Origin of the sequence: Rhizobium rosettiformans (genome assembly GCF_016806065.1) — a bacterium.
GTDB lineage: Bacteria > Pseudomonadota > Alphaproteobacteria > Rhizobiales > Rhizobiaceae > Allorhizobium.
Window position 1 is genome coordinate 4204180 of the sequence record NZ_CP032405.1, and the last position, 56130, is coordinate 4260309.

59 protein-coding genes (2 of these 59 cut by a window edge) are annotated in these 56130 nt (G+C 60.9%); 29 read left to right on the top strand and 30 right to left on the bottom strand.

The window, feature by feature from the left end; translation table 11 throughout:
* Nucleotides 1-474, bottom strand: the 5' portion of a protein-coding gene (locus D4A92_RS20690) for a protein adenylyltransferase SelO (protein ID WP_203017011.1). The gene continues 1023 nt to the left of window position 1, outside the view; 474 of the gene's 1497 nt are visible here — the first part of the coding sequence; it begins with the start codon at nucleotides 472-474; the stop codon falls past the left edge of the window.
* Between the two features lie 58 nt (nucleotides 475-532).
* Entirely contained in the window at nucleotides 533-1216 is a 684-nt protein-coding gene (locus D4A92_RS20695; RefSeq protein WP_203020075.1) for a glutathione S-transferase family protein, read from the bottom strand.
* Between the two features lie 198 nt (nucleotides 1217-1414).
* Between D4A92_RS20695 and D4A92_RS20700 the strand changes: the two genes are divergently transcribed.
* Nucleotides 1415-1912, top strand: a complete 498-nt coding sequence (locus tag D4A92_RS20700) for a hypothetical protein (RefSeq protein WP_203017012.1) — start codon at nucleotides 1415-1417, stop codon at nucleotides 1910-1912.
* Nucleotides 1913-2043: 131 nt separating this feature from the next.
* Here D4A92_RS20700 and D4A92_RS20705 read toward each other — a convergent pair whose 3' ends face one another.
* A complete protein-coding gene (locus tag D4A92_RS20705; protein ID WP_203017013.1) occupies nucleotides 2044-2922 on the bottom strand; it encodes a CsgG/HfaB family protein in 879 nt (292 codons plus the stop codon).
* Between the two features lie 10 nt (nucleotides 2923-2932).
* On the bottom strand, nucleotides 2933-3271 hold the full coding sequence (locus D4A92_RS20710) for a hypothetical protein (RefSeq protein ID WP_203017014.1): 339 nt from the start codon (nucleotides 3269-3271) through the stop codon (nucleotides 2933-2935).
* A gap of 249 nt (nucleotides 3272-3520) precedes the next feature.
* Between D4A92_RS20710 and D4A92_RS20715 the strand changes: the two genes are divergently transcribed.
* Nucleotides 3521-3937, top strand: a complete 417-nt coding sequence (locus D4A92_RS20715; RefSeq protein WP_203017015.1) for a hypothetical protein — start codon at nucleotides 3521-3523, stop codon at nucleotides 3935-3937.
* 48 nt (nucleotides 3938-3985) lie between these two features.
* Here the strand turns inward: D4A92_RS20715 and D4A92_RS20720 are convergent, their stop codons facing one another.
* The 7 genes from D4A92_RS20720 to D4A92_RS20750 form a co-directional block, all read right to left on the bottom strand.
* On the bottom strand, nucleotides 3986-5053 hold the full coding sequence (locus tag D4A92_RS20720; protein ID WP_203017016.1) for a hypothetical protein: 1068 nt from the start codon (nucleotides 5051-5053) through the stop codon (nucleotides 3986-3988).
* A 96-nt stretch (nucleotides 5054-5149) separates the two neighbouring features.
* Nucleotides 5150-5833: a hypothetical protein gene (locus D4A92_RS20725; RefSeq protein ID WP_203017017.1), complete on the bottom strand. Its 684-nt coding sequence runs from the start codon at nucleotides 5831-5833 to the stop codon at nucleotides 5150-5152.
* Nucleotides 5834-6479: 646 nt separating this feature from the next.
* Entirely contained in the window at nucleotides 6480-6770 is a 291-nt protein-coding gene (locus D4A92_RS20730) for a hypothetical protein (RefSeq protein WP_203017019.1), read from the bottom strand.
* A 321-nt stretch (nucleotides 6771-7091) separates the two neighbouring features.
* The gene (locus tag D4A92_RS20735) at nucleotides 7092-7442 is read right to left on the bottom strand and encodes a hypothetical protein (protein WP_203017021.1); all 351 of its coding nucleotides are present in this window, start codon (nucleotides 7440-7442) and stop codon (nucleotides 7092-7094) included.
* A 76-nt stretch (nucleotides 7443-7518) separates the two neighbouring features.
* Nucleotides 7519-7983, bottom strand: coding sequence for a preQ(1) synthase (gene queF / locus D4A92_RS20740; RefSeq protein WP_069043636.1), 465 nt, complete (start codon nucleotides 7981-7983; stop codon nucleotides 7519-7521).
* Nucleotides 7984-8000: 17 nt separating this feature from the next.
* Entirely contained in the window at nucleotides 8001-8909 is a 909-nt protein-coding gene (locus tag D4A92_RS20745; protein ID WP_069043635.1) for a cation diffusion facilitator family transporter, read from the bottom strand.
* Between the two features lie 204 nt (nucleotides 8910-9113).
* Nucleotides 9114-11375, bottom strand: coding sequence for a TonB-dependent receptor (locus D4A92_RS20750; RefSeq protein ID WP_203017023.1), 2262 nt, complete (start codon nucleotides 11373-11375; stop codon nucleotides 9114-9116).
* Between the two features lie 139 nt (nucleotides 11376-11514).
* Between D4A92_RS20750 and D4A92_RS20755 the strand changes: the two genes are divergently transcribed.
* From D4A92_RS20755 to D4A92_RS20765, 3 genes are read left to right on the top strand one after another with little or no spacing between them, the layout of a single operon-like run.
* A complete protein-coding gene (locus tag D4A92_RS20755) occupies nucleotides 11515-11697 on the top strand; it encodes a hypothetical protein (protein ID WP_203017025.1) in 183 nt (60 codons plus the stop codon).
* A 14-nt stretch (nucleotides 11698-11711) separates the two neighbouring features.
* Nucleotides 11712-11972, top strand: coding sequence for a type II toxin-antitoxin system RelE/ParE family toxin (locus D4A92_RS20760; protein WP_246753987.1), 261 nt, complete (start codon nucleotides 11712-11714; stop codon nucleotides 11970-11972).
* Complete coding sequence (locus tag D4A92_RS20765) at nucleotides 11944-12258, top strand: HigA family addiction module antitoxin (protein WP_203020077.1); 315 nt, start codon at nucleotides 11944-11946, stop codon at nucleotides 12256-12258. The genes D4A92_RS20760 and D4A92_RS20765 overlap by 29 nt, the downstream gene beginning before the upstream one ends.
* A gap of 50 nt (nucleotides 12259-12308) precedes the next feature.
* Here D4A92_RS20765 and D4A92_RS20770 read toward each other — a convergent pair whose 3' ends face one another.
* Together D4A92_RS20770 and D4A92_RS20775 are read right to left on the bottom strand one after the other, a co-directional pair.
* Nucleotides 12309-12854, bottom strand: a complete 546-nt coding sequence (locus tag D4A92_RS20770; RefSeq protein ID WP_203017029.1) for a hypothetical protein — start codon at nucleotides 12852-12854, stop codon at nucleotides 12309-12311.
* A 204-nt stretch (nucleotides 12855-13058) separates the two neighbouring features.
* Entirely contained in the window at nucleotides 13059-15248 is a 2190-nt protein-coding gene (locus D4A92_RS20775; RefSeq protein WP_203017031.1) for an anthranilate synthase, read from the bottom strand.
* Between the two features lie 287 nt (nucleotides 15249-15535).
* Here D4A92_RS20775 and D4A92_RS20780 point away from each other — a divergent pair, with 287 nt between their 5' ends.
* Nucleotides 15536-16441: an extensin-like domain-containing protein gene (locus D4A92_RS20780; RefSeq protein ID WP_246753988.1), complete on the top strand. Its 906-nt coding sequence runs from the start codon at nucleotides 15536-15538 to the stop codon at nucleotides 16439-16441.
* 56 nt (nucleotides 16442-16497) lie between these two features.
* Here the strand turns inward: D4A92_RS20780 and D4A92_RS20785 are convergent, their stop codons facing one another.
* The 3 genes from D4A92_RS20785 to D4A92_RS20795 form a co-directional block, all read right to left on the bottom strand.
* Complete coding sequence (locus tag D4A92_RS20785; protein ID WP_203017032.1) at nucleotides 16498-18750, bottom strand: TonB-dependent hemoglobin/transferrin/lactoferrin family receptor; 2253 nt, start codon at nucleotides 18748-18750, stop codon at nucleotides 16498-16500.
* A gap of 237 nt (nucleotides 18751-18987) precedes the next feature.
* The gene (locus D4A92_RS20790; RefSeq protein WP_203017033.1) at nucleotides 18988-20661 is read right to left on the bottom strand and encodes a formate--tetrahydrofolate ligase; all 1674 of its coding nucleotides are present in this window, start codon (nucleotides 20659-20661) and stop codon (nucleotides 18988-18990) included.
* Nucleotides 20662-20899: 238 nt separating this feature from the next.
* The gene (locus D4A92_RS20795; RefSeq protein ID WP_203017034.1) at nucleotides 20900-21655 is read right to left on the bottom strand and encodes an SDR family NAD(P)-dependent oxidoreductase; all 756 of its coding nucleotides are present in this window, start codon (nucleotides 21653-21655) and stop codon (nucleotides 20900-20902) included.
* Nucleotides 21656-21787: 132 nt separating this feature from the next.
* Between D4A92_RS20795 and D4A92_RS20800 the strand changes: the two genes are divergently transcribed.
* Nucleotides 21788-22693 carry an AraC family transcriptional regulator gene (locus D4A92_RS20800; RefSeq protein ID WP_203017035.1) on the top strand — a complete coding sequence of 302 codons (906 nt, stop codon included), beginning with the start codon at nucleotides 21788-21790 and terminating at the stop codon, nucleotides 22691-22693.
* A gap of 116 nt (nucleotides 22694-22809) precedes the next feature.
* Here D4A92_RS20800 and putA read toward each other — a convergent pair whose 3' ends face one another.
* Nucleotides 22810-25929 (bottom strand): bifunctional proline dehydrogenase/L-glutamate gamma-semialdehyde dehydrogenase PutA, encoded by a 3120-nt coding sequence (gene putA / locus D4A92_RS20805; protein WP_203017036.1) that lies wholly within the window; start codon nucleotides 25927-25929, stop codon nucleotides 22810-22812.
* Between the two features lie 107 nt (nucleotides 25930-26036).
* Between putA and D4A92_RS20810 the strand changes: the two genes are divergently transcribed.
* Nucleotides 26037-26501, top strand: a complete 465-nt coding sequence (locus D4A92_RS20810; RefSeq protein WP_054148481.1) for an Lrp/AsnC ligand binding domain-containing protein — start codon at nucleotides 26037-26039, stop codon at nucleotides 26499-26501.
* 155 nt (nucleotides 26502-26656) lie between these two features.
* Complete coding sequence (locus D4A92_RS20815; RefSeq protein ID WP_246753989.1) at nucleotides 26657-27373, top strand: helix-turn-helix transcriptional regulator; 717 nt, start codon at nucleotides 26657-26659, stop codon at nucleotides 27371-27373.
* 84 nt (nucleotides 27374-27457) lie between these two features.
* On the opposite strand, the gene D4A92_RS20820 is transcribed toward D4A92_RS20815, so the two are convergent.
* The 8 genes from D4A92_RS20820 to D4A92_RS20855 form a co-directional block, all read right to left on the bottom strand.
* On the bottom strand, nucleotides 27458-28567 hold the full coding sequence (locus tag D4A92_RS20820) for a DUF2333 family protein (protein ID WP_203017038.1): 1110 nt from the start codon (nucleotides 28565-28567) through the stop codon (nucleotides 27458-27460).
* The gene (locus D4A92_RS20825; RefSeq protein WP_203017039.1) at nucleotides 28560-29855 is read right to left on the bottom strand and encodes a DUF6638 family protein; all 1296 of its coding nucleotides are present in this window, start codon (nucleotides 29853-29855) and stop codon (nucleotides 28560-28562) included. Before D4A92_RS20825 ends, D4A92_RS20820 begins: the two co-directional genes overlap by 8 nt.
* Complete coding sequence (locus D4A92_RS20830; protein ID WP_203017040.1) at nucleotides 29852-30262, bottom strand: helix-turn-helix domain-containing protein; 411 nt, start codon at nucleotides 30260-30262, stop codon at nucleotides 29852-29854. The genes D4A92_RS20825 and D4A92_RS20830 overlap by 4 nt, the downstream gene beginning before the upstream one ends.
* Nucleotides 30262-30522, bottom strand: coding sequence for a type II toxin-antitoxin system RelE family toxin (locus D4A92_RS20835; RefSeq protein ID WP_203017041.1), 261 nt, complete (start codon nucleotides 30520-30522; stop codon nucleotides 30262-30264). The genes D4A92_RS20830 and D4A92_RS20835 overlap by 1 nt, the downstream gene beginning before the upstream one ends.
* A 51-nt stretch (nucleotides 30523-30573) precedes the next feature.
* The gene (locus D4A92_RS20840; protein WP_203017042.1) at nucleotides 30574-32487 is read right to left on the bottom strand and encodes an AAA family ATPase; all 1914 of its coding nucleotides are present in this window, start codon (nucleotides 32485-32487) and stop codon (nucleotides 30574-30576) included.
* A gap of 2 nt (nucleotides 32488-32489) precedes the next feature.
* Nucleotides 32490-33641 (bottom strand): hypothetical protein, encoded by a 1152-nt coding sequence (locus tag D4A92_RS20845; protein ID WP_203017043.1) that lies wholly within the window; start codon nucleotides 33639-33641, stop codon nucleotides 32490-32492.
* 79 nt (nucleotides 33642-33720) lie between these two features.
* Complete coding sequence (locus D4A92_RS20850) at nucleotides 33721-34809, bottom strand: hypothetical protein (RefSeq protein ID WP_203017044.1); 1089 nt, start codon at nucleotides 34807-34809, stop codon at nucleotides 33721-33723.
* Between the two features lie 206 nt (nucleotides 34810-35015).
* Entirely contained in the window at nucleotides 35016-35402 is a 387-nt protein-coding gene (locus tag D4A92_RS20855; RefSeq protein WP_203017045.1) for a c-type cytochrome, read from the bottom strand.
* A 323-nt stretch (nucleotides 35403-35725) separates the two neighbouring features.
* Between D4A92_RS20855 and D4A92_RS20860 the strand changes: the two genes are divergently transcribed.
* The 8 genes from D4A92_RS20860 (at nucleotide 35726) to D4A92_RS20895 (ending at nucleotide 43342) form a co-directional block, all read left to right on the top strand.
* Complete coding sequence (locus D4A92_RS20860) at nucleotides 35726-36616, top strand: choline ABC transporter substrate-binding protein (RefSeq protein WP_425958893.1); 891 nt, start codon at nucleotides 35726-35728, stop codon at nucleotides 36614-36616.
* A 94-nt stretch (nucleotides 36617-36710) separates the two neighbouring features.
* Nucleotides 36711-37580 (top strand): choline ABC transporter permease subunit, encoded by an 870-nt coding sequence (gene choW / locus D4A92_RS20865; protein ID WP_203017047.1) that lies wholly within the window; start codon nucleotides 36711-36713, stop codon nucleotides 37578-37580.
* The gene (gene choV, locus D4A92_RS20870) at nucleotides 37577-38620 is read left to right on the top strand and encodes a choline ABC transporter ATP-binding protein (protein ID WP_203017049.1); all 1044 of its coding nucleotides are present in this window, start codon (nucleotides 37577-37579) and stop codon (nucleotides 38618-38620) included. Before choW ends, choV begins: the two co-directional genes overlap by 4 nt.
* A gap of 45 nt (nucleotides 38621-38665) precedes the next feature.
* Nucleotides 38666-39412, top strand: coding sequence for a HugZ family protein (locus D4A92_RS20875; RefSeq protein ID WP_203017051.1), 747 nt, complete (start codon nucleotides 38666-38668; stop codon nucleotides 39410-39412).
* Between the two features lie 116 nt (nucleotides 39413-39528).
* Nucleotides 39529-39846, top strand: coding sequence for an ArsR/SmtB family transcription factor (locus D4A92_RS20880; protein WP_006725707.1), 318 nt, complete (start codon nucleotides 39529-39531; stop codon nucleotides 39844-39846).
* A gap of 354 nt (nucleotides 39847-40200) precedes the next feature.
* Nucleotides 40201-41529, top strand: a complete 1329-nt coding sequence (locus D4A92_RS20885) for an aspartate aminotransferase family protein (RefSeq protein ID WP_203017053.1) — start codon at nucleotides 40201-40203, stop codon at nucleotides 41527-41529.
* Nucleotides 41530-41783: 254 nt separating this feature from the next.
* Entirely contained in the window at nucleotides 41784-42053 is a 270-nt protein-coding gene (locus D4A92_RS20890; RefSeq protein ID WP_054148469.1) for a hypothetical protein, read from the top strand.
* Between the two features lie 182 nt (nucleotides 42054-42235).
* A complete protein-coding gene (locus D4A92_RS20895; protein WP_203017055.1) occupies nucleotides 42236-43342 on the top strand; it encodes an ABC transporter substrate-binding protein in 1107 nt (368 codons plus the stop codon).
* A 91-nt stretch (nucleotides 43343-43433) separates the two neighbouring features.
* On the opposite strand, the gene D4A92_RS20900 is transcribed toward D4A92_RS20895, so the two are convergent.
* From D4A92_RS20900 to D4A92_RS20910, 3 genes are all read right to left on the bottom strand, one after another.
* Complete coding sequence (locus D4A92_RS20900) at nucleotides 43434-44531, bottom strand: AI-2E family transporter (RefSeq protein ID WP_203017057.1); 1098 nt, start codon at nucleotides 44529-44531, stop codon at nucleotides 43434-43436.
* Between the two features lie 87 nt (nucleotides 44532-44618).
* Nucleotides 44619-45296, bottom strand: coding sequence for an SDR family NAD(P)-dependent oxidoreductase (locus D4A92_RS20905; protein WP_203017059.1), 678 nt, complete (start codon nucleotides 45294-45296; stop codon nucleotides 44619-44621).
* Between the two features lie 51 nt (nucleotides 45297-45347).
* Nucleotides 45348-45758: a thiol-disulfide oxidoreductase DCC family protein gene (locus tag D4A92_RS20910; protein WP_203017061.1), complete on the bottom strand. Its 411-nt coding sequence runs from the start codon at nucleotides 45756-45758 to the stop codon at nucleotides 45348-45350.
* 138 nt (nucleotides 45759-45896) lie between these two features.
* Between D4A92_RS20910 and D4A92_RS20915 the strand changes: the two genes are divergently transcribed.
* The 11 genes from D4A92_RS20915 (at nucleotide 45897) to D4A92_RS20965 (ending at nucleotide 52765) form a co-directional block, all read left to right on the top strand.
* On the top strand, nucleotides 45897-46298 hold the full coding sequence (locus D4A92_RS20915; RefSeq protein ID WP_203017063.1) for a rhodanese-like domain-containing protein: 402 nt from the start codon (nucleotides 45897-45899) through the stop codon (nucleotides 46296-46298).
* Between the two features lie 180 nt (nucleotides 46299-46478).
* Nucleotides 46479-46778 (top strand): hypothetical protein, encoded by a 300-nt coding sequence (locus D4A92_RS20920; protein WP_203017064.1) that lies wholly within the window; start codon nucleotides 46479-46481, stop codon nucleotides 46776-46778.
* 131 nt (nucleotides 46779-46909) lie between these two features.
* Nucleotides 46910-47776, top strand: a complete 867-nt coding sequence (locus tag D4A92_RS20925) for an aldose 1-epimerase family protein (RefSeq protein WP_203017065.1) — start codon at nucleotides 46910-46912, stop codon at nucleotides 47774-47776.
* Nucleotides 47777-47791: 15 nt separating this feature from the next.
* Nucleotides 47792-48235 (top strand): SAM-dependent methyltransferase, encoded by a 444-nt coding sequence (locus D4A92_RS20930; protein ID WP_203017066.1) that lies wholly within the window; start codon nucleotides 47792-47794, stop codon nucleotides 48233-48235.
* Between the two features lie 76 nt (nucleotides 48236-48311).
* Nucleotides 48312-49124, top strand: coding sequence for a cyclase family protein (locus D4A92_RS20935; protein ID WP_203017067.1), 813 nt, complete (start codon nucleotides 48312-48314; stop codon nucleotides 49122-49124).
* 10 nt (nucleotides 49125-49134) lie between these two features.
* A complete protein-coding gene (locus D4A92_RS20940) occupies nucleotides 49135-49551 on the top strand; it encodes a carboxymuconolactone decarboxylase family protein (RefSeq protein WP_203017068.1) in 417 nt (138 codons plus the stop codon).
* 90 nt (nucleotides 49552-49641) lie between these two features.
* Nucleotides 49642-51336: an adenine deaminase gene (gene ade / locus D4A92_RS20945; protein WP_203017069.1), complete on the top strand. Its 1695-nt coding sequence runs from the start codon at nucleotides 49642-49644 to the stop codon at nucleotides 51334-51336.
* A 50-nt stretch (nucleotides 51337-51386) separates the two neighbouring features.
* The gene (locus D4A92_RS20950; protein WP_203017070.1) at nucleotides 51387-51587 is read left to right on the top strand and encodes a hypothetical protein; all 201 of its coding nucleotides are present in this window, start codon (nucleotides 51387-51389) and stop codon (nucleotides 51585-51587) included.
* The gene (locus D4A92_RS20955) at nucleotides 51584-51841 is read left to right on the top strand and encodes a hypothetical protein (RefSeq protein ID WP_203017072.1); all 258 of its coding nucleotides are present in this window, start codon (nucleotides 51584-51586) and stop codon (nucleotides 51839-51841) included. The genes D4A92_RS20950 and D4A92_RS20955 overlap by 4 nt, the downstream gene beginning before the upstream one ends.
* Before the next feature lie 18 nt (nucleotides 51842-51859).
* Entirely contained in the window at nucleotides 51860-51964 is a 105-nt protein-coding gene (locus tag D4A92_RS20960; protein WP_203017074.1) for a type II toxin-antitoxin system YoeB family toxin, read from the top strand.
* Between the two features lie 9 nt (nucleotides 51965-51973).
* The gene (locus D4A92_RS20965) at nucleotides 51974-52765 is read left to right on the top strand and encodes a potassium channel family protein (protein ID WP_203017076.1); all 792 of its coding nucleotides are present in this window, start codon (nucleotides 51974-51976) and stop codon (nucleotides 52763-52765) included.
* Between the two features lie 3 nt (nucleotides 52766-52768).
* Here D4A92_RS20965 and aac(6') read toward each other — a convergent pair whose 3' ends face one another.
* On the bottom strand, nucleotides 52769-53221 hold the full coding sequence (aac(6'), locus tag D4A92_RS20970; RefSeq protein WP_203017078.1) for an aminoglycoside 6'-N-acetyltransferase: 453 nt from the start codon (nucleotides 53219-53221) through the stop codon (nucleotides 52769-52771).
* Entirely contained in the window at nucleotides 53218-54879 is a 1662-nt protein-coding gene (locus D4A92_RS20975; protein WP_203017080.1) for an alpha-glucosidase family protein, read from the bottom strand. Before D4A92_RS20975 ends, aac(6') begins: the two co-directional genes overlap by 4 nt.
* A 181-nt stretch (nucleotides 54880-55060) precedes the next feature.
* Between D4A92_RS20975 and D4A92_RS20980 the strand changes: the two genes are divergently transcribed.
* Nucleotides 55061-56130, top strand: partial view of a glycosyltransferase family 4 protein gene (locus tag D4A92_RS20980; RefSeq protein WP_203017082.1) — the 5' portion only. It continues 25 nt past the right edge of the window; the window shows 1070 of its 1095 coding nt (coding positions 1-1070); the start codon lies at nucleotides 55061-55063; the stop codon falls past the right edge of the window.

Genomic DNA, 56130 nt, shown 5'->3' on the forward strand with positions numbered 1-56130 from the left:
CCGGGTGGCGGGGACGCCGAGGGCGGCAAAGGCTTCCGACACGATATATTCCCTAAGCACCGGGCCAAGGGCTGCCATGCCGTCGCCATTGCGCGAAAAGGCCGTCGGGCCCGAGCCCTTGAGCTGGATGTCGCGGCGCCTGCCGGCACGGTCGATGACTTCGCCGAGCAGCAACGCGCGCCCATCGCCGAGCTGCGGATTGAAATGGCCGAACTGATGGCCGGCATAGGCCTGAGCCAGAGGCTCGGCGCCAACCGGAATCACCTGTCCGCCGAACACCTGCGCCAGCCGCGCCTCGTTAACATCCTCAAGATCGAGCCCGAGTTCTTCGGCCAGCGCATGATTGAAGCGGATCAGGCCGGGCGCCCGGGCGGTGGCCGGTCTCGCCGGCCGATGAAAACTCTGCGGCAGGCGGGCATAGCTATTGTCGAAGGAAAACAAGAAGGCACTCCTCGGCCGGCTGTGGCCGGACATGTGTTGGGCTTCATCCAGATATGGGATCACCGTCGGGGTAAACAAGCCGAACCGCAGCTCAGCCCATGGGTTCCAGCCCCGGCGCAACCGGTCTTTCCGAGGCGAGCGGCGCGCGGGGAAGCAGGGGCGCGTTCAGGCCCATGAAGGGGTCGGCCCAGGCGGCCAGGGCCTCCAGCCGCCGGTACCAGGTAAGGACGGCCGGGTAGTCCGTGAGCGGCAGCCCCGCAACGTCGTTGAAGGGCAGGAAGCTCGCCATGCGAAAATCCGCATAGGAAAGGCCGCTCTCGAGCAGGAAGGGCCGCGCCTCAAGTTCGAGCTCCAGAATGCCGGCCGACTGTCGAAAGGTCTTGAGCCCCTCCTCTACCCTTGCTGCATCGACAGGGCCGATCCCGTAACGTTGTTTGGTCCCATATTCGAAATGCACCATGTCGCAGGCGCGGACGAAATTCGCCTTGCCCCAGCTCAGCCAGCGGATCATGTCCGGCTCGTCGTCATCCGTCCGCCAGAAGCCTGTTCCGGTAAGCCGTGACAGCCGGCAGGCGATCGCATCGGCCTCCCACAGGCTGCGCCTCCCCTCCTCTTCGAGGATCGGAATCGAGAGGCTGGGATTGAGCGACCGGTAGCGCTCCGCCTGACCGGGGGCGAAAGGCGCGGCAAAAACGAACTCGACCGGCGCGCTTAGATGGCGGGCAACAGCCACAGCAAGCCGGGGATTGGGATTGCGACTGTAATGCAGTGTCATCATCGAATTGCGCCTCTCACCCTATGCCTCCAAGGACAGGGAGCCATGGAACGCGCAATCGGTCCAGTCCCATCGGTCGACAAGACCAGGATTGGACCGGAGATTAGATCCGACAGACCACCTCACCATCTTGCGGGCTATGCACCCGACGCAGTACGAATGAAAAAGTGAGCAAACGCCCGTCTTGCGAGAACAGTCATGCGCCTTGCCCGAGACCTGATCGCCACTTTTCTTCTGCCGCTTTCGCTGCTTGCCGGCTGCACGACGACGGAGGATGCCAACCGCGCCCTGCAGTCGCGCTGGATAGGCCAGCCTGTCGAGCGTTTCTTTGCAGCCTATGGTCCACCGGAGAGTGAATATCCGCTGTCATCCGGCAAGATCTACACATGGCGCGGCGGCGACAAGACACGCTACATCCCGCCGACGTATTCGAGCCCGGAACCGGACCGCACCATCGTGCGCACGGAAACCCGCACCGACGGATCCGGCCAGACGGTCGTGACCCAGACACGCGTCATAACCCGTGATCCCTTCTGGGAACCCGAGATGATCACGCCGCCGCAATATCAGCAGCTCTTCTGTGAGTTGCAGATCAATAGCGATACTGCAGGCGCAATCACCAGCATCCGTGCCAGCAACGACACCGACGGCGATGGCTTCAGCCTGTCGCGCTGCGCAGAAGTACTGGGCGTGTAAAAGTGACCCAGCAGCAGCGCCTTCAACGGATTGAACGGAAAACGTGAGCGAAAACAAGCGACGCCCAGACCCGTTCAAGGATGAAGGAAGACGCTACGGACTGCGCCACACCAGCTGCCGTCAGCCCGAGCTCAATTGGTCGAGGCGACCACTGCGGTCTCGGCCCGATCGTCCTGGGACGCCTTGGGCAGATAGACGTCGCAGGCGCCCTTGTGCCCGGTCAATTCCTTGACGAGATCATAGGTTGCATCGGCGAGTGTCCAGCGAACCGCGGCCTGCAAGCCTTCCTGCGACTTCGTGCCAATCTTGATGTCGAACAGTTCGTCGGAGAAGAAGCGGAAGACGGAGGCGAAGACTTCGCGTCCGACGGCCTGCTTCGAATAGGATTTGGCCTTGACGATGCGTGTCGACTTGGTGTCCGTCACCCGGATGTCGACGGCCGCTGTCACGGCAAACCGACGGGCGCCACCGCCGCCGCCCCCCACGGTTGCCTCGAGGCCGCTGGAATAGGTGTTGAAGTCGAGCTGCGTGATCACACCATCGATGACATAGTCGGAGCCGCGTAGCGCACCCTTGACGAGGGGGCGGAACGGTAGGCTCTCGTCGCCGACAACCACATTGCCGCCGTCGCCCAGGATCTGCTCACGGGCGCGGGCGATCTCCCATTCGGAAACAGCCGTGTTTGACCGATTGACCTGTTTTACCCCAGCCTTCTGCAGCAGCGAGACCATCATTCCGGCGCTGTCGCGCGGCAGGTAGTTGCCTGCTTCTTCGGACGAATAGCGGCCAGTCTGGTCGGTGATGACGTGGACGGCAAACATGCGCGGGTAGCGCTGAACCTCGGGCGTCTTGCTCAGGCATTCAAGCGCTGCGTCGACCGGCGTACGCGTGGCAATCGGCACTGGCCCAAGGAAAGGTTCCTTTGGGGCCTTCTCGGCCGTCTGCGACTGGCATGCGGCGAGCAACAGGACGGGGGCGAGCAAGAGACTGCGGATTTTACCAGAAGTCATGCCCCAAGCCTCAATTGTTCAGGATGGAATTGTTGCTGTCGGTCTGGGTGATCGTTTGATCACCGGAATTGTCCTGATCGACAGTCACTGTATTTCCCGAGCCATTGATCGTGATGGTCGTGGCATTGCCGGTCTGCTGGGTCCCAAGACCGGCCGACGATCCGACGCCAGTCGCCGGGAACTTGCCCTGCAGTTCGAGGCGGGTACGCTCGAGGTTGAGAAGGACCTGGCGCTCGTTGGGTGTGCGAAACTGATAGGGACGATCCTCACCGAGGCCATTCGCGACAGCAGCCGCAGGGCTGACGAGACCCAACGCAACAAGCCAGGCGACATGCGGAGAATTGATCATAATACCCCCATAACTTTATAGTTTACGCATCTCTTTCCACCCAATTACTAGGGGTTGGATAGCACTAAAGCCATCGAGACACAGCGGAAATCTACACACAAAACAAGAGAGCAGAAAAGTCGCCGCGGATTCGTTGCTGAAAGACAACACCTTGAAACAACAACAGGTGCGCATATTACGACGCTGGACAATAGAAGATGAATGAAGCAAAAATTCTTTAAGCGAAGAGCGATTGTATAGGCGACTACGATGCGTATTTTTGCGTATTTTACACTTGCATTAGGCCTTGGCGCGACACCGGCCGCGTCCGAGACAACCGCTGTCGAGAACATGGTGCGTGCCATGGTGGAACTGAAGCGAACCGGCGCGACATGCGAATCCTATGTCCGGGGTTCGCCGATGAGCGTAACGAGCAGCATTGACGCCTACTTCGCAACCTTGAACCAGCCGGTGCCGAATACCGTGGATCAACGCTCGAAGGACAGCATCGGCAAGCTGATAAAACAGCACGCCGCCTATGTTTGTTCGACAAAACTGGTGAAAGCGCAAGACAACTACCTTCGCGCGGCCGCGTCTTACATGGAGACGAAGCCGGCACAATGGCCTGACGCACCATGGATCGACTTCCCGCAATGGTGCCAGGATCCGGCCTGCGCAGATTATTGACAGTACTGAAACAGAAGATCACCACCTGAACAGGCAGCAGTCGTGCGATCAGCGCTCGATCACGACCGCATTGCCGGTCTGGGACACGGCGCCGGCGTTTGCGCCCTGGACGGTCTGACCATACTCGGCAGACTGCAGCACATCGACCACTTGTGACGTGCCGTCCGGTAGCGTTTTCTTCAGGACGATCACGTTGACATAGTTGTTCGAATTCTGAGTGATGTTCGGCGAAGTGATCGTCTGCGTCAGACCGTCGAGCGTGACCTGCTCGACCCGGTTGTTGACCATCTGCTGTCCATTGCTGGATGTCTGGCGGAGATAGCCGATGCTCTCCGCTTCGATGTAGTTCGCAATATTGATGCCGTTCTGACTGATCGATCCCCAACGCGCCCCATTTTGTAGCGTCACCACATTGTTGATGACCTGATCGCCGGAGAAATCGCGCACGACCTCATCGACATTGCGCGCGATGATGATGTTGCCGAGATTGGTACCCTCCTGGACAATCGCCCCGCCGGCCCCGACCCCGGTGACGTTGAGTCTGTTGTCGACAAACTGTTCGGCCTGCTTGGTGAAATTCTGCGAGCTCAGCGCCACCGACTGCTCGGAATAGACCAAATTCATGGTGTTGAGGCCGACCTGTCGCACTGTGTTCGGCAAGTCAGGCAGGACAAGATGGTTTATCGCGTGCTGCACAGAACCATCAGCGAAGTATTGCTCGACATTGCCGATATCGCCGCCGATCACAGCATTGCCGACATTGGAGGAATCCTGCTCGATCGACTCCAGGGCAGCAATGGTGTTCAGCACGATTTCATTCAGCGAAAGCTGTTTTCCGTCGAAATCCTGACGCACGCTTTTCAGCGCCCTATCATTGATATCGACGAGATTGCCCGCATTGCTGGCTATCTGCCGAACTCCAACTGCCGACGATGGTGCGCTCCAGTTCAACACCTGCGTCGCATCCTGCTGACTAGCGAAACGCTGCATGATCTGGGTAGAGCGCACGGCCTCATCAGACGCGACCAGTTCGAGAGGTTCCGCGGCCGGAAAGCCGGGCACCACAATGGCGACCCCACAGGCAACTGCGAGGGAAACTCGCAAACTCCGGAACATGACAACACGCATCCCGGCTCGTCATGAACCGGAACCCCTCAGACATCTGTTGGAAGAAAATGGGGGCGAGTCGACACTCGCCCCCATCCAAACAAGTCACTCACCCGCGGTGATTGCACCGATAGAGTTGGCGACGTTCGTCGCGCTCTGCGTGACCTTCGATACGTTGTCGAGCGCACCGACGTAGTTCGCAGCAAGCTGGCCAGTTGTGAAGGTCTGAACGATGTTCAGATCTTCACTGACGCTGCCGAGCGAGACCAGGTTCGCCGCATTGAGAGCTGTCTGCGTGACGTCATTGATGTCATCGCTGCCATAGCCGCCATACTTCCCATGCTTCCAGCTGTAGGAGCCGACACCCTCAACCGCATTCAACGCGGACTGGCCGGCCGTCGTCGTCTGTGTGATCGAACCCGTCACGGAATCGACGGTGAGCGAGTTCAAGACGTTCGTCGCCGACTGCGTGACTTCGGACAGATCCTTGGAGAAGTTCACGTAGTTGGCAGCAAGCTGCGCGCCAGCCGCAACCTGGGTTACCACGTCGAGTTCTTCGTCCGGGAGGTTGATCAGGTTGGCAGCGTTCAAGGCTTCCTGCTCCACGCCGCTGACGTCTTTCCCGCCTTCGATCTTGTTCAACGCAGACTGGATGCCATTGAAGACCTGAAGCATGTTCACCTCAGGCGCCGGGACCGGCGGATTATGTGGCTTCGGCCACTTCGGGCCACCCGCCATCGCAGAAGTAGCCATCAACACAATGACCGAAGTTGCAAGAATAGTTTTCATAGTCTCTCTCCTCTGTTTTAACTTATCGCCCCGATTTCAATCTGTACTCATCCACCTCAGACAGAGATTAGGCAGCACAAGACGACAGAGCTTTCCACTCTCCAGACTATTCCGGAGAATCTACATGTATATTTTCATTTTTTAAGAGTCCCCGCGCGCCGGCAGAGACAATAAAACACCAACCCTGACGACACAGAACGAGCGCCGGTCGCGCCAAATTCGTTGCAAACGCCACAATATATATTGAGTTATTTTTATATGTGCAGCGCAATTCTTGCAATCATACGCAGAACGGCTGAAAGGAATAGAACCACACCTTAGTTGCCATGGTCAATACTTTACTAACACAAAATTAATGATGATTAATGACACTGGCGGAACTCAAAAATGAGTTCCGAATCAGATGTTTGATTATCATTGGTTGCGATAGCCACCATTACTTCGGCAAAACGGCTCATCCGTGGCGTGGCGCAAGTCGGGAATTTCGGACACAAGAGGCCTCCGGCGTGACCGCAGCCGATCTGATTTTAAGTAACTGTCACTGTTTACTTCGTGCCGTCGGCGACCTCAGTCACCTTCGGAGATGCCACCCTCGATGACAGGGAAAAGGCGGTTGCGATCATCGAGATTTGGTTTGCGACCTCCGCTATTCGACATAGATTTGCTCCGTGTTTCCGTGGACGACGGAGAACGGCTTGCGCTGACGTTTCTCATCATTGAAAAGTAACGATCGGGGGACGCGAATACCGGACGCTTTGGTCGAATCAGGAAAGAGACACGGACAGGTTGAAGCGCCTTGCACTTGCGGCGCCGCCTTGTCCAGGCTGACCGCAGCCCCAGCCTTTGCCCGCATCGATCCGTGCGAAAACGGGTCCTTGGTGGTCTGCATCTCCCTCCCACGCTTCGTGTCGATGCTGGCGATCCTCGCCTCGGTCAACGGTCTCGACCTCCTCCTCGCCGCAGCCACACGCTGCCTGTCGGTCGCAGCCCTAGCCGCCGTCGTCGGCATCTGCGCGTCGGCGACCTCCTCTCAGCATCGGGTTCCTGATTGCCGCCGCAGCACCGCATATTACAGGCATCGCGCTTGGCCTCTGCGTAAGCCGCCTCGGCCCCATGGTCATAAGATGGATTGGCCTGATGACAACCTCAGGCGACGCTCTGATCGCCTTCGGCTGATCAAGCCCTATCCGAAGATGCAACAGGCGGTTCCTGGCCGCCGGTTTTGTTTGTACTGAGAGATATGACGCAGACGCTGACCTCAGTCCGGCGGATCGGTAACGAAGGGCATGATATCGACGCCATCACCGGGAAAAACGGTGATATGCGGATGGTCTTCGAAAAGCAGGGCTGCCGCCTCTGCCGTTTCCGCTTCGACAATCAGATAGCCGCAGATCCCATTTTTCGCCGGGGCTATGCCATCCTTGGTGACGCGCGTGGTCTTGCCAACCATGCCGCCTCGATTGACGATGGCGGCAGCGTTGCGCTCCTCCCAGGCCATCCAGTTCGGAATGCCCTCGGCATCGATCGCATCCTGCTCCGCCTTGGGCAGGTTACGGAAGCGCGCGAAGTCCTCGTGCTTCATCGTATAGACGGCAAGAAACTGTGGCATGAAGGGCCTCCGATCCGGATGCAACGGGCCGGAGGCTAGCGCTTCGGGCGCGGGAAGTCACCCGAAGCGTTTGAGATCAACCGCGTCCGCGATAGGTGGCGACGCCCTGTTCGGGGAGCCAGACGCCTTTTGGCGGCTCGCCGGTCTGCCAGAAGACATCGATCGGGATGCCGCCGCGCGGATACCAGTATGCACCGATCCGCAGCCACTTGGGATCCAGAAGTTCGACGATGCGCTTGGCGATATAGACCGAGCAATCCTCGTGGAAGGCGCCGTGATTGCGGAAGGCGAAGAGGAAGAGCTTCAGCGACTTCGATTCCACCAGCCAGTCGCCGGGAATGTAGTCGATGACGATATGGGCGAAATCCGGCTGGCCGGTCATCGGGCAGAGCGAGGTGAATTCGGGTGCTGTGAAGCGCACGACATAGTCAGTGCCGGCATTGCCGTTCGGCACGCGCTCGAGAACGGCAGTCTCGGGGCTGGTCGGCGCATCGACGCTCTGGCCGAGCTGGGTCAGCCCTGAAGTATCGGTCTTGCTCATGATAGGATCCTTTGAATTTAGCGCCCGAGTTCGATGCCGGCGCCATGCGCCATCTCGTTTTCGGGTTCAACGTGAATGGTAACGCGCGTGCCGGGCACGGCCTTATGCACGGCCATTTCCAGCCGGTCACAGATCACATGGGCGTCTCGCACGCTCATCTTCGAGGGCACGACCAGATCGAAGGCGACGAAGGTTGCAGCCCCTGCCCGGCGCGAGCGCAGGTAATGGACGCCCAGCGACCCTTCCGAATTCTCCTTGATCGCCTGCCGGATCGCCTCGGCTTCCTCCGTAGAGACGGCGACATCCATCAGCCCGGCGACGGATTGCGCGATCACCTTCCAGCCCTGCCAGATGATGTTGAGCGCAACAAGGATCGCGAGCACCGGATCAAGGATCGCATAGCCGGTCGCCAGCACGAGCAGGAGACCGATGATCACCCCGACGGAGGTGACAACGTCCGACATGATGTGCTGGCCATCGGCCGACAGCGCCGGCGAACGATGGCTCCGGCCGACGCGGATCAGGAGCGTTGCCCAGGCCGCATTGATGACCGCTGCGAGGCCATTGATGGCAAGCCCAAGGAAGGGAGCATCGGGCAAGGTCGGGTTCTGAAGGGCCGGAATCGCCTCGCGGATGATGAGCAGTGCTGCGACCACGATCAGCACGCCCTCGAGAACGGCCGAGAGATATTCCGCCTTGTGGTGGCCATAGGGATGATCGTCATCCGCCGGCTTCTGCGCATAGCGGATGACGAAATAGGCAAGGAAGGCGGCAATCACGTTGACGGTCGATTCCAGCGCATCGGACAGCAGCGCGACCGAACCCGTCACCCACCAGGCGCAAAGCTTCAGCCCCATGACCCCGAAGGCGAGCGGAATGCCGAAGAGCGCGAGCCGCCGAACGAAGGTGTTGTTGTCAGCCACCATGGCCTTTTCCCTGCAGATGCGAGTGAATTGCAGACGCAATTCCAAAAACGACAAAACCGCCCGGCAAAGCGGGCGGTTCGTTGAAGTGTGAGCGTAATGCCGAAGGGTTGAGGAAAGGTCAAGGCAAGAGATGCTCTCTGCACAGGACCGAAAGGCCGCACCGTGAAGGGCGCGGCCAATCAAATCGTCAGTTGCTCTTGATATTCAGAAATCGAAGGAGGCGGAGAGCATGAATGTCCGGGGTGCGCCGGCCGCGAGGAAACCACGCGCGGACGATGCCCAGTAGTTCTCGTTGAAGACGTTCTCGACATTCGCCCGGATTTCAATCGGCTTGCCGTTCTCACGTTCGAACTTGTAGCGCGCACCGAGATCGACGCGGGTCCAGCCATCGACCTTCTGCGTGTTGGCCTGGTCGTAGAAGGTACTGCCACTGTAGACGAGGCGACCGGTGAGCGTCAGGTTCTCGATCGATGGCAGGTCATACTCGCCGTAAAGGCTGACCATCGTCTTCGGTACACCCGGCGCATCCTTGCCGTCGAAGGCGCCATTGCGGGTTCGTGCCAACTCCGCATCCAGGAAGGTGACACCGCCGAGGAGCCGCAAGCCGTCGATCGGCTCACCGAAAGCGGAGAGTTCGACACCACGGTTTACCTGCAGACCGTCAACCGAATAGATGTTTGTGGCGGCCGTAGTATAGCCGCTCGCCTGTCGGATTTCGAACAGGGCGGCGGTAAACGCAACACTGCCGAGATCGTATTTGAAGCCGATCTCCTTCTGCTCGTTAACGAAGGGCTGGAACACCTCGTTGGCATTGGCAGCGGTGGCCGGGGCAATCGCCCCTTCCGTCAGCGCCTCGACATAGTTGGCATAGAGCGAGAGGCCGTCCATCAGGCGCAGATTGGCGGCAACGGCCGGGCTGAAACGGGCCTCGTCATAATAGTAGTTCTGCACGCCGACCGTCCCGCGATCGGGCCGGGTGTTGAAGCCCCTCTGGCGCATTTCCTGATAGCGGCCACCGAGCGTGACCTCGAGACGTTCGTCGAAGAAACCAAGTGTGTCCGAAAACGCGACGCTGGTGGACAAGAGGTCCGCAAACAGCGGCAGGTTGTCCGATGTCGGCAGATTGAGACTGCTCACGGCGCTACCGGGCAGGTAGCTCGGATTGTAGATATTGGTCGAATAGGACCCGGGCAGCCCGAGTGCACCGGGCGCAAAGCCGCCACGGTAGTTCTCGTTGAGGCTCTTCTGCACCGAGAGATTGACCTTGTGGTTGACCGGGCCTGTCTCGAATTCGGAACGGATGCCGATTTCCCCGGAATAGCCATCGATCTGCTGCGGCTGGATCGCGAGTTCCGAGGTTGCGTTGCCGTTCACGTTGTTGATCGTGTAGGACGAAGTGAGGAAGTCCTCGCGATAGCGGCTGGCGCCCACGGCAGCATAAAGCGTCGTGTTGTCGAGCAGATCATATTCGACACGGGCAGCCGCCATGCTGTGGGTGCTGTCGTGATATTCAAACGGGCTCGCCGTGTTGATGCGGCCATCGGGAGCATCCGGGATCGCAATGCCGGAGGCTGCCGCATTGAAGAGCGATGTCGGTGCATCGATCTGCTGGTCGGAATGGCTGAGATCGAGCGAGGCGCGCACGTCTTCGCCCTCGTAGTCGAGACCGAGCGAAGCAACGCCGACCTTGATCTCGTTATCATCCATGGCGGTATCGCCAAAGCGGTAGGACCCGTTGGCGCGAATGCCCCATTCGCCGGCCGGTCCATAGCGGCGACCGACATCGAGATGGTTCCAGAACTGCCCGTCGCTGATATAGGTTGTCGTCAGGCGGGTCAGCGGCTCGTCGCTGGCGCGCTTGGGGATGAGATTGACGGTACCGCCGACACGGCCGATACCGCCATTGACGAAGGCGGTCGGTCCCTTGAGAACCTCGACCCGCTCGATGCCTTCAAGGTAGCTTCGACGCGGATTGGCGATATAGGGCAGCCCGTCATAGAGCACGTCCAGATTGACCACCGAGAAGCCACGGATGAAGAAGGAATCGCGTTCGCTGAACGCAGGCGCATCCGAGCGCACGGAGGGGTCGTTGAGCGTGATGTCGGCGACCGTGCGCGCCTGCTGGTCGCGGATCAGCTTTGCCGTATAGGCCGTGATGCTGAACGGCGTTTCCATGATGGAACGATTGCCGAGCGAACCGAGGCGCGCCCCCTTGGCCACCTGATTGCCGGCATAGGCTTCCGGCGGCTGGCCGACCGTTCCCGTGGCTGGCGGCTGGCCTTCGGCCGTCGTCGTCACCACGATCGGCGCAAGCCTCGTATCACCGTTCTCGTTAGCGCCGTCTTCGCTGGTCGCATCCTGGCCATGCGCCGAAACGACCGAGATCGCCAGAAGCGAAACGCCTGCAACAATGCTCCGCCTGCTCGCCTTCAGGCTTCGCGTGTGAGTTCCCCTCGACATGTGCATAAAAAGTCCCCTGTTACCAAAACACGATCAGCAGCGTCCGAGCCTTGCCGCAAAGCGCAGTCCCTCGAACCGAGGCTGCGCGCGCATGCGGCCGCTTCACCGGGTTCAACGCTCATCGAAGCCGTCCAACGACGGGACCATGAGCATGGAGACCACCGGCTCAGACGCAGGCTGCCAAAGGAAAAACGATCGGGTCAGCAGGATTTTTCAGGGGGAAGAAAAAATCTTGAGAGTTTTTATCATTATTCGAGAAGGACGGGTGAAGGCATGGGCCAATGCCCTCCTTGCAGGCCATAACGCGCTGCGTTTTGGTGGATTATGATCCAGAGTTCGCGGATGCCGAGACTGAACGCATCCGGTCAGCGAAGCCGAAAACTTCCGCCGGACATACAGGCTGTGGCGCTCAGGAAACTGCGCCTGATGAACAGTGCACGGAACCTGAACAACCTCCGCGTGCCGCCAGGAAACCGGCTGGAAGCGTTGAAAGGCAATCAGCTCGGCCAGCACAGCATCCGGCTCAACGACCAATGGCGCATTCGCTTCACCTGGAATGGCGGAGGACCAAGCGATGTCGGGATCGTCGACTATCATGACTGACCTTTTGCCCAACCCAAGTCCGGGGGACATCCTGCTTGAGGATTTCCTGAAGCCGATGGTGTTGAGCCAGAACGCCCTGGCGCGCGCCGTGAACGTGCCCCCTCGCCGCATCAACGAAATTGTGCTCGGCAAGCGTTCGCTGACCGCAGACACGGATCTACGGCTGGCGCGCTATTTCGGCGTTTCCGAAGGTTTCTTCCTCGGACTGCAAGCAGATTACGACCTCATGCAACGGCGGCGCGAGATCGAGGACGAATTGAAGCGGATCGAGCCGAGAGCCGCGTGAGGCTCACATTCCTGAACCTGAAACAAAATCGCCAACTCGCCGAGGTCACTTTACTGCTTTGTCGGTAGGCACCGACCCAAAAGCTCAGGGAACCCTGCATCGAATAGTGTCAAGATCACGTTTTCGGATTGCATGACTATCGTGGAAATCTCTACGGCATTTTTAAGTACGGGAGGCACAAGCCTCGAATGTCCGTCCGGAGAGATCTGTTTAAATTGTTCAATTTGCGCGACGTAGTCAGAAAACGTCCAATAGCTCAAACCGGCTCTCTGAACATATCTCCGAGTGAACAAGCCGGAAGTTAAGGAAAAAGAGTAATCATCCAAAACCTCGATCGTCACAGGTTTTTCGGCGCATTTTTTCGACACCGCGTCATTGGTCATGTCGATATCACTCAGATAGATCCAGCGTCCGCCAATGTGCTGCATAAGCTGCTCATGACGCAGCTTGGTAATCTCTGGCACGACAAGAGCGCCATCAGTGACGCCGTAATGCTCCATCTTGGCCGACTTGAATTCGTCTAGAATTGCTGCGTGCAAGGAAGAAATGGAAACAAGCAGAAAAGCCGCACTGATCGAAAGTCTGAAAAAACGCATCTATACAAGCACCCACCTAAAAATAGAACTACAGCGCTCAATACAACCATCCACCCTCACCAAACAAGGCCTGTTCGGTTGCTAAGCGCCAGATAGAACGGGTGTTTCCAAGTCTCCGGTTGAGGACTTCTTCCACTGCGCGTCTCATCGCAACGATAGCCCGGAAACGGGGCGCGTGCTCATCGAAGCGCCCCGCCTATTCCCTCAAGCCGCCTGCACCTTCGCCCGCTTCGCCAGATGCGCCACGACATTCTCGATCATGCGCATGCCGGCGTCGCCGCCGAGTGTCATGATCGATTCCGGGTGGAACTGGACGGCAGCGACCGGTTCCTTCGCGTGTTCGATACCCATGATCGTGCCGTCTTCGCTTTCGGCCGTGATCATGAACTCACGCGGAAGCGTTGCCGGATCCGCGAAGATCGAGTGGTAGCGACCGACCGTCACCTCCTTGCCGAGCCCTGAGAAGACGAGGCCGGGTTCGAGCACGCGGATGCGTGACGGCTTGCCATGCATGGGAACCGCAAGCTGGCGCAATTCCCCGCCATAGGCTTCGGCGAGCGCCTGGAGACCGAGGCAGACGCCAAAGATCGGCAGGTTCCGCGCCCGCGCTTTCTTGATCGTCGCCTTGCAGTCGAAATCAGCCGGCGAGCCGGGCCCCGGCGAGAGCACGACGAGATCGGGCTTCAGGCTGTCGAAGATCTCTTCCGGCACCGGCGTGCGCACCGTATTCACGGTCGCGCCCGTCTGGCGGAAGTAGTTGGCCAACGTGTGGACGAATGAATCTTCGTGGTCGACAAGCAGGATATTGACCCCCTCGCCCACCCGGGCCACGCCGCGCTTGGAGGAAGCATCATTGCCGCTCTTGGCATCACGAATGGCTGCAATCATGGCGGAGGCCTTCAGTTCGGTTTCGGCTTCTTCTTCCTGCGGGTCGCTGTCGTTTAGAAGCGTTGCACCGGCACGCACTTCGGCAATACCATCCTTGATGCGCACGGTGCGGAGCGTCAGCCCCGTGTTCATGTCGCCGTTGAAGCCGACCATACCGATGGCACCACCATACCACGCGCGCGGGCTCTTCTCGTGCTTCTCGATGAAGCGCATGGCCCACAGTTTCGGTGCACCGGTCACGGTGACGGCCCAGGCGTGGCTGAGGAACCCGTCGAAGGCGTCCATGCCGTCGCGGAGCCGCCCCTCGATATGGTCCACCGTGTGGATGAGGCGCGAATACATCTCGATCTGGCGGCGACCGATCACCTTGACGGAGCCCGGCTCGCAGACGCGGGACTTGTCGTTGCGGTCGACGTCCGAGCACATGGTGAGCTCGCTCTCATCCTTCTTGGAGTTGAGGAGCTTCAGGATCTGCGCCGAATCCTCGATCGGGTCGGCGCCGCGGCGGATTGTGCCGGAGATCGGGCAGGTCTCGATGCGGCGACCATTGACGCGCACGAACATTTCCGGCGAAGCGCCGACGAGATATTCCTGATGGCCGAGATTGATGAAGAAGGAATAGGGCGACGGATTGATTTCCTTCAGCCGCTTGGAGATCTGCGACGGCTTGCTATCGCAGCGTTCCATGAACTTCTGGCCAGGCACCACCTCGAACAGGTCACCCTTGCGGAAGCTTTCCTTGGCCTTGGTCACCAGTTCGGCATATTCGCCGGGACGATGATCGCCACGCGGCGGGATCGTGTCGGTGTGCTGAAAGGGCTCGGGCGCGATCTCTTCCGACTGACCGACGGTCGTGACATCACCCTTGGTGAAGTCGTAGCGGTCGATCCAGGCCTTGGCGGAATAGTGGTCGACGACGAGGATCTCATCCGGCAGGAAGAGCACCATGTCGCGCTGATCGTCGGGGCGGGTGAGCTTCAGGTCGATGGCGTCGAACTGGAAGGCGAGATCGTAACCGAAGGCACCGAAAAGGCCGATGGCCGCGTCTTCTTCCGAATAGAAAAGCGCCGTGATGGCGCGCAGCACGGTGAAAACCGTCGGCATCTTCGAGCGCTCTTCCTCGGTGAAGACGCGTGACGGCAGCTTGACGTCGAGATCCAGCCGGGTCGCGGTGCGGGCGCCCAGCGCCAGATCGTCAACGGAGGCCAGAGCGTCGGCGATCATCGACAGCAACGCTTCGCCGCGGCCGTTATAGGCTTCGATCCAGACCTTGCGACCGAAGGAGGAAATGCCGAGCGGCGGATCGACGATCGCCGTATCCCAGCGGGTGTACCGGCCCGGATATTCGTAGTTCGACGAGAACACGGCACCACGGCGTTCGTCGAGCTTGTCGACATAGGTGGAGATGGCATCGCCATAGGGCGTCGGCCGGCGCCTGCGCGTGACGGTCACGCCGCCGCGCGTCTGATAGGCTTCCGAGCCGTCTTCCTGCAAAATCGTCGACATATCTGTCCTTCTCCACTCTTCGAGGCCCGTCTCCTGAGGCCTTGAACACGAAAAAGCCGCCTCAGGAAAGTTTCCGGGCGGCTTTGGGGTCAATCGTCTGAAGACATGACTGGTCAAGGCCGCGTTAGCGTGCCCACCACCAAGCAAAGGTCTTTGAAACGATCTTCATGGGCCAACGAATATCGTGGAGCCGCGGCCTTAGCAAGGGCGTTTTGCTGGGCTCAGTTGATGAACTTTTCGACGGCTCGCGCCTTTTTGACCCGGGGACTGGGGAACAGGGAGACGAGATGACGAAGACGAGAACGCCGACACTGGTCGGTCTCCTGCTTGCCTGGCCGATCGTGACAGGCCTTACACTGCCCTCGCGCGGCCCCCTGCCGCAAATGAGACCGGAGGTGGCAACGCCGGCACCAGACGCAGAGGCGAAAGCGAACGACGGCGCCCAGACGACCGCGCCGCTGGAGGCTCCTACACCGCAGAGCAAGCCCGAGACCGCGGCTGATGCAGAGGAAGGCACAGAACCGTCGAGGCCTGCGGAAACGGAGGCAGCAAAGGACAAGACAAATGACGAGTCCGAGCCGGATGGCGACGAGCAGAAAGCCGCTCCCCTTGATCCGCCGCCGCCGGTCGAAGACCCGAAGGCTCTTGCCGCCTGCCTCGCCGATCTCAAGGCGATCGGCGCGCGCTTCGAGACGGACAAAGCCATCGATGACGCTGATGGCTGCGGCATTGCGTCCCCGATCACGCTGACCAAGCTGCTCCCGGACGTCGCGCTGGAGCCGGAGGCGACCTTTCGGTGCGAGACGGCATTGCAACTGGCCCGCATGACACGCGACATGTTGAAACCGGCGGCAGAGGCCGCCTTCCCCGACAAGCCGAAGCTTACCGCCATCCGTCACGCCTCCGGCTATGTCTGCCGCAACAGGAATAGCCAGGAGACTGGCAAGGTGTCGGAGCACGCCTATGGCAACGCCATCGACATTGCAGCCTTTCGCTTCGGCAACGAAGAGGAGCCTGTCATGATCGCGAAGCAGGATGACGGCACGGTCGAGGCTGCCTTCCAGCGCGCCTTCAACGCCATCGCCTGCCTCTACTTCACCACGGTGCTCTCCCCCGGCAGCGACGCCACCCACCAGGACCACATGCATCTCGACGTCATCAAGCGGAAAAGCGGATTTCGCTATTGCCGGTGATGACATTCAAAAAGGCGGCGCATCGCTGCGCCGCCTTTCGATCGATCCTGCTCTGATCAGAACTTCTGGGTGAGCGAGATTTTGAAGGTCGTTCCGGCCTCAGAATAGAAAGCCGTGGGCTGGTTGGCCGAGCTCGCCGCATTCGGGTTGACCGATTCCACGCCGACGGCGTTCCAATAGGTCTTGTCGAAGATGTTGTAGACGCCAGCCTGGATGCGCAGCCCCTTCGCAGCCTCGGGTTCCCACCAGCCGGACACGTTGAAGACGCCATAACCGGGGGCATCGAACGTGTTGGCGACGTTGTCATCCGGCATGGCAGCGGAGAAGATGCCAGTCAGCTGCGTTCCCCAGGTTTCCTGCTGATAGCCAAGGCCAAGGATCGCCTTGAGCGGAGCCACACTGCGCAACCGCGCATTGGTGTCACCGTATTCGCCATAGGCAACGGCCAGAGAGCCTTCGGCGAAGAAGCCGCTGGCAAAATCCTTGCGGGCCTTGATCTCGGCACCGGAAATGCGGACATCACGAACGTTTTCGTAGGTGAAGAGACTTGCTGGCTGTGGCGACACGCCAACGCGTGTCAAGTTGTTGATGAAGTTGTCGTACATATTGTGGAACAGCGTCACGCTGCCATTGAAATCACCCGTGTTCCACTTGGCACCCACTTCGAAGCCATGCCCCGTTTCGGCCTCAAGATTGGGGTTGCCGATGCTGGCATAGCCGCCCAGCGTGTTCGTGAAGTTGCCATAGAGCTCATCGACGGTGGGCGCGCGATAGGCCATTGCCCATTGGGCAAAGACGCCCACGCTTTCGTTCAGCTGATATTCGGCCAGAAGCTTCGGAGAGAAGTTGCTGTCACTGAAGGATTTCGGAAGGCCGAAGGCGTTGTAGCCGGTATTGCCACGATAGGCGGCCGAATCCTGCGGCTCATAATCGTGGAAGTCGAAGCGGATGCCCGGTGTGAGCGAGAAGCCGCTGTCGCCGAAAGTGATCTGATCCTCGATCGAGAAGCCCAGCGTCACGCCATCGACATCGGGTGCATCGGACTGCGAGACCACCGTCGCCGAGGCCGGGAAGGCCGAGATGAACTGGTGCGTTTCGAAGTTGGTGGCATTGCCGCGCAACCGCAATTGATGGCTAAGCGCGCCGGTGTCGAATTCGGAGACCAGCGAGCCGATCACCCCGAAATCCTGTTCCTCTGCCGAGTTGGCGCGGAGATACTGCGCGCCACTGTTGCGCAGACCGAAGGACCCGGCATCCTTGCTCAGTTGCTGCCAGTAAAGACGCAGGCTTGCCGCCTGTACGAGCGTATCGGTGGAAGGCGCCTCGTAGAAGTAATCGAGGGACACACGCTCGCGCCGGACGTCATCCCAGCCGAAATAGGCATCCGGGCGGAAGGTGGAAGCGGCAGTAGTCGTGGTGAACGTGGAAGACTGCAGCGTCTTGAGATTGCTGTCGCTCGTGTAGTCGTACCGCTCCGCGGTCAGACCGACGGTGTGACCACCCTCGAGCTTGTGACGGAACTTGAAGAGCAGGTTGTTGCGGACGAAGTCCATAGGGTTGGGCTCGGTGCGCGAGCTACCGTAGATATCAGCTGTGCCCTGGTTGTCTGTCTCGTGGCCGCGCGTGTAGGAGCCCTGGAAGAGCACCGAGGTGTTTTCCACCTGCTTGGCCACAGCCAGGGAGTTGCTGAAGCTATTGTCTTCGCTGTCATAGCCGGTCTTTGCGACACCGCCCCAATTGCGCCCCTCGGCGATCAGATCTTCCGGCTCAAGCGTGCGGGCAACGAGCGCGCCGCCGAGCGCGCCAGAGCCGACCTTGCTGGAATCGGCACCGCGCAGGACATCCAGTCCACCGAGCGAATCCACGTCGAAACTGTCTGGCTGACCATTGATGCCTGTCGTCGGTGAGCCCGCTCCGTTGCGGGCGATGGTCTGCAGGAAGGGAACCGGAATCTCGTCCACCAGCACGGCGACGCGCGGGCCAGTCAGGCCGCGGATGAACAAGCCGCCGGTCCTGCCGGGCTTGGACTTGATGAAATCAATCCCGGCTTCGGTCGTATTGCCGAGGTCGCTCAGGTCCTTGATTTCCTTCTTCCGGATGTCGTCCGCCGTCGTCTCGGTCGCCAGCGGCGTATCCGCAACCGACCCCGCCGCCACCCGCTTGCCCTTGACCACGATCGTCTGAAGCTGCGTCTCGTCAGCGTTGCCGGTGGTCGTTGCAGCGCTCTGCGCGAAAGCAGGCGCAAGCGAAGTGATCGCTGCGAGCGCCGTGCAGGTGAGCAGGATGGGGCGGAGGGACCGGGAGCGCATAAGTGTCGTCCTTTCGATGGCCGCAAGGAAGGGTTCCCGCTTCCGATGGCGGAAGCGGGTCGGCCGGATGTGATTGCGTCAAAAACGTGGCGGCGACGTTGTTCCCGCCGTAATCATGCCGTATAAAACATGATTACAATCGTCAAGATATAAAACATGATTCTTTTTATCATGAATTACCCGACACTCGTGCGTGACAGAAATACCACAAGATTTCAGTGGTGATTTCAGGGCCGGCTAAAACAGCCCCTCGATGGCGCCGTCCGAATTGAGCCGGATCCTTTCCGAAGACGGCACGCGCGGCAGGCCTGGCATGGTCATGATCTCACCGGTAATGGCAACGATGAAACCGGCGCCGGCCGAGAGCCTGACCTCGCGCACATGCACCTCATGCCCCTCCGGCGCGCCGCGCAGCGTCGGATCGGTGGAGAAGGAATATTGCGTCTTCGCCATGCAGACCGGCAGCTCGCCATAGCCCTGCCGCTCCCAATCGGCCAATTGCTCGCGCACCGCCTTGTCGGCGGTCACTTCGCCGGCCCGGTAGATCTCGGCTGCAATGCGCTCGATCTTGGAAAAGAGCGGCATGGCATCGGGATAGAGCGGATGAAACGCGGACGGCGTCTCGGCAATCCGGACCACCGTTTCGGCAAGCTCGGTGATCCCGACCGAGCCGTCAGCCCAGTGCCGGCAGAGCACGGCTTCTGCTCCGAGACCTTCAGCGACCGCCTTGACGGCGGCGATCTCAGCTTCGGTATCACTGGTGAAGTGGTTGATCGCCACCACCGCCGGCACGCCGAACTTGGCGAGGTTTTCCAGATGCCGCGCGAGGTTGACAGCACCCCGCTCGACAGCCGCAACATCCTCACGGGCAAGATCCTCCTTGGCGACGCCGCCATTCATCTTCAGCGCCCTGACCGTCGCCACGAGGACGACGGCCGAAGGCGTGAGCCCCGCCTTGCGGCACTTGATATCGAAGAACTTTTCCGCACCGAGATCGGCGCCGAAGCCGGCCTCGGTCACCACATAGTCGCCAAGCTTCAGCGCTGTCTTCGTTGCCACCACGGAATTGCAGCCATGGGCGATATTGGCGAAGGGGCCGCCATGGACGAGTGCCGGATTGTTTTCGAGCGTCTGAACAAGGTTCGGCTGCAGGGCCTCCTTAAGCAACACGGCCATGGCGCCATCGGCCTTCAGGTCGCGGGCAAAGACAGGTGTCTTGTCGCGACGATAGCCGATGATGATGGCGCCGAGACGCCGCTCCAGGTCTTCGAGATCAGTGGCGAGGCAGAGGATCGCCATGACTTCCGAAGCAACGGTGATGTCGAAACCGGCCTCGCGCGGGAAACCATTGGACGCACCGCCCAGTGACGTCACGATCTGGCGCAGCGCCCGATCGTTCATGTCCATGACCCGGCGCCAGGTGATGCGGCGCGTGTCGATGTTAAGCTCGTTGCCCCAGTAGATGTGATTGTCGATCAGCGCCGACAGCAGATTGTGGGCCGAGGTGATCGCGTGGAAATCACCGGTGAAATGCAGATTGATGTCCTCCATCGGCACGACCTGCGCATAACCGCCGCCGGCAGCCCCGCCCTTCACCCCGAAACAGGGGCCGAGCGAGGGTTCGCGGATGCAGATGACGGCCTTTCTACCGATGCGGTTGAGGCCATCACCGAGACCGACCGTGGTCGTCGTCTTGCCCTCACCGGCCGGCGTTGGGTTGATGGCCGTCACCAGGATCAGTTTGCCGTCCGACCGGTCGGAAAGCCCCTTGATGAAGGCGGCCGAGATCTTCGCCTTGTCGTGGCCGTAAGGAATGAGGCTTTCGGAGGGAATGCCGAGCTTGCAGCCGATCTCCTGGATCGGCTTTTTCCTCGCTGCGCGCGCAATCTCGATGTCGGATGGTACGGTCATGTGTCCCTGCCCCTTATGTGTGCCGAGAAGATCGGACGACGCAGCTCGGCTGGCAAGCAGGTTAGAGGATTTTTTTCACAGCGAAATTGACGTGCCAGAAACCGACATGCCCTCGAAACCAGCCTCAGGCCGGGCGAGGAAAGAACTTAGGGCCTCTGGACGTCCGCCCCTCGTCCGAAAGTGGAGCTCAGGGAGAGGTCAACCTCCCGGAGCCCTTTTTTTTTCGACCTATCACATGTCAGATGCTCTGCCCGCCGGAGACCTCGATCCGCTGCGCATTGATCCATCGATTGCTCTCCGTCAGCAGGTTCGCGATCATCGGACCAATGTCGTCGGGCAGTCCGACCCGGCCGAGCGCGGTGACGTCCGCGAAATAGGAATTGAATTCCGGCGTGTCACGAACGGCGCCACCGAAGAAGTCTGTTTCGATCGCGCCCGGCGCGACGGCATTCACCGCGATCCCACGCGCGCCCAACTCCTTGGCCATATAGACAGTCAAGACTTCGACCGCACCCTTGACCGCCGCATAGGCCGACCAGCCCGGTGCGGAGACGCGGGTCAGACCTGAAGACAGGTTGACGATGCGCCCGCCTTCCGCCATCAGCGGCAACAGCGCTTGGGTGAGAAAGTAGACCCCCTTGAAATGCACGTTCACGAGCGCATCGAACTGCTCTTCGGTGGTCTCGGCAAAGGCTGCGACATCCCCGTGACCGGCATTATTGACCAGATGATCGAAGCTGACGCGCTGCCATGTGTTTCGCAGAGCATGTTTCACCTCGGCTGAAAAGGCGGCAAAGCTTCCGACATTCCCGGCGTCGAGCCTGAGGGCGACGGCCTTTCGACCGAGCGCTTCGATCTCGGCGACCAGCGCCTGCGCGGCATCAGCACGGCTTTGATAGGTGATGATGACGTCATTTCCGGTACGGGCGATGTTGAGTGCGGTATTGCGGCCGAGACCACGGCTACCGCCGGTCACGATTGCGATCTTTGTCATGGGAAACTCCTTCTGATTGCGAAGAGAGTGATAGGCGAGAGCTTCTTCTTGGTGCTTGCCGAAAGATTGGCTAGACTTGCCTATTCGTCCAGAACCATTCCAATCTCACCCATTCAGCGCTAGGATGACCTCATGAACGCACGCCCCATCCACGACAGTCTGCTCAAGACGGCCCTGCAGCATGTCGGGCACAGCTCAGCGTCTTCGCAGCCGCTCGACATCGGCATTCGCGGGGTCAGCATCGTGCGTGCGGACGCGCCGAGCGATATCGACTGCGCCGTCTCCCGCCCCCTGTGCTGCTTGGTCCTGCAAGGTCGCAAGCAGGTGACGATAGGAAGCCAGGTGTTTTCCTTCGGACAGGGCGATACGCTGCTGATCACGGCGGATGTGCCGACGGTCAGCCAGATCACGGCGGCCGGACCCGGCAGGCCCTATGTCTCGCTCGTCCTGGAGCTGGATCCTGCCATAATCTCCGAACTGTCGGTCGAGATGCGCCACACACAGGTCCTGGCTCCACCGCTTCGTGTCGATGAGACCAGTGCCGAAGTCGCGGATGCGGCCCTCAGGCTACTGCAGCTTCTTGACCGCCCGGCCTCTGTCCCGGTTCTCGGCGCCCAGCGCTTGCGCGAGATCCACTACTGGCTGCTCGCCGGCGAGCGGGGCTCGGAGATCGGCCGCCTCGGTTGGCCGGACAGCCATAGCCAAAGGGTCGCGCGCACCGTCGCCCTGCTCCGGGCCGATTATGCCAGACCCTTGCGGATCGAACGTCTTGCGTCGCTGGCCGGCATGAGTCGCTCCGCCTTCCATCAGCATTTCCGGGCCGTGACTTCCCTGTCGCCCCTACAGTTCCAGAAGCAGATGAGGCTGATCGAAGCCCGACGGCTGATGGTGTCAGAAGGGCGTAGCGCCAGCTCCGCCGCCTTTGCCGTCGGCTACGAGAGTGTCTCCCAGTTCACCCGGGAATATGGCCGCATGTTTGGCCGCCCGCCCGCCCGCGATGCCGAGACCGTGCGTCGGGAGAGCGAGGCCGCAGCATGAAACACCGATGGTCGTCGAAGGCGAAAGACTGTCGGCGGCAGATTGAGAGCGACCTCGGAGGGGCATGCTCCAGGCCGTCGGCCGGGACAAAGATCCCCGGCCGCCTTCGAGTTTGATCAACCCTCGCCGATCGCGATCAGGCTGGCATTGCCGCCGGCAGCGGCCGTGTTCACCGAGATCACCTGCTCGACCGCAAAGCGGCTCAAGTAAGCCGGTCCACCCGCCTTGAATCCGGTGCCAGACATGCCGGAGCCGCCGAAGGGCTGGGTGCCGACAACAGCGCCGATCATGTTGCGGTTGACATAGATGTTGCCGGTGTCGAGCGCTTCGGTGACCTTGCGGATCGTCGCCTCGATGCGGCTGTGCACACCGAGCGTCAATCCGTAGCCGGTGGCGTCGATCGAGGCGATGACCTGGTCCAGCGCCTTTGCCTTCCAGCGCACGACGTGCAGGACGGGACCGAAGATCTCCTTGGTCAAGGCTTCGGGACGATCGAGTTCAACGATATGCGGGGCAAAGAAGTTGCCGGTGGCCGGCACCTTGCCGGCATAACGCACCTTTTGGCTCCGCTTCATCTCGGCGATATGGGCCTCCAGCATCGCCTTCTGCTTTTCGTCGATGACGGGACCGATATCGGTGGTTATCTCGAGCGGATTGCCGAGATTGAGTTCGCGGGCCGCCCCCTCGATCATCTCCAGCATGCCGTCGGCAATGTCTTCCTGGAGATAGAGGATGCGCAGCGCCGAGCAGCGTTGGCCGGCCGAGCGGAAGGCCGAGAGCACGACATCGTCGGCCACCTGTTCGGCAAGCGCCGTCGCATCGACGATCATCGCGTTCAGACCGCCAGTTTCCGCAATCAGCGGCACGATCGGACCGTCCTTGGCGGCAAGCGCCCGGTTGATCGCCTGGGCGGTACCCGTTGAGCCAGTAAAGGCGATGCCAGCGAGCTTTGGATGGGCCACGATCGCGGCCCCGACATCGCCTGCACCGGGCAGCAGCATCAGCACGTCTTCCGGCACGCCCGCCTTGTGGAAAAGCTTGACCGCCTCAAAAGCGATCAGTGGCGTCTGCGGCGCGGGCTTGGCGATGACGGCATTGCCGGCGACCAGGGCGGCGGAGACCTGGCCGAGGAAGATGGCGAGCGGGAAATTCCACGGCGAGATGCAGGCAAAGACGCCACGACCGCGCCAGGAGAGACGGTTGAGTTCACCGGTCGGGCCCGGCATGACTTCGGCTTCACCGAACTGCTTGCGGGCTTGGGCCGCATAGTAGCGGCAGAAATCGACGGCCTCGCGGATTTCGGCGACACCATCGTCCAGCGTCTTGCCGGCTTCGAGCGCCAGAAGCGCAAGCAGGCGGTCACGATCGGCTTCGAGCAGGTCGGCCAGCTTGTCCAGCGTTGCCGCGCGCTCTTCGACCGGGGTACGTGACCACAGGGCAAAGCCTTGTCGTCCAGCAGCAAAGGCGCGGTCGACATCGGCAGGCGTCGCATTGCGCACGGTCCCGACCTTGTGAGTGCGATCGGCGGGCGACAGCACGGCCTCGTCGCTGGTCGCGCCGGTTGCCCCCGGAACCAGCGGACGCGCCGCGATCTCAGGGAACGGCTGGCCGATGCGGGCCATCAGCCGCTCGAGATTGTCGCGATGGCCGAATTCGAAGCCGGCGCTGTTCTTGCGCTCGCCGTAGAGAGCGAGCGGCATGGGGATCTGGCTGTGGCGGGCGCTCTGGCCATTGCCGAGGCCCAGCTTTTCGGTCGGCCGCTCCAGAAGTGCCGAAACCGGAATGTTCTTGTCACCGGCGACGGCCACGAAGGAGGAATTCGCACCGTTTTCGAGCAGGCGGCGGACGAGATAGGCGAGCAGGTCGCGGTAACCGCCGACGGGTGCGTAGATGCGGCAGGCAATGCGATCATTGCCCGACAGCAGCGTGTCGTAAAGTGCCTCACCCATGCCATGCAGGCGCTGGAACTCGAAGCCGGAGCGATCGGCGCCGGCAAGCTCGATGATCGTCGAGACGGTCAGCGCATTGTGGGTGGCAAACTGCGGGAAGATGCGGGCGCGCTTTTCCATCAGCTTCGCCGCACAATGCAGGTAGGAGAGATCCGTCGCCTGCTTGCGGGTCCAGACCGGGTAGTCGTCGAGGCCGCGCTCTTGGGCGCGCTTCACTTCCGTATCCCAATAGGCGCCCTTGACCAGGCGCACCATCATCCGGCGACCATACTGCTGGCAGAGGCCGTCGATGTAATCGATCACCTGCGGCGCACGCTTCTGATAGGCCTGAATGGCGAGACCGAAACCGTCCCAGCCTGATAGGGTCGGATCGGCAAAGACGGCAGCGATCACATCGAGAGAGAGTTCGAGACGGTCGGCCTCTTCGGCATCGACGGTAAAATTCAGCTGATGGGCTTTCGCCATCTGCGCGAGTTTCAGGAGATCCGGCACCAGTTCACGCATCACCCGGTCGCGATGGGTGGCGAGATAGCGGGGATGCAGCGCCGAGAGCTTGACGGAGATGCCCATGCGGTTCGGCAACTGCTGGCTCCTCCCGTGTTTTGCCATATGCGCGCCGATCGCTTCGATGGCGCTGGCATAGGACTGGAAGTAGCGCTTGGCGTCTTCGGCCGTTCGCGCGCCTTCTCCCAGCATGTCGAAAGAGTGACGATAGCCGCGCTCCTCGCTCTTAGCTGCACGCGACAGCGCGTCCTTGATCGTCTCGCCGAGCACGAAGTGATGACCGAGGAAGCGCATCGCCTGCTTGGTGGCGGAGCGAACCGTGGGCAGACCGAGGCGCTTGACCAGACCACGCATGACGCCTTCAGGCGTCTCGCCGGGACGGATGACGCGGGCGGAGAGGCCGAGCGCCCAAGCAGAGGCCGAGACGAACCAGCTGTCGCCATGTGCCTCGTGTTCGCTCCAGCCGCCCTCCTTCAGCTTGTCCTCGATCAGGCGATCCTGGGTGAGCGCGTCGGGCACGCGTAAGAGCGCTTCGGCAAGCACCATGAGTGCCAGACCTTCACGGGTCGACAAGCCGTATTCGCGCAAGAAGTCCTCGACGCCGCCGACCGAGCCGGAATTATTTCTGATGGCCTCGATATAGGTCGTGGCGCGCCGATCGATGGCACCGTTCTGGCTCTCGGAGAGCGACAGGCGCGAAGCGAAATGGCGGATGAGCTGGTCGTCGTCGCCGGCATAGGGGGCTTCGAAGCGCGGGAAATCGGTCGTGGCTGGCTTGATCATTGTCACCTCCGTGGTATCGGCAACATATCTACGCATTTACCGATTTTCCCACTATTCTTTAGTCACTTCTCTGGCATATTCACTAGGAAAATGGAGTTTGGCAGAGAATGAGCAAAGAACTGGATCGCCTCGACCGAAAGATTCTGCGCGCGCTTCAAGCTGAGGGTCGCCTGAGCAATATCGAGCTTGCCGAACGGGTGAACCTGTCCCCCACTGCGACCGCAGAGCGGGTCCGCCGTCTGACCCGGGAAGGCTACATCACCGGTTACATGGCGATGCTCTCACCGCAGAAGCTTGGGCGCAATCTCCTGGTCTTCATCGAGGTGAAGCTCGACCGGACCACCGCCGATGTCTTCGACACCTTCGCGGCGGCCGTGAAGCGATCGGACGACGTGATGGAATGCCACATGGTGGCCGGTGGCTTCGACTATCTGGTCAAGGCACGGGTCGCCGGCATGGAGGCTTACCGGCAATTCCTCTCCGAGGTCATCTTGCCGCTTCCGGGGGTGCGCGAAACCCACACCTATGCGGTGATGGAAGAGGTCAAGGCGGGATCGGCTCTGCCCGTTTAAATATCAGCATAACAGGCAGTTGCCATTTTGATCGGCAGCAGTCAGACATTAGTCATATTAATCGTGAAAGACCCCGAAAAACTGCTAGCTTTTCGTTTGGACTGATATATTGGTCTTAAACTTCCGAATTGATGTCAACTTTCGAAATTGATAAAATGTTTCCAGAAAGACAGGCACTCTTGAGCGAGCATATCGGGAGCTGCCAGAGCCGCGCCGAGCTGATGGACAGTTGGTCCCGGGCAGCGCGTGAATACGGCCTCGACTATGTGACCTTGGCAGCCGCGCCCACGGCTCAGGACAGGATTCTCGGCCCGTTGGTGCGGGAGACGACACTTCCCGCCGAGTATTGCCGTGAATTCGATCGTCTCGAATTCCTCAAGCATTGCCCGACAGTTACGCATATCAGCCGGTCGATCATGCACAATGCCTGGACGCTCGGACCGGATGGGAAGGCGGCGACATTTGATTGCCCGCCAGAATTCTCCGCCCTGATGCTGAAATACCGTCTGATTACCGGCATTCTCTTTTCGGTGAATTCCGTCGATGGCAGCCGTTTTGTCGTCCGCTATGACGGCGACCGCAGTCCGCTTGCTATGGCGGAAATCAACGAGCTGTCGATGCTGAGCATCCAGGCCTTCGATGTTTTCGACCGCCTGCGCCGCACCGCAGGCAATTCGAACGTCTTGTCGGCACGCGAACTCGAAGTCGTCCGCTGGACATCGCAGGGCAAGACCTCGCTCGAAATCGGCCAGATCCTCTCGCTCTCCGACCATACCGTGAACGCCTACATGACCAATGCGATCCGCAAGCTCGATTGCGTCAACCGCACGCAATTGGTCGCCAAGGCGATCCGCATGAAGATCATCAACTGATCGAACCAAGTGACTGCAAAACTCAAGGGCCCGGTCTTCACCGGGCCCTTTTCGCGTTCGGTATGGACAGAAGCCCCCGCCGCCTCAGCGATCGAGGATCGACTGGGCCTCGACCATGTTGGAGCGAACCCGCAGGATATAGAAGCCCATGGTCGCGAGATGCGTTGGCATGATCCAGCCATCCTCGCTGCCGTTGGAAATGATCGCAGGCTGGATGCGCAGGGCCGCCTGCAGTTGACGCTCCATCTCGCTCCAGATCGCCGTCAGATTGCGGTCACGGATGACGCCGCTGAAGTCGGTGCGCGTCGCTTGCAGCAGGGCATATTGCGCATAGAGCTGGCCGTAGGAGAACCAGAATCGGTCATCGGCGCGGGTGTCGAACCAGCCCGCATTGAACTCCTCCGAACGGCGACGCAGAATATCCGACGTATTGCCGAGATCGCTCGCCATGCCGTCCAGCAACTGCAGCAGGTTGTCAGAGCGCGTGTCGAAGACCGACTCGCAGGTCGAAAGCGATGTGTTGAAGCTGTTCCAGCTGGACACGGCGGAGCGGTAATAGCTCGGCGTCGGTGTCTTAAAGCCGAACGGGTTGGTCCCGAAATACCAGGTGGTCTCGTTAAACTGGATGTTGCCGCGAGCGCTCTGCAGGTCGTTGTTGATCCCCGAGGTGCCGCGCACGCGGCCGAGATTGTCGGCGAGCTGGATGGCCGTGCGGCGGACCACCTGATTGACGCCGCGCTGGAACGCAGCCTTGTTGTCCATGAACGGCGTATTGTCCCAATCCAGGCTGAAGAAGCCGAGCTTGTAGAGCAGTGTCGAGGAGATCCAGCTGTTCTGGTTCACATTCTGGTCGGTGAGTGCAGCGGCCACGGTGACGATCGCCGAATCCTGGCATCGATTGGCTTCCCCCGGCAGCGCTGCACCAGCCGGGACGGTACGCTCCTCGAACTTATAGGCCTGCACGAAAGCCGGATCGAAGCCGTGCCACACCTGGGTGCGATAGATGAATTGTCCATAGACGATCACCAGCAGAACGAGCACGCCAAGGATCGGTCCCTTGATGATCCAGCTGCGGTCACGATACCAGCCATGGGCGGCGAGGAACGGCCAGAGAAACCATGCGACCACCATGCCGATACCGCGACCGATCGCGGCAAAGACGCGCTGGAAAAACGCGATGATCGGATCAAGCATGGTCATCTCCTAGGCCGTAGAGGCGTTTACGAAAGGCGGGCTTGTCTTTCAGATAAGTGTCGGACAGGCGGGATACAACATAATCGCGATAAGCTTCCGGATACTGGTCATAAGCCTTGTAGAAGCCCTGCTTGTCGAAGACGAAGCGTGAGACGAAATCCTCTGGCGTCAGATGCGCGATCAGCCGGTTGGTGAGCCACTGGTCGGGATGGCCGGGCTCGGCGCGCACCAGCCAGAGACGCAGCTTCGGATCGATCTCCGCCATTCTAAGGTTGCCGGTGCGCGAGAGCGTTCTCAGCGCTTCCTGCAGCAGCGGATAGACGCCGCGATCGCTGATCGCCTTAGCGTTTCGATGCAGGAAAGTCTGCATCCAGACAGGATCGATGCGCGTCAAATCCGGCACCGGATCAAGGGCGGCGGCAACCGACAGCAGCGCCATCTCCAGACGATGAGCAAAAAGACCGGAGCTTTCCACCCAGCTTGCCCGTGGCAATTCGAGCCGACCGGTGCGTGCCAGGAAATCGGCGACCTGAGCGGTGTCATCTATCGAGATGTAGCTCACCTGCCAGGGACGGGACCGACGGAAGCCGGGGGCCTGCGGGTCGCAGATGACGGTCGTGATCTTCTCGTCGACGAAGACGAAGACGCCGCCGAAATGATCGGCCCAGAAGGCATCATGGCGAAAGACGAGTTTATCAGGCACCAGCGTGTTCTGCCTGATGTCGCCGGTCTCCTTCGCCAGCGACACCATGCGCTCCAGCATCGCGTCGTCGCGCCAGGCATCCGGGCTCGTTACCAGCGCGTCGCAGAGCTGCCGCAGTTGTCCAGCCTTGCCAAGCAGATCCTCGGCCGACAGCACCCTGAACTTCACCTCGTTGATCGACAGCAGGTCATCAAGCGTCTTCACCTCGGAGACGCTGTCCTCGATCTCGCCATAGAGCGTGTCCTTGAGCGTGATCGCATGGATGGCGCGGGCATTGGCCGCGAAGAACTCATGCATCAGGCCGGCGGTGTTGGAAAAGCTCGTATGCACCACCGGCAGGCTATCCTGTTCCGGTGTGAGGATGATGAAGCGCCGGTTGACCTTGAGCGGATCGAGATAATCGGGATCGCCCAGTTCTGCCGCCACCTGCGGCGAAAAGCCGGTGATGTCGATGTCGAATTCGGCGAGCTTGGTCTGGGGCAGGTCGAAGGCGGCAAGTGCCTTGTTGTAGCGCGCGACCAGATGCGGCTCGCGGATGGCAAGCAGACGGCCATAGATGAGTTCAGCTTCGAGGAGGCGGTTCATGCGGTATCTGTGACCTTCCTGTCCTCGTGCCGCCAGTAGAGGTCATCGAGGTCGAGCTTCAAGACATCGGCGATCGCTTTGAGTGTTGCGACACTGCCGTCCTTCTTGCCTGTTTCGATCTCGGACAGATAAGCGGTGCTGATTCCGGCAGCGGCAGCAAGGTCCTTGGCCGCCATACCGCGAAAATCGCGCCAGACGCGGATCGGGCTTTCACCTTCACCCATCCGATTGACGTACTCGGCAGGGATCAGCTCTTCCTGGCCCGCAGCAAGCTTCCTCTCGAAATCGGCGACAGCCAGACTGTCTTCCAGATCCTCGATGCGCTGGATCAGTGCTTCATAGTCCTTGCGGCTGAGTACGATCATCTCTTCGCCATTTGGCGTCGTAAACGATGATGCGATCGTCATCAGAGCTCTCCTTCATAGGCTTCACCGCGTGCTGCGACACGCACCACGTCGACGACGGTTCCGTCTTCACGGAAGATCACGCGCCAGTCCCCGATCCGCAGGCGATGGTAACGGCTGTCACGTAACTTTTTGACATTGTTGGCGAGTGAAGCCGGTTCGGTGGCATACTGAAGAACCTTCGACCGGATACGTCGCGCCTCGTTAGCCGGCATCCGGTTCAAGCTACGAATGGCATCCTTGCTGTAAACAACGTGCCGCACATCCTACCCCTCAACCCCGGTCCCGACAACCAAATTCGCAAATAGCGAATTTCACCACATCCCCTCCCCCTTCATCTTTTCGATCTCGCCGATCGCCCGCTCGCGCTGCCGCTCGCGGCGGATGATCTCGGTTACGGCTGCGTCGTCCGACTTGTCGGCATAGCGGAATTCACTGTCCGCGTAGCGGTTGATCTCTTGGCAGATCATCTCCATCGTCACCGGGCCGCGCAGCTCCGTGATCATCGCCTTCTTCTCGTCGTAGCTCTTGTGGACGAAAGCCTCGGGCCTTTCGAACCAGGCATCGGGCAGCTCGACATCCATCGCCCGCATCTTGATCGCATCGGTGATGTTCTTGATGGCGCGGCCGGTGAAGCGTGGTTCGGCGAGCTTGATCGCATGCAGATAGGCGCCGATATCGGCCAGCGTCTCGATTTTGCCATGGGTCGCCTCGTAGCGTTCCCAGACGACGACGAGGCCGTCTTCCTTCGGTCGGTCATGCTCGCCATAGGAGCGGCTGACCGCCTGCTGGATCTCCTGGCCCGCGAACAGCTGGTGTTCTCCAAGCGGGATCGAATGGTTCTTGCCGACGAGCAGCGAGAAGATGTCGATATAGTCCTCGCGCGTCTGCGGCCCGTCGACCAGCCAGCGGGCCCCGGCGCGCTGGCGAAGCGCATCGTCGACATTTTCCGGATAGTTGGAGAACATGCCGAAGGTGGAATTGCCGCGAACAACCGTCGAGGCACCTGCAAAGCTTTCCATCAGCACGGCGGTCACCTCGTGCTGGCCGGCAGATGCCCGGTCGTCGGAGCGCTTGGCTGTTACCTGATCGACATCGTCGATCGTGCCGAAGCCGATGACGCGCGGGTTGAGCACGTTGTTGACGAAGGATTTGCAGTTCTGGCCAGACTTGCCCTGGTAGGACGAGATCTGGTCGACCCCGAAATTCTCGTAATGGAAGGCATAGCCCGCCATCTTGCAGTAGTCGTTGAGCAAGCCCGCCAGCATCTGGATCAGGATCGTCTTGCCCGTGCCCGGCATGCCATCGCCGATGAAGGTGAAGAGGAAGCCACCGAGCTCGACGAAAGGGTTCATCTGGCGGTCGAAATCATAGGCCATCAGCATCTTGGCGAGCTTCAGCGCCTGATACTTGGCGATGTGGTTGCCGATGATTTCTTCCGGCTTCTTGAAGCTCATCGTGAGCGGCTTCGACTTCACGCCCGGCACGGCGTCGAAACCATCAAGGGTGAAATCGTCCTGATCGACGCGGATATGGGCGTTTTCGAAGATGCCAAGATGTTCGAAGCGCGCCTTGCGGGTGAGAAGCCCGTCGAGCGCGAGGTCGGCGAGACCGCGCACCCTGCCAATCAACGTGGTGTCATCACCCGCTCCTTGTACGGCTGCGTCGATGCCGGCGACCATGCTTTTCAAGGCATCCTGGGCGGTGTCGAACATGAAGTCCGGCGCGCGGATGCCGTCGAGCTGCTCGCCCTCGCCCGCGACATTCGATTTCAGATAGGCGGCAAAGGCGAAGGCCGCGACATAGGCCTGGGACGCAAGCAGCGCCTTGAAACGGCCGGCCTCCTCACCCTGCAGGGGTGCTGAAAAATTCCGGGCCTGCAAAGGCTCAAGCTCGCTCTGCCTGGCAAAGACATCCGCTATCGCAAGCGCCACCTGCGCACCACGCCGCACGCGATACAGGACCGTGTGCTGGGCAGGCGTCAAATGCGGATCGGCGGTGCCGGCCGATTGAATGGTTTTGGTAAGCTCGATCTCGCGGGTCCGCCGCACAGATCCCGTCGAGACGGTCGAGACAAACCGCCGCCCGGTTCCGGCAATCGGCGTGCCGGAGGGGCCGTCGCCCTGGTCGAGTACGACGATCCGCGTCACCAGCCCTTGGGCCACGGCGAGATGCTTGGCGATATCTTCTTCCCGAAGTGTCGTCAGCCCTGCCGTCAGTTCACTCATCGTCAGACCTCGCTCACGACCTGGTTGCCGGAAATCACATGAACCTTGAAATTGCCGAAGATCGGCTTGATCTCACCCGCTGCATAAAGCGCCTGATAGGCGTCATGGGGCACCAGCGCGTGTTTCTCATAGGTCGAGACACCCATGCGGGCGGCTTCGAGATCATGGGTTTCGATATGAAACTCCTGGATAGCCGGCGTCGAGGAGAAGAAGCCTTTAACCGCCGGCTGCTCGCGCTTGGAAAACACCTCCTGCACCGTCCAGGTCATAACCCAGGCGTTCTCAGGCCTGCGGACCCGGTCGAGGATCTCGTTGACGCGGCCGGAGTTCTGGGTCAGCCCCGTGGAATAGAGCGGCCCGAGCACCACGCGCCGGACCGACTTCGGATGCAGTGTCGGGAAATCGCGGTCCATGTTGGTGGCGATGGTCGCAGGCGTCAGCGAATAGGCGGAATTCCTGGCACAGAAATCGTCGAATGTGCGGGCGAGCTCGGGATTGAGCAGACCGCCCACCGGAAGCGGGATCTCGACCTCTTCATTGGGCTTACCCTCGGCCGTCACAAGGATCTTCGCGACATTCTCCGAGGAATCCTCGACCGTCGCCAAATAGATCATCGGCAGGGTGCTCACCCCGTCGAAGGCGGCCCAACTGACGAGATAGGAGGGTCGGCGCGATTGCGGATTGACGCTGACGGCAACCGTGGTCGGAAGAACGAATGGCGAGAAGATCTCGCCGGCACTCACCTGCTCCAGATAGAGGCGCTCGGCGATCTGCTGTTGCAAGGCTGCCGGAAACTCCTTCTGGCGAAGGATGAAATCGGCCATCTCCTCGCGCAGTTTGGAAACGGCCGGAATGGTCGAGAGCCGTGTGGCGGCCCCCGCTCGGTCGTTTTCCAGCTCCAGCACGTTCTGGAAGATGGGAAAGCCGCTCTCGGCCTGCGCGATCTTGAACTGGCCGGTAAAGCCGATGCGGTTCTGCCAGGAAGTGAAGGAGTTCCGGAGGCGATCAAGATAGGGCAGCAGGTGAAGCGTTGGCGGCCCTTTGTCGCCGAAGCGGCGATCGGACTGGCCGAAGAATTGCTCGAGCCCCGAAAATGCCGAGGCCATGATGGTGAAATAGTGCGTGACGGCACTGTTGCGATCGACGGCGTTCATGCCCCTCCCCCCATCGACAGGACTGCGCACCGCGAAGGCGGCAAGCGGCCGGATGGCCGCGTCCACATCAACGACATGCTCAAGGCTTCACGTAGTCGGCCGCATTGTGCTTGTCGAGAACGGACTGGAAACGCCGGGCAAAGGCCTCGTCGGCAAGCTTCTTGCGGCGCTGGATGTCCTGCGTCGAGAGCATGTTCTTCTCATGCAGCTCGAGGAGATCGCCGATATGCCGCTGGGCGGCAGCCCCGATGCCGGCCATGGTTTCCTCCGCCGCCGTATCGACCTGGCTGCCGAGTGTGTTGATCCGATGCGCGACTTCCTGCTGGGCAGCCGTCTTCAGCGAATCCTCGAGTGCCTTGTAGAGCACTATGCGCTGCTCGGTATCGATGCTCAGCTTGTTGATCAGCGTGTTCTGAGCCGCGATCTGGTTGTTCAAGCTGTCGACGAAGGTCTGGAACATCGATGTGTAGCGCTCCAGCGTCTGGCTCTCGGCCAGCAGCTCCTGCTCGCGGGCCTGTGCCTGATTGTAGTCGGTCGCAAGCTTCGAGCGCTGGGCTTCGAGTTCCGCGCGCTCCGACGTGTCGGTCGAAGCGGCGATCTTGTTCTCGATGTCGAGCAGTACCGGATTGAGCGTTTCAATCTTCGTCTGCGTCTCTTCAAGATTTGCGATCGTCTGCTTGCGCCGCTCGATCACCTGCACGAGGCTCGCCTCTGACGTCTTATAGCGCTCTTCGAGAACCGTCTTCTGTTCCTTGAGGATGCCGACGATGCTGTCGGACTTGGCGAGCAGTTCTTGCAGGTTGCCGGCAAGCGACATGTTGCGGACACGCTCGGTGCGCATGCGCTGCGCCTTCTGCTTGGAGAAGATACCGATGAACTTTTCCATGCCGGAAAAGCTCTTCATGCTTTCGAACTCGGCGCCGAAGACATTGGTCGCATCTTCCAGCCCAATGATCAGGTCGGCGATATTCGCCTCCATCACCTTCTGCTGGTTGAGTACATCCGAGATCCGGGCGTTCTCGATGTCGAAATCCTGGCCGACAAGCTTGGAATCGCTTTTGGCCAGCGTATCCAGCACCACGCTCGACTGGTCGATCTTTCCACGCATCTCCGAGACGATCTTACGCGTCTTTTCGATCTCAGTGTCGAAGCCCTGCAAACTCGCCATGTTGTCTCCCTGTGCCGTCATCCCGGCGGCGCGCCGGACTCGTTTGTCACCACCTTAGCGCGTTTCCCCATGCAGGGAAGTATCGCAACGCACAAGCAGAGGCGGCCTTCATCCGATATGGATGATCGCCGCCTACACACAAGAGGCGCTAGCAGAGAAATGCGACAGCCGCGAAACGGCTGTCGCATCAGGAAGTTGTGCCCGGATTACTGACCGCCGGCGGCCGGGTCCTTGAGATAGGCGATGATGTTGGCGAGATCATCGTCCTTCTTGACACCTGCATAGGCCATCTTGGTGCCTTTCACGACGGCCTTTGGCGCCTTCAGATATTCGGAAAGCAGCGCTTCATCCCAGACCTTGCCCGCACCGAAATCGGTCATGGCCTTGGAATATTTGTAATCGGCGATCGAAGCGACCGGGCGGCCGACCACGCCCTGCAGCGTCGGACCAACCTTGTTCTTCGCTTCGGTCGCGATGTGACAGGCCTGGCAAGCCTTGAAAGCCTTGGCGCCGGCGACGGGATCGCCAGCTGCGAATGCTGGAAGGGGAGCGGCAGACACGGCAAGTATCATAAGCATGGTAGACGGCTTCATGGAAACTCCTTGATCCATAGAACGGCGCCAGCGCGTCGCATGCATATGGCAGCACCAATTCGCACGACACGCAATCGATTGCTTTGACCGCCATCAAAATCCTTGGCTTTTTTTCAGGAACCCGAGTTCCCTGCCCTGCAGGGGCTGCAAGTCGCAAACAGGGCCGGTGCTGCGACGCAAACGCGCGGGCATCCTTGCAATTCTCCGGTATTGAATGTTGACTTGGGAACATGAATAAAAAAACCGGGAGCCTTTCCATGACGTCTCTACTCACTTGTCGCCGCACCCTTGCGGCCGCCGTTTCGCTGATTGCCGTCAGCGCCATGCCGGTCTCCGCCCAGGAGCCCGAAAGCTGCTCGACCGTCCGCTTCTCGGATGTCGGCTGGACCGACATCACCGCGACCACCGCCACCGCCTCCGTTCTCCTCAAGGCGCTCGGTTATGAGCCGACCACCACGGTCCTCTCCGTTCCGGTCACTTATTCCTCGCTGAAGAACAAGGATATTGACGTCTTCCTCGGCAACTGGATGCCGACGATGGAAGCCGACATCGCGCCTTACCGCGAAGACAAGTCGGTTGAGGTCTTCGGCCCCAACCTCGAAGGCGCGAAATACACGCTGGCCACCAATGCCAAGGGCGCCGAACTCGGCATCAAGGATTTCACCGACATCGCCAAGCATGCCGACGCGCTCGGGGGCAAGATCTACGGCATCGAGCCGGGCAATGACGGCAATCGCCTGATCCTCGACATGATCGACGCCAACAAGTTCGAACTCGGTGACTTCGAAGTCGTCGAATCCTCCGAACAGGGCATGCTGGCGCAGGTTGCCCGCGCTGAAAAGGATGGCCAGCCGGTCGTCTTCCTCGGCTGGGAACCGCATCCGATGAACGCCAACTTTGCGCTGACCTACCTGTCTGGCGGCGATGACGTCTTCGGGCCGGACTTCGGCGGCGCGACCATCTTCACCAACACCCGCGCCGGCTACACGGCCGAGTGCCCGAACGTCGGCAAGTTCGTGACCAACCTCAAGTTTTCGCTCCAGATGGAGAACGAGATCATGGGCAAGATCCTGAATGACGGCCAGGACGCCGAAGTGGCCGCAAGTGACTGGCTGAAGGCCAATCCGGCGGCTGTCGAGCCCTGGCTTTCTGGCGTCACCACCAAGGATGGCGGCGACGGCCTTGCTGCTGTGAAGACGGCACTGGGTCTCTGAGCCCTGTCCAATGATGCTGGAACCGCGCGACCGGAAGGGGGATCCGGTCGCGCGGGATCCTGGGTATTGAACCTGCGGCTATCAGGGGACGAACATGGATTTTCTGACAGACAATAAACTGCCCATCGGGCCCTGGTCGAAGAGCTTCGTCGACTGGCTGACCGATAACGTCGATTTTGTATTCGATTTCATCGCAACAATTCTCAGCGCGTCGATCAACGCGATGCTCTTCGTGCTTCAGGCCCCCTATCTCAGGGGAACAGCACTGGAAGACTTCTATCCGCTGTTCATGATCGCGCTGTTTTCGCTTCTCGCCTGGTTCATGCGCCGCTCGCTCGGCGTCACCGCCTTCACCTTCTTCGGTCTGCTCTTGATCTATAACCAGGGCTACTGGAAGGAGACCATGGAGACACTGGCACTGGTGCTGGCAGCCACCGGTGTGTGCATGGTCATCGGCGTGCCGATCGGCATCGCCTGCGCCCGGCGCCCCTGGCTCTATGCCGTCGTTCGTCCCGTTCTCGACCTGATGCAGACGATCCCCACCTTCGTCTACCTCATTCCGGCGCTCATCCTGTTCGGCCTCGGCATGGTGCCTGGCCTGATCGCGACCGTGATCTTCGCCATCGCCGCCCCGATCCGCCTGACACGCCTCGGCATCATCTCCACCCCGCCCTCTCTGGTGGAAGCGGCCGTGGCCTTCGGTGCGACCCCGACGCAGGTGCTGCGCAAGGTCGAGCTGCCCTTCGCCATGCCGCAGATCATGGCGGGACTGACCCAGACCATCATGCTGTCGCTGTCGATGGTGGTGATTGCCGCGCTCGTCGGCGCAAGCGGCCTCGGCGTGCCGGTCGTGCGCGCACTCAACACCGTCAACATCGCGCGTGGCTTCGAGGCCGGTCTCTGCATCGTGATCCTCGCCATCATCCTCGACCGGATGTTCCGCATTCCCGGAGAAGAGACATGACCGACGCCGTAATCTTCGACAATGTCGACATCGTCTTCGGCGACAATCCCCAGCGTGCGCTCGAAATGCTCGATCAGGGCAAGAGCCGTGACGAAATCGGCGCCGAGACCGGCCTCGTGCTCGGCGTGGCCGGCGCCTCGCTCACCGTCAAGGAAGGCGAGATCCTTGTGCTCATGGGCCTTTCCGGCTCGGGCAAGTCGACCCTGCTGCGCGCCGTCAATGCACTCGCCCCAGTGGTACGCGGAAATGTCAGCGTGCGCACGGAAAACGGCTATGTCGATCCCTACAAGGCTTCTGCTCAGGTGCTGCGCGATCTTCGCATGCACACCGTCTCCATGGTCTTTCAGCAGTTCGGCCTTCTGCCCTGGCGCACAGTGGCAGAGAATGTCGGCTTCGGCCTCGAACTGGCCGGCATACCCGAAGCGGAGCGCAAGGAACGAGTCGCGACGCAGCTCGAGCTCGTCAACCTCTCGACCTGGGCCGACCGGAAGGTGAACGAACTCTCCGGCGGCATGCAGCAGCGCGTCGGCCTTGCCCGCGCCTTCGCGACCGGTGCCCCGATCCTTCTGATGGACGAGCCCTTCTCGGCGCTCGACCCGCTGATCCGCACCCGTCTCCAGGACGAGCTTCTCGAATTCCAGGCGCGGTTGAAGAAGACCATTCTCTTCGTCAGTCACGACCTCGACGAGGCCTTCCGCATCGGCAACCGCATCGCCATCATGGAAGGCGGTCACATCATCCAGTGCGGCACGCCACAGGAGATCGTCCAGAACCCGACCAACCAGTATGTTGCCGACTTCGTGCAGAACATGAACCCGATCAACATGCTGATCGCCTCGGACGTGATGCGCGCCGGCGTGACCGGCGAGCAGCACCAGGTGACCGGCACCACGGCGCCGGCAACACCGCTCGTCGACATCCTGGATGCCCTGTCGCGTCAACCTGGCACGATCGGGGTCGTTGACAACGGCGTCGTCATCGGCACGATCGATGCACAGGATGTGGTGAGCGGGCTGACGAAACACCGCCGCAAGGCTTAGCGTGCCCTGCCCCGCATCGACATCTGACGCATGCGGGAGACGGACATGAACGACAAGCCCCAGGTTATCCGGGATACCGACGACGATGCGCGCCGCCAGGCGCGCATTCTGCTGCGGGGGGCGCGATTCGCGGCAATCGGCGTGATCGATCCGGAGACCGGCTTTCCCTTCGTCAGCCGCGTGCTGCTCGGCATGGACAGCGACGGCGCCGCCGTCATTCTCGTCTCCAGCCTGTCCGCCCACACGACGGCCCTGCTCGCCGATGCCCGCACCTCGCTTCTGACAGGGGAACCGGGCAAGGGCGATCCGCTGGCCCATCCGCGGCTGACACTGCAATGCACGGCCGAAGCCGTCGAGCGCGACAGCGACACGCATCAGAGACTGCGAAGCCGCTTCCTCGCCCGCCATGCGAAATCGCAGCTTTACATCGATTTTCCCGACTTTCGTTTCTTTCGCTTGCGCCCCGAACGGGCGAGCCTCAATGGCGGGTTCGGCCGTGCCTATCATTTGAGCAGCGAAGATTTCCTCATCCCGCAAATCAATGATGATTTGTTTGAAAGTGAGGCTGCCTTACTGCGAGAATTAGGGGGGCGGCATCCAGATCTCGCAACGCGCATTGCGATGAAAACTCATGGCGCACCTGAGGGCGACTGGCGCATTGCCGCCATCGATTCGCATGGAATCGACATAGTTTTCAAAGACTTGCTTATTCGATATGAATTTGTGACGCCGATCACAAATGTCCAGCATCTGCTATTAGAGTTACCTAAATCAGTATACGCAGTACCTTAAATTTAGGCATATACAATTTTGATGATGCTGGTAGAGTTTAGCCTCCAATTAAGTGATGGATTTTCAACGACTGCCACTCCCCCCAAGGGCGCTCGACCAAGGAAAGTTGAACTGAGATGAAAACGAAAGCTTTGTCCGAACAATCGACCGTTGCTGCAGGCTTGCTGTCCGCCATGGCAAACCCGAAGCGACTGATGATCCTCTGCAGCCTCGTCGAAGGTGAGGTTCCCGTCGGTGTTCTGGCGACCCAGGTCGGCCTGAGCCAGTCGGCTCTGTCGCAGCACCTCTCCAAGCTTCGCGCACAGAAGCTGGTGAAGACGCGTCGCGACGCACAGACGATCTACTACTCCTCGACCTCGGAATCGGTGATCAAGATCCTCGCAACGCTCGAAAGCATCTATTGCCCTCCGGCAGCGAGCAAGACCGCCGCCTGATGACAGCGCTGCCAGACGCGACCCGGTCGAGGGTGGGAGGAGATCGGTTCGCCGTCCGCTCGCGCGGATGAGCCTCTCTGGCGTTTCATGTTTCAAAGCCCCGGATGGCATCGCCTCCGGGGCTTTTTTGTTTGGCTTCCCAAGCTACGAGCCTTCGAAAGCGGCAGATTGCGGACGCTGTGCGTTTCCATCACCCGAATTCAGCGATCCATGACCTTTGTTGATGCGCGCCAGCCGGTGTCTTGACCATGCCTTGCGCCCTGATAACGTGACGGCGCAATCAACGGATTTCGGCCCTTGCAGCCGGCATCAGGGAGAATGGCCGCCCGCGACTAAAGGGCCATGGAGAACACGATGTCTAACCGCCTGAATTCCACGCCGAACGACCTGCGCGCCTTCTGGATGCCGTTCACGGCGAACCGCCAGTACAAGAAGGAGCCGCGCCTTTTCGTCGGCGCCAAGGACATGCATTACACCACCCATGACGGCCGCCAGGTGCTCGACGGCACCGCCGGCCTCTGGTGCGTGAATGCCGGTCACTGCCGCCCGCTGATTACCGAAGCGATCCGCGAGCAGGCCGGCGAACTCGACTATGCACCGGCCTTCCAGCTCGGCCACCCCAAGGCGTTTGAACTGGCCAACCGCCTGATCGATCTAGCCCCGGACAACATGGCGCATGTGCTCTACACAAATTCCGGTTCGGAATCGGTGGAGACGGCGCTCAAGGTGGCGCTCGCCTATCAGCGCGTGAAGGGACAGGGCTCGCGCACCCGCCTGATCGGTCGTGAGCGCGGCTATCACGGTGTGAATTTCGGCGGCATCTCGGTCGGCGGCATTGTCTCGAACCGCAAGATGTTCGGCACGCTCCTGACCGGCGTCGACCACCTGCCGCACACCCACCAGCCGGCCAAGAACGCCTTCACCAAGGGCATACCCGAGCATGGCGGCGATCTCGCCGACGAGCTGGAGCGCATCGTCACCCTGCATGACGCCTCGACCATCGCTGCCGTCATCGTCGAGCCGGTCTCCGGTTCGACCGGCGTTCTGATCCCGCCGAAGGACTATCTGCAGCGCCTTCGCGAGATCTGCACCAAGCACGGCATCCTCCTGATCTTCGATGAAGTCATCACCGGCTTCGGCCGCCTCGGCGCACCGTTTGCTGCCCAGTATTTCGACGTGAAGCCCGACATCATGGTCACCGCCAAGGGCCTGACCAACGGCGTCATCCCGATGGGCGCGGTCTTCGTCACCGCCGAGATCCATGACGCCTTCATGCAGGGACCCGAGCATATGATCGAGTTCTTCCACGGCTATACCTATTCCGGCAACCCGATCGCCTCTGCAGCCGCCCTCGGCACGCTCGACACCTACAAGGAAGAGGGTCTGCTGACCCGCGCCTCGGAAATCGCCCCGTATTGGGAAGAGAAGCTGCACTCTCTGAGGGATTGCCCTAATGTCATCGACATCCGCAATCTCGGCCTGATCGGTGCGATCGAGCTGAAGCCGATCGATGGCGAGCCGACAAAGCGCGCCTTCAACGCCTTCCTCAACGCCTATAACGACGGCCTGCTGATCCGCACCACCGGCGATATCATCGCGCTGTCGCCGCCGCTGATCATTACCCACGAGCAGATCGACGAACTGTTCGACAAGCTGCGCAAAGTGCTGATGAACAACATCTGAGGCCTGCACTCGGAACCAGACGCAAGGAAGCGGCCCGCGTGGCCGCTTTTTTGTAGCTTGCGCGAAGCTGACCATCGGATTCGCGCGCGCTTGTCGCCTGTCGTACCATCCCGTATCTTCTCGAGAATCGCACGTTCGATCCTGGCGCAGATGATCGCGAAAGGCTCGGGCGACGAGTTCAGCACATCCGCAATCGTCATCACCGACATCACGTCGCGAAGGCCGCAAGCGGATCTGGTCCCTGGAGGAAATCCGTGGTCGACCTCTTCAAACGCATGTTCGGTAAAGACGTTTCCCTCGCAAACTCACCCGCAAGGGCTGCCCCGGAACCCGAGGCGATCGCTGCAGCGCGGGCCGACGAAGCCCGCCTTGCCGCTCGCCGGGCACAGATCAGCAATGATCTCTTCGAACTTCAGCAGATCGCCATGGCCGAACTTGCCTTGCGCAAGGAACAGGACGCAGCCGCCGCCAAGGCCGGCTTCGAAGCCGAAGACGGCGTTGGTGGCCGTATTCTGACCGTCTGAAGACGGGCCCTTGCCGTCAGGCCAATTTCTGCCCTGACAAAGCTGTGACGTGATCGCACACCACGGCATCGGCTCTTTTGCTGCTCGTCGTTTTTGTCTAAAGCGATCATGGGGAGCAACAAAAGAACCCAAACGGCACGAAAATCGACAGAGATCGGTCGCGCCGACCCAAGGAGCAGGACATGAAATTTCAACTCTTCGCAAGCGCAGCCTTGGCCGTGCTGATCGCCAGCGCCCCCGCTGCCCGTGCCGAAATCGTGATCGGCCTGATGGCGCCGCTGACCGGCCCGCTGGCCGCCGTCGGCGCGCAGATCAAGAACGGCGCCGAAACCGCCGTTGAGGAAATCAACAAGAAGGGCGGCATCAACGGCGAACAGGTAAGCCTGAAGATCGCTGACGATGCCGGCGAACCGAAGCAGGGCGTCTCCGCCGCAAACCAGCTCGTCGGTGAAGGCGTGCGTTTCGTCGTCGGTCCGGTGACGTCCGGTGTTGCCGTCCCCGCCTCCAGCGTTCTTGCCGAAAACGGCGTGCTCATGGTCACGCCGACCGCGACCGCCCCTGACCTTACTGCTCGTGGCCTGACCACGGTGCTGCGCACCTGCGGCCGCGACGACCAGCAGGCCGATGTTGCCGCCAAGTTCGTGCTGGCGAGCTTCAAGGACAAGAAGATCGCCATCCTCGACGACAAGGGCCAGTACGGCAAGGGTCTCGCCGATGCCTTCCAGGCAGCCCTCAACGCCGGTGGCGTGACCGAAGTCTTCAAGGATTCGCTGACAGCAGGCGAAAAGGATTTCGGCGCGCTCATCACCCGCCTGAAGGCCGAAGGCGTCGAGGTCATCTACTTCGGCGGCTACCACCCGGAGGCCGGCCTGATGGTCCGCCAGATGAAGGATGCTGGTCTTTCTGCCCAGCTGATCGCCGGTGACGGCCTGTCGAACAACGAATTCGTCACCATCGGCGGCGACGCTGCCGAAGGCACGATCTTCACCAATGCCGCCGACGCGCTGAAGTCGGACGACAGCAAGGCCGCGGTTGACGCGCTTGCCGCCAAGAACATCCCGGCAGAAGCCTTTACGCTGAACACCTATGCCGCCGTCGAAGTCATCGCCGCCGGCATCGCCAAGGCCGGCAGCACCGACGACGCGGAAGCCGTGGCCGCAGCCCTCAAGGACGGCTCGGAAATCCCGACCGCCATCGGCAAGCTAACCTATGGCGAAACCGGCGACCTGACCTCGCAGAGCTTCGCCGTCTACAAGTGGGAAGCCGGCAAGACGGTTGCTGCCGAATAAGCGGACGTGTTCCGAGACACTGAAAAGGCGGCCCGCGAGGGTCGCCTTTTTTGTTGGATCAAAATTGGCGGCAGCCAACTTCCGCCTGCAGTCACTCGGCGGATGTCTGAGGCTGTGGATCGGCGATTTCCACCTGCGCAGGTGGCCCGCCCATCAGCTGACTGATCCAGCCCATGGAGCGCGAAGGCGCAGCGAATGTTGCGACAGCAATGGCGATCGGCACACCGATGAACGTGCCATACGCCCCCCAGAGGAAGGTCCAGAGGAAGATCGATATCAGGACCACGAACGGCGACATGGACAGGGCATCGCCTGAAATCCAGGGCTCGATATAATTCCCGAACAGGAATTGCAGCACCATGAGGCTGAAGAAGACGAAAATCGCGAAGCTCGGATCGAGGAACTGCGCCAGCACGAAGAGGCTCGGCACGATGGTCGCGATCAAGGGTCCGATGAACGGGATGAAGTTGAGCACGAACCCCATGACGCCCCACTCCAGCGCATAGGGCACCCCGGAGATCATCAAGAAGATTGCGATCAGGATCCCGGTCATCAGACTGATCAAGGTGCGTACGGCGATATAGATCCGCCACCGACGGGCTGTCTCACGGCACGCAGTCAAAATATGGGCGGAAACCTGCCCGTGCGGCAGCCGTTCGACGACGCGCCGCGCCCGCGAAATCTCGATAAGGCCGACCATGACATAGGCCAGCACCACCAGCCAGAAGGTCATCGTCTGCGCCATGCGCGTCACGGCTTGCTGCGCAAGCCGCAGCAACCAGGGCACACTGACCGTATCTGCCCAGATGCCAGCAATGCCGATACCGTTCTCCTCGAGCCAGGCGGCCGCATTCCGATAGAGTTCCTGGTAGTAGGTGGCGTTATCGCTGATCAGTCGCCAGATGGTGTTGAAGGCCCAGATCGTCGAAGAACTGAGGCCGATGATCACGGCGACAATGCCGATCAGCGTCAAGGTGATGGCAAGCGGTGCCGGCATGACGGAAGACAACCGCTGCTGCACGGGCCAAGCGAAGGCAAGAATGAAGATCGCAAGCGACAGCGGAGCAAGAAATGCACCCGCCGCATAGGCGGCCCAGAGACTGAGAATGATGGCGATGATCGTCAGTTGTGGTCGTGCCGCTGCTGCCTGCAATGCTTTGCTCCCCGCCTCGTTCTTCCACCAGCGCATTCCGCATGCACCGATGCGACGCATGGCGCCGGGGCAAGTGAAGCGCATCGCGGCCGGAGGCACAAGTCACGCCCCCGTTGGCGCGCCTCACTCCTCGTAGATCATCTTCCGCGTCATGCCGCCATCAAGCGTTAGCACTGCTCCGGTCATGAAGCCGGCATCGGCGAGATAAAGCACGGCCTTCGAGACATCTTCCGGCCGACCGACACGGCCGGCGGGGTGCTGGGCGTGGTCTTCCGACCGCAAATCGCGCTCTCCCGAGATCCAGCCAGGCGCAATACCATTCACCCTGATCTTCGGGCCAAGACTGAGCGCGAGAGCATGTGTGAGCCCGAAGAGACCACCTTTCGAGGCGGCATAGGCTTCCGTATTCTTTTCCGACATGAAGGCACGCGTCGACAGCATGTTGACGATGGATGCCCCCTCACCCATCAGGGGCACAGCAGCACGTGTCATCAGAAAAGCGGCTGTCAGGTGGCTGTCAGTGACCTTGCGCCAGTCGTGGAGCGAGAGACTGCTGATCGGGCCCCAATCGGGACTGGCAATGCCGGAATTGTTGACGAGCAGATCGAGACTTGTCCAGCCGAGCTCGGCGAAAGCAGCCGCAACGGCCGCCTCATCCGAGACATCACAGATAACCGAACGGATGCCGGCCGGAGCCTGCTTCAGATCGAAAGAGGCCACCTCGTAACCGGCGGTCTGGAGGGCGGTGCAAACTTCTGCGCCGATGAGGCCGGCACCACCTGTAACGATTGCATGTTTCATGAAGCCCTCAACGGCGGCGGACGAGGAAAGTTTCGCGTGGAGTCGATAGCATCACAGCAATCGGTCGCGATACTCCGCCGACGGCAGCCAGCAGCTGTCGCGTTTGCCGAAGAGCCGGTAGCGATTGCGCGCGATCAAGAGGTAGAGCGGGTCGCGGATGAAGCGGGGGATGAGCCGAAAGACCGACAGGACCTTCCATGGCCAGCCGAGGCCGGCATAGATCGACAACACGGCATCGCTGTCACGCAGCATATGCTCGCCATCGACCACGATGATGCTGTCAGGATTGCCAGGATCGATGCCGAAGCGGCGGTAGAGCGCCGAGCCCACCTCGCCCTGCATCGAAGCCAGACGAAACCGCTTCTTGCCATCGTGTGAAAGCACGAATTGCGCATTGGCCGAACACAGGATGCATTCGGCATCGAAGAGGATGATTGGGCCGCCGGCGGGTATGGTGTCCATGTGAGACAGGCTAGGCGCTTTCGACACCGACGACAATGCGGCAAGCCGTCTTTCGGCAAGGCAGTTCGTGACAGACGCTGCGACAGAGGTAGGATAGCGAAACATCGCAAATTGCGGACTGAGGTCGGGAGGATCGACATGAAGAAGGGCTACAAGGACTTGCTGGCGGAGGCCGAGGCGCTGGTCGAGGCGGTGGATGCGTCGGAGGCAGCGCGTCTGCATTCGGCGAGCAATGTCGTCTTCGTCGACCTGCGTGACCCGCGCGAGCGCGAACGGGAAGGCACGATCCCGGAGGCCTTCTCCTGCCCGCGCGGCATGCTGGAATTCTGGATCGATCCGGAGAGCCCCTACCACAAACCGGTCTTTGCCGAGGAAAAGCTCTACCTCTTCTACTGCGCCAGCGGCTGGCGCTCGGCGCTGGCGACGAAGACGGCACTCGAGATGGGGCTAGAAAATGTCTGCCATCTGGAAGGCGGCTTTTCCGCCTGGCGAGATCGGGGCCTTCCGGTCGAGGCCGTCGTGGCGAAGACCAAGGGCTGACGGCCACACGTTGAATACCGAGGGCCCTTGCTCTATCTTGAAGCGTGAAAGCCGCACGATCGCCCCCCTTCGCATGACGGCGACGAGGTTCGATCGATGGTTCCCAACGGCCCGCTCTCGCCTGGTCCATGACAGGAGGTCATGGCGGTGTTTCGGGCCCAGTCTCGTGAGGAGACGATCATGGTCGAACGCATCAGCCGGACATCTCCAAGCGCCGCCTCTTCGCAGACGGAAGGCGGCCACACGCTGAACCTTGGTTCCGACGCGCAAAACGCCTGGGTCGCTGCCCGCCAGTCGAAGATCAATCACGACCTCGAAGAACGACAACAGCGGGATGCAGAAGAGAAGATCGCTCACGATTCACCGGCGGAAGACGGCGGTGATGTCGAAGAGAAGCGCCTGTCCGGCGAGAGTGAGCGCATCGGCACCCAGAATTTCGATGAAAACACCCCGTTCGGCGAGCGCGTCGTGATCGTCTGAGACGGGTTGTTTCTCGAAAGGTTGCCCAGCCAAACCAGCCCTGCAGGGTTCGAGATGGGGTACTCGACATATCCGCGTCGCACTTTGCCGCCAATCCCTTTAGGGTGCGGCCAAACAGACGAGGACCATCAATGCCCCATACGATTCGCATCGCCAACCAGGAACTTGCCGTCGAGGTCTCGACGCTTGGCGCAGAGATGCAGTCCCTGAAGACCGCGGATGGCCGGAATTTCCTGTGGGACGGAGATGCTGCTTGGTGGACGGGGCGGTCACCTATCCTCTTCCCGATCGTCGGCAAGGCGCCGGACGATAAGCTGGCGATCAACGGCCAAACCTATTCCATGGCGCAGCACGGCATCGCCCGTCGGCGGGAATTCACGATTGTCGAGCAGACGGCGACGGCCTGTCTTCATGAACTGGTTTCAAGCGACGAGACGCTCGAGGTCTATCCCTTCGATTTTCGGCTGACGCTGGAGCACCGCCTCGACGGGCGCAGCCTGTCGGTGACGGCGACAGTTGAGAACACCGGCGACGGGCTCCTGCCCTTCGGCATCGGTTTTCACCCCGCCTTTCTCTGGCCTTTGCCGGGAGCCGAGGGCAAGCCGCATCATGTTCAGCTCGACAACGGCGCCGAACCTGCGGTCGTGCAGCTGGAAGCCGGCCTGATCGGCAAGCGCCTGCCCTCCCCGTTCACGGCCGGAAGGCTCGATCTGAAGCATGCACTCTTTGCCAATGATGCGCTGGTCTTCCCTGAAGATGCGGGCACGGGGCTGACCTATGCCGCAGAAAGCGGGCCCTCGATGCATTTCACCTTCGAGAACCTGCCCAATATCGCCCTTTGGCAAAAGCCCGGCGCGCCCTTCCTCTGCGTCGAACCCTGGCACGGCATGGCGGCCCATGCGGGTGGGACCGCCGAACTGGTTGAACGGCCCTATACGGTGGCCCTGCCGGCAGGAGATGTCATGCGCTTCGGGTTTTCGGTCGAGATCAGAGGGTAAGGAAGGAGGAGCGTGGTGGCCCAGGCGTCGTCAAGACGACTGATGGAGATCGCCGACGCGCTCCCCCTGTCGCCCGGGATGCGCGTGCTGGAAATCGGCTGTGGACCTGGCGTTCTCGCCAGGCTCATCGTCGAGCGCATGCAAGGCGAGGTCTTTGTGCTTGGCATCGACCGGTCCGCGAAAGCGATTGCGGTCGCCAGGGCTAAGATCCAGCACGCCGCCTATCCGACTGCCCTCGCCTTTCGAGAGGCAGAGGCCGAGGGCTTCCAGCTCGCCGAGAACGAAGCTCCCTATGATCTTGCGGTCGCGGTCCGGGTGGGTGCGCTCGATGGTCGCCACCCGGAGGCCGGCAGGATGGCGCTTCGGCGCCTCCGGGCAGCGCTGACTTCGCAGGCACGCCTTTTCATCGACGGCGGCAACCCGCTTCGGGAAATTCCGCTGACGGGGCTTACGGACTAGCGCCCGATACACCTCTTGCCCGTTGCCATGCTTCGGATACTCTCCACCGGTCAACAACCGTGGAGAGGGCAGGCCTATGTGCAATCATTGCGTGATCGAGACTGTGAAGCAGAACATGTTGTCGAGGCGCTCCCTGTTCAAAGGCATGGCCTTTGCAGGCGCAGCGGCCGCCACCGGCGGGATTGCAAAGCCGGTGCTGGCGCAGCAGAGCCCGAGCAAGGTGGTGGACCTCACCCATGCCTATGACGCCACCTTTCCGACCTTCGACGGCAATCCCGGCATCGAATATGAATGGGCGGTGGAATTTGAAGGCAACGGCTACCAGCTTCACAAGCTGACGATCTTCGAACACACAGGCACCCATATCGACGCGCCCTTCCATTTCAGCGCCGACGGCAAGAGCGTCGACCAGATCGAACCGCAACAGCTGGTCGCCCCACTCGCGATCATCGACATCACCGACCGCGCCAAAGAAGACGCCAATGCGACCGTCGAGGCGGCAGACGTCGAGGCCTGGATCAGCGCCAATGGCGAGATCCCTCAAGGCGCGGTCGTGGCACTTCGCTCCGGCTGGGCGAAGAAGGTAAGTGAACCCGCCTTCCGCAACGACGGTGAAGGCAAGTTCGCTTTCCCCGGTTTCGGCAAGTCTGCGACCGACCTGCTCGCCACCCTCGACGTGGCCGCAATCGGCGTCGACACGCTCTCGCTCGATCCGGGCAATTCGGCCGACTTCGCCGTGCACAACAGCTGGCTGCCGGGCGGGCGCTACGGCATTGAGTGCCTTAACAATCTGGAGGAGCTTCCCGTCACCGGAGCGACGATCATGGTCGGCGCCCCGAAGCACAAGCGCGGCACCGGTGGGCCGGCCCGCGTCCTGGCGCTGGTTTGAGGACGACCACATGGCTGTCCTCCCTCTCCTCAGCGACGAGGAGGCGAGCGCGGAAGCGCTCGCCGTCTTCAACGATATCAGAACAAAACGCGGCACCGACTACGTCAACAACTTCTGGCGGGCGCTCGCCCATGATCCGGACGAACTCAAATCCGTCTGGGACCGACTGCAGACCGTGATGGCACCCGGCGCTCTCGACCCGCTGGTCAAGGAACTGATCTACATCGCGGTGTCTGCGACCAACAGCTGCGCCTACTGCGTTCATAGCCACACCGCCTCCGCCAAGTCCAAGGGCATGACGCCCGAAATGCATGCCGAACTCCTGCAGGTCGTTGCCATGGCAAGCCGTACCAACGCGCTGGCGGTGGCGCTCGGCGTGCCGGTGGACGCGCGGTTTGAGGCAGAGCCTGCGGCGAAGGGGGATTGAGCCGCAGCACGACAGATCGAGATTGCGGCTCTTTCCCTCTACCCGTCCCAGTCGCTACAGTGCGGGGAACAACAGAATCGGAGACGCCGCATGACCGACCTTGAACGCCGCATCGACCAGGGCACCGGCCGCGAGCCGGCGGATTTCGTGTTGAAGGGCGGGCGTTTCTTCGATCTGGTCACCGGCGAACTGGTCGCCTCCGACATTGCGATCTGTGGCGAAACCATCGTTGGCACCGTCGAGAGCTATGAAGGCCGCGAGGTCATCGACATCACGGATAAGATCGTCGTGCCCGGCTTCATCGATACGCATCTGCATATCGAAAGCTCGCTGGTCACGCCGCATGAATTCGACCGTTGCGTGCTGCCCTATGGCGTGACGACCGTGATCTGCGACCCGCACGAGATCGCCAATGTGCTGGGCACCGAGGGCATCCAGTTTTTCCTGGATTCCGCCGAACAGACGATCATGGACATCCGCGTCCAGCTCTCGTCATGCGTGCCAGCGACGCATCTGGAAACCTCCGGCGCCGACCTACCCGTCGAAAGGCTCCTACCCTTCCGCCATCATCCGAAGGTGATTGGGCTTGCCGAATTCATGAATTTCCCAGGCGTGATCCACAAGGATCCGATCTGCATGGCGAAGCTCGAAGCCTTCCAGGACGGCCATATCGACGGTCATTCGCCGCTCTTGTCGGGCCGCGATCTGAACGGCTATCTCTCAGCGCGCATCCGCACCGACCATGAATGCACGACTGCTGCGGAAGCCATGGAGAAGATCCGCAAGGGCATGCATATCCTTGTGCGCGAGGGCTCGGTCTCGAAAGACCTGCACGCGCTGATGCCGATCCTCACCGAGCGGCTGTCGCCCTTCCTCGCGCTCTGTACAGATGACCGAAACCCGCTCGATATCGCCGAACAGGGCCATCTTGACTACCTGATCCGCGAGGCCATCAAGAATGGCGTCGAACCGATCGCTATCTATCGCGCCGCTTCGATTTCTGCCGCCCGCGCCTTTGGTTTGCGTGATCGTGGCCTCGTGGCACCGGGCTGGCGTGCCGATCTCGTCGTCATCGACAGCCTCGAAAACTGCAAGGCGGAGATGGTCTTTTCCGCCGGCCGCCGCGTGACGGACGCGCTCTTTGCCACCCGCAAGCCGGTTGCCCCTGTCGGCCTAGACAGCGTCAAGGCGCGGGTGGTGAAGGCTGCGGACTTCGGCGTGCCGGTCGCAGAGGGCGAAACACCCGTGATCGGCGTCATGCCCGGCAAGATCATCACCGAGCATCGCCGCTACCGCCTGCCGACCTCGGGCAACCAGACATCCGTCGATCTCGAAAATGACGTGATCAAGGTCGCTGTCATCGAGCGCCACGGGAAGAACGGCAACCATGCCAATGGCTTCGTCCAGGGGTTTGGACTGAAGAAGGGGGCGATCGCCTCGACCGTCGGCCATGACAGCCACAATATCTGTGTGGTCGGCGTATCCGAGGAGGACATGGCAATCGCCGCCAACCGGCTTGGCGAGATTAAGGGCGGCTTCGTTGTGGTCGAGGACGGGAAGGTCACCGGCGAGATCCCGCTCCCCGTCGCCGGCCTGATGAGCCTGGAACCCTATGAGAGCGTACGCGACACACTGCACAGCTTGAGAAAAGCTGCCTATGCCCTTGGAACGACACTCGAAGAGCCCTTCCTCCAGGTCGCCTTCCTGCCGCTGCCGGTCATCCCGCACCTGAAGATCTCCGACAAGGGCATGGTCGATGTCGACAAGTTCTGCCTGATCGGGTGAGGATTGGCAGCGGACCATAGAAGTCTTATGTTTGAGGCGAGGATGAAGCCATGACCCGTCTCGAACGTCTTGTAGAAATGGTCCGCGAACTGTCGCCGGAGGAATTCGACACCTTCGCGGCCTCGGTGGCAGAACTGCGCGCCGAGCGCTGGGATCGGGAGATCGAACACGATTCGGCAGCAGGACAACTGGACAAACTCATCGAGGGCGCGTTGGCATCTCACGCGGGTGCGCGAACGCGGCCGCTGTGAACCACCACACCACACCGGAGTTCTGGGCTTGTTACAACGCGCTTCCAGAAGCGGTACGCAAACTCGCCGACCGTGACTTCGATCGCCTGAAGGCCGATCCCCAGCATCCATCTTTGCACTTCAAGCAGATCGGCAAAGTCTGGTCGGCGAGGGTCGGCATTGGACATCGGGCACTTGCCGTCCGGTCGGGCGAGGAATGGATCTGGTTCTGGATCGCCTCTCATGCGGATTACGATAAACTGATCACTCGATGATCGCTGTATGCTAGAGGCATGTGGTCCCGCCGCATCACCCAGGAACACAGGATCGTCTACGCCGTTGTCGGCAAGGGAGAAGACCAGACGCTGGTTGTCCTGCAATGCCGCTATCATTACTGACGAGGGCCCATGGCATCCCAGACTGAAGGCAATCGAATCAAGCCGTTCCGCCAGCGCCTTGTTCGCCTCTACTACGGCCGCGACACCGCAGCGATCCGCTTCCAATTCACCCTGATGGTGATCGACATTGCGATCATCGGTTTCTTCCTCGCCGGACCCTATCTGCGGGAACGTCCGAGCTACCTGATCCTCGACTACATGATCGCCGCCTGGATCGCGGTGGAGCTGATTGCGCAATGGTCGGCTTCCTGGTCTACGCGCCGCTTCCTGATGCGGCCGATGACATGGATCGACATCTTCGTGCTTTGCACTCTGCTCTTCCCCTATTGGCTATACAATTTCGCCTTCCTCCGCGTCGCCCGGATATGGGCCGTGGTCCAGAGGCCGGTATTCGGGCTGATGCTCGCCAGGCTGGGGCTCAAAGAACGCGTCGATGTGGTCAAGGCCTTCGTCAACCTGATCGTCTTCCTGCTTCTCGTCAGCGGATTCGTCTACACCTTCTTCTTCTATCGTGAGGATCCCGGCACCGGTTTTGTCGATGCTCTCTACTTTACCGTGGCGACCGTGACGACGACTGGTTTCGGCGACATCACGCTGCCGGGCACCTTCGGCAAGCTCACCTCGATCGTCACCATGATCATCGGCATCTCGCTCTTCGTGCGTCTGGCGCAGGCGATTGTCCGGCCGAACAAGGTGACCTTCCCCTGCCCTCAATGCGGCCTTTCGCGGCACGATATCGACGCGGTGCATTGCAAGGCGTGCGGTCACATCCTGAACATCCCCGACGAAGGCGCGACCTGAGGCTCAAAGCCGCTTGCGGAAATAGACGACCCGCTGGGTCTCTTCGAAGCCCAGCGCCGCATGCATGGCATGGGAAACGGTATTGTGCAGCTCGGCGTCGGAGGCGAGTTCGCTCAGGCCTTGATCTCTCGCCCAATCGGTGACGGCCGCGACGAGGCGCGCCGCCACGCCTTGGCGACGGACAGACGGATCCACCACAATGCCCTCCAGGAAGGCCACCGGCGAAGTCTCGGTGCCATTCACGTAGTCCGACCGCACACTGGCCTCCGCAAGCCCGATCGCATTGCCGGCGGGGCTGAAACAGAGGAAGGCGGCAAGCCTATCCGGCTGCGCCAGCGCATCGACGACTTCAGCCCTATGTCCTTCGATCGAAAGATGCGGCCAGAGTTGATGGCGAAGCGATGCCCAGGCGTCGAGATCTTCTTCTATCGCTCGCCGAACTGCAAACCCGGTCATGACAATCGCGCGCAAATACCGTCCAGCGACCCGAGGCGGATCTCGCCATCCACCACCGAGCCGGTCAGACCGGGCATGGGAAACACCTCGCGCACGCCATGGCCCTTGGGCAAGCCGATCTCCTGCGGCCCCCGGCGGAGATTGAAGACGAAGAGCAGGCGGTCGTCACCCTTGGAGCGGATGAAGGCGAGCACATCCTCATTGGTCGCCAGAAACTCCATGTCCCCGTCGATCAGCGCCGGATGGCATTTGCGGAAGGCAAGCGTCGAGCGATAGTGAGCTAGCACCGAGCCCGCATCCTTTTCCTGCACATCGACCGAAAGCGCCTGATGCTCCGCCGACACCGGAAGCCAGGGCTTGGCCGTGGAAAAGCCGGCCTGCTTCTTCGCCTTCTCCCAGACCATCGGCGTACGGCACCCGTCCCGCCCCTTGAAGGCCGGCCAGAAGCGGATGCCATAGGGATCGCGCAGATCCTCGAAAGCGAGTTCTGCCTCGGGCAGGCCAAGCTCCTCGCCCTGATAGAGGCAGATCGAGCCGCGCAGAGCCGAAAGCACTGATATGGCGAGCCGCGCCACGGCTTCCCGCTCCTGCGGCTGCTGGACGAAACGGCTGACATGCCGGGTGACGTCGTGGTTGGAAAAGGCCCAGCAGACCCAGCCGTCCTTCACCTGTTTCTGGAAACTCTCGACGCAGTGGCGGATATGGCTCGGCGTGAAGTCTGGCCCCAGCAGGTCGAAGGTGTAGCACATATGGAGCTTGTCGCCGCCGGACGTATAGGCCGCGACCGTCTTCAGGGAACGGGCTCCATCGCCGACTTCGCCAACCGTGGTGCGATCAGGATACTGGTCGAGCAATGCCCGGAAGCGCTTGAGAAACTCGATGTTCTCAGGCTGCGTCTTGTCATAGAGATGGCTCTGCATGCCGTAGGGATTGACGTCGGGCGCATCGAGGCCAGCGTCCTCGCTGTCCGGGACATGCGGGGGATTGTCACGCAATTCCTTGTCGTGGAAATAATAGTTCACGGTATCCAGCCGGAAGCCATCGACCCCGCGATCAAGCCAGAACTTCACCGAGTCGAGTACGGCATCCTGAACGTCCTTGTTGTGGAAGTTGAGATCCGGCTGCGAGGCGAGGAAATTGTGCATGTAATACTGCTTGCGCACCCCGTCCCACTCCCAGGCGGGACCACCGAAGACCGAGAGCCAGTTGTTCGGCGCGGTCCCATCCGGCTTGGCAGCCGCCCAGACATACCAGTCGGCCTTCGCATTGTCCCGGCTCGCGCGGCTCTCCTTGAACCAGGGATGCTGGTCTGACGTGTGCGAAATCACCTGGTCGATGATCACCTTCAGTCCCAGGCGCTTTGCCTCTGCCATCATCGCATCGAAATCGACAAGCGTGCCGAACATCGGATCGACGTCGCAATAGTCGGAGACATCATAACCCATGTCGGCCTGGGGCGACGTAAAGAAGGGCGATAGCCAGATGGCGTCAACGCCAAGCGAGGCGATGTAGGGCAGCCGCGCAATGATGCCCTTGATGTCACCGATCCCGTCGCCATCCGTATCCTGGAAGGAGCGCGGATAGACCTGGTAGATGACGGCGCCCCGCCACCAGTCGGCCGCATTGGATCGGGGGGATTGAGCGGGTGACTTCGTCATGGGCGGATCCTTTGAGCGGGAATCGTCAGGTCGCGCCTAGGGAATCGGGTTCGGAGACCGATGTCAAACGCCCCTTCTTCGACTGACATCAGACTGTAATATTGGACCCGCATAAGGCGGGGAGAGCTTGTGAAGGGTGACTCGCCGCTTCGGCGGCCCTTCGGATGGGGGCGGACACGCCATGCCGAGACTGACCATCGTGACCGATGCCTGGCACCCGCAGGTCAATGGCGTCGTCCGCTCGATCGAGACGACCAATCGCGAACTGCAGAAGATGGGCGTCGAGGTCTCGATGATCACGCCGGCACCCTTCCGCAGCGCCCCCATGCCGACCTATCCGGAGATCCGCCTGTCGCTGGTCACGCCGAGCCGCATCGGCCGGATGCTGGAAGAGCAGCAGCCAGACTACATTCACATTGCCACCGAAGGCCCGCTCGGCCTGATGGCCCGTCGCTGGTGCCTCAAGCACAAGCGCGCCTTTTCAACCACCTATCACACACGCTTTCCGGAATATGTGGCAGCCCGTCTGCCGGTGCCGCTTTCCTGGCTCTATGCCTATGTCCGCTGGTTTCACAATCGCGGCGGCGGTTGCATGGTGGCGACCGAAAGCCTCAGACGGGAACTGGCAGCACAAGGGCTCACCAATCTTAGCCTCTGGAGCCGCGGCATCGATACGAGCCTGTTTTATCCACGCGAGAAAACGGAAAAGCCCTTCGGCCTGCCCCGTCCGATCTTCATGACGGTCGGGCGCGTCGCGGTGGAAAAGAACCTGCCGGCCTTCCTCGACCTGGACCTGCCGGGATCCAAGGTGGTGGTGGGTGACGGCCCTGCCCGCGCCGACCTTCAGGCGCGCTATCCCGACGTGCATTTCACCGGCATGAAACACGGCGAGGATCTCGCCCGGGCCTATGCCGAGGCCGATGTCTTCGTCTTCCCCTCGAAGACCGACACCTTCGGCAACACCATCCTCGAAGCGCTGGCCTCCGGCGTCCCCGTCGCCGGTTATCCCGTGACCGGCCCCATCGATATCATCCCTTCCGGCTCAAACGCCGGCGCCATGGATCACAACCTGCAGATCGCCTGCATTGCAGCCCTTCAGGCCTCGCCCCAGGCCGCACGGCGGCTCGCCGAGACCTATTCCTGGGAAGCGGCCACTCAGCAGTTTTTCGACAATGTCGTGGAAGCGAAAGAGCAGCGCCGCAGGCGTGGTCTCAGGCAGCGCTTCGGCATCCGCCCGCGGGACGCGGACAG

Bases quoted from the DNA above. Each gene is read 5' to 3' on its own strand.
- D4A92_RS20855 (WP_203017045.1), bottom strand. From the start codon at position 35,402: ATGAAGCCGTCTACCATGCTTATGATACTTGCCGTGTCTGCCGCTCCC.
- D4A92_RS20720 (WP_203017016.1), bottom strand. From the start codon at position 5,053: ATGTTCCGGAGTTTGCGAGTTTCCCTCGCAGTTGCCTGTGGGGTCGCC.
- D4A92_RS20795 (WP_203017034.1), bottom strand. From the start codon at position 21,655: ATGACAAAGATCGCAATCGTGACCGGCGGTAGCCGTGGTCTCGGCCGC.
- D4A92_RS20830 (WP_203017040.1), bottom strand. From the start codon at position 30,262: ATGACGATCGCATCATCGTTTACGACGCCAAATGGCGAAGAGATGATC.
- D4A92_RS20725 (WP_203017017.1), bottom strand. From the start codon at position 5,833: ATGAAAACTATTCTTGCAACTTCGGTCATTGTGTTGATGGCTACTTCT.
- D4A92_RS20715 (WP_203017015.1), top strand. From the start codon at position 3,521: ATGCGTATTTTTGCGTATTTTACACTTGCATTAGGCCTTGGCGCGACA.
- D4A92_RS20915 (WP_203017063.1), top strand. From the start codon at position 45,897: ATGAAGAAGGGCTACAAGGACTTGCTGGCGGAGGCCGAGGCGCTGGTC.
- D4A92_RS20700 (WP_203017012.1), top strand. From the start codon at position 1,415: ATGCGCCTTGCCCGAGACCTGATCGCCACTTTTCTTCTGCCGCTTTCG.
- D4A92_RS20800 (WP_203017035.1), top strand. From the start codon at position 21,788: ATGAACGCACGCCCCATCCACGACAGTCTGCTCAAGACGGCCCTGCAG.
- D4A92_RS20820 (WP_203017038.1), bottom strand. From the start codon at position 28,567: ATGCTTGATCCGATCATCGCGTTTTTCCAGCGCGTCTTTGCCGCGATC.
- D4A92_RS20735 (WP_203017021.1), bottom strand. From the start codon at position 7,442: ATGCCACAGTTTCTTGCCGTCTATACGATGAAGCACGAGGACTTCGCG.
- D4A92_RS20710 (WP_203017014.1), bottom strand. From the start codon at position 3,271: ATGATCAATTCTCCGCATGTCGCCTGGCTTGTTGCGTTGGGTCTCGTC.
- D4A92_RS20840 (WP_203017042.1), bottom strand. From the start codon at position 32,487: ATGAGTGAACTGACGGCAGGGCTGACGACACTTCGGGAAGAAGATATC.
- ade (WP_203017069.1), top strand. From the start codon at position 49,642: ATGACCGACCTTGAACGCCGCATCGACCAGGGCACCGGCCGCGAGCCG.
- D4A92_RS20950 (WP_203017070.1), top strand. From the start codon at position 51,387: ATGACCCGTCTCGAACGTCTTGTAGAAATGGTCCGCGAACTGTCGCCG.
- D4A92_RS20850 (WP_203017044.1), bottom strand. From the start codon at position 34,809: ATGGCGAGTTTGCAGGGCTTCGACACTGAGATCGAAAAGACGCGTAAG.
- D4A92_RS20755 (WP_203017025.1), top strand. From the start codon at position 11,515: ATGAGCATGGAGACCACCGGCTCAGACGCAGGCTGCCAAAGGAAAAAC.
- D4A92_RS20935 (WP_203017067.1), top strand. From the start codon at position 48,312: ATGTGCAATCATTGCGTGATCGAGACTGTGAAGCAGAACATGTTGTCG.
- choW (WP_203017047.1), top strand. From the start codon at position 36,711: ATGGATTTTCTGACAGACAATAAACTGCCCATCGGGCCCTGGTCGAAG.
- D4A92_RS20745 (WP_069043635.1), bottom strand. From the start codon at position 8,909: ATGGTGGCTGACAACAACACCTTCGTTCGGCGGCTCGCGCTCTTCGGC.
- D4A92_RS20895 (WP_203017055.1), top strand. From the start codon at position 42,236: ATGAAATTTCAACTCTTCGCAAGCGCAGCCTTGGCCGTGCTGATCGCC.
- D4A92_RS20780 (WP_246753988.1), top strand. From the start codon at position 15,536: ATGACGAAGACGAGAACGCCGACACTGGTCGGTCTCCTGCTTGCCTGG.
- choV (WP_203017049.1), top strand. From the start codon at position 37,577: ATGACCGACGCCGTAATCTTCGACAATGTCGACATCGTCTTCGGCGAC.
- D4A92_RS20860 (WP_425958893.1), top strand. From the start codon at position 35,726: ATGCCGGTCTCCGCCCAGGAGCCCGAAAGCTGCTCGACCGTCCGCTTC.
- D4A92_RS20880 (WP_006725707.1), top strand. From the start codon at position 39,529: ATGAAAACGAAAGCTTTGTCCGAACAATCGACCGTTGCTGCAGGCTTG.
- D4A92_RS20790 (WP_203017033.1), bottom strand. From the start codon at position 20,661: ATGACCGTACCATCCGACATCGAGATTGCGCGCGCAGCGAGGAAAAAG.
- D4A92_RS20940 (WP_203017068.1), top strand. From the start codon at position 49,135: ATGGCTGTCCTCCCTCTCCTCAGCGACGAGGAGGCGAGCGCGGAAGCG.
- D4A92_RS20910 (WP_203017061.1), bottom strand. From the start codon at position 45,758: ATGGACACCATACCCGCCGGCGGCCCAATCATCCTCTTCGATGCCGAA.
- D4A92_RS20760 (WP_246753987.1), top strand. From the start codon at position 11,712: ATGCCGAGACTGAACGCATCCGGTCAGCGAAGCCGAAAACTTCCGCCG.
- D4A92_RS20770 (WP_203017029.1), bottom strand. From the start codon at position 12,854: ATGCGTTTTTTCAGACTTTCGATCAGTGCGGCTTTTCTGCTTGTTTCC.
- D4A92_RS20825 (WP_203017039.1), bottom strand. From the start codon at position 29,855: ATGAACCGCCTCCTCGAAGCTGAACTCATCTATGGCCGTCTGCTTGCC.
- putA (WP_203017036.1), bottom strand. From the start codon at position 25,929: ATGATCAAGCCAGCCACGACCGATTTCCCGCGCTTCGAAGCCCCCTAT.
- D4A92_RS20975 (WP_203017080.1), bottom strand. From the start codon at position 54,879: ATGACGAAGTCACCCGCTCAATCCCCCCGATCCAATGCGGCCGACTGG.
- D4A92_RS20965 (WP_203017076.1), top strand. From the start codon at position 51,974: ATGGCATCCCAGACTGAAGGCAATCGAATCAAGCCGTTCCGCCAGCGC.
- D4A92_RS20905 (WP_203017059.1), bottom strand. From the start codon at position 45,296: ATGAAACATGCAATCGTTACAGGTGGTGCCGGCCTCATCGGCGCAGAA.
- D4A92_RS20705 (WP_203017013.1), bottom strand. From the start codon at position 2,922: ATGACTTCTGGTAAAATCCGCAGTCTCTTGCTCGCCCCCGTCCTGTTG.
- D4A92_RS20750 (WP_203017023.1), bottom strand. From the start codon at position 11,375: ATGCACATGTCGAGGGGAACTCACACGCGAAGCCTGAAGGCGAGCAGG.
- D4A92_RS20900 (WP_203017057.1), bottom strand. From the start codon at position 44,531: ATGCGCTGGTGGAAGAACGAGGCGGGGAGCAAAGCATTGCAGGCAGCA.
- D4A92_RS20815 (WP_246753989.1), top strand. From the start codon at position 26,657: ATGTTTCCAGAAAGACAGGCACTCTTGAGCGAGCATATCGGGAGCTGC.
- queF (WP_069043636.1), bottom strand. From the start codon at position 7,983: ATGAGCAAGACCGATACTTCAGGGCTGACCCAGCTCGGCCAGAGCGTC.
- D4A92_RS20925 (WP_203017065.1), top strand. From the start codon at position 46,910: ATGCCCCATACGATTCGCATCGCCAACCAGGAACTTGCCGTCGAGGTC.
- D4A92_RS20695 (WP_203020075.1), bottom strand. From the start codon at position 1,216: ATGACACTGCATTACAGTCGCAATCCCAATCCCCGGCTTGCTGTGGCT.
- D4A92_RS20875 (WP_203017051.1), top strand. From the start codon at position 38,666: ATGAACGACAAGCCCCAGGTTATCCGGGATACCGACGACGATGCGCGC.
- D4A92_RS20960 (WP_203017074.1), top strand. From the start codon at position 51,860: ATGTGGTCCCGCCGCATCACCCAGGAACACAGGATCGTCTACGCCGTT.
- D4A92_RS20785 (WP_203017032.1), bottom strand. From the start codon at position 18,750: ATGCGCTCCCGGTCCCTCCGCCCCATCCTGCTCACCTGCACGGCGCTC.
- D4A92_RS20920 (WP_203017064.1), top strand. From the start codon at position 46,479: ATGGTCGAACGCATCAGCCGGACATCTCCAAGCGCCGCCTCTTCGCAG.
- D4A92_RS20885 (WP_203017053.1), top strand. From the start codon at position 40,201: ATGTCTAACCGCCTGAATTCCACGCCGAACGACCTGCGCGCCTTCTGG.
- D4A92_RS20845 (WP_203017043.1), bottom strand. From the start codon at position 33,641: ATGAACGCCGTCGATCGCAACAGTGCCGTCACGCACTATTTCACCATC.
- D4A92_RS20810 (WP_054148481.1), top strand. From the start codon at position 26,037: ATGAGCAAAGAACTGGATCGCCTCGACCGAAAGATTCTGCGCGCGCTT.
- D4A92_RS20775 (WP_203017031.1), bottom strand. From the start codon at position 15,248: ATGTCGACGATTTTGCAGGAAGACGGCTCGGAAGCCTATCAGACGCGC.
- D4A92_RS20765 (WP_203020077.1), top strand. From the start codon at position 11,944: ATGTCGGGATCGTCGACTATCATGACTGACCTTTTGCCCAACCCAAGT.